Here is a 56,541-nt window from a genome sequence, read left to right as displayed (position 1 = left end):
GCAGGGGAGACTTCACGCACGCGTGCCTGCCACGTCTTGCCCGGCACGGCGGACAGCGAGACGGTTGCCGTCTGGCCGACGCGCAACGCGCTAAGCGCGACTTCGGGCACATCGGTAATCACGTCGACGTCGCCCGTCCACGCCAGTTGATACACCGCTTGACCGGCGCTCACGTTTTGTCCGGTATCGGCCTGCTCGGCGGTGATGACACCATCGCGATCGGCCTTGAGATTGCCGTAACTCAACTGATCGCCCGCCAATGCCGCTTGCTGACTCGCCTGATTGCGCTGTGCCAGCGCACTCGCGTAAGCGTTCTCGGATTGCTCGAGCTGCGCCGGCGCGATCAGGTTTTCCTTTGCCTGCGCGCGGTCACGCGTGACGGTTTGCGTCGCGTAGTCGAGTTGATGCTGTGCGGCGTCGAGTTGTGCGCGGGCGCTCGCGGCGTTCTTCGAGAGATCCGCCGGATCGAGGCGTGCAACGATCTGACCGGCCTTGACGGCATCGCCGAGTCGCACCGACCGGTCGACGATTTTGCCCGCGACGCGGAACGACAGCGGCGTGGAATAGCGTGCCTCGATCTGCGCGGGCAGCGACGCAATGGGTGTCTGCGCCGTGAGCTTGGCGGCGACGGCCACGACCGGGCGCGGCGGGGCTTCCGGCGGGGCTTTGCGCGAGCACGCAGCCAGGGAGGCAGCGGCGATGACGGTAGTCGCGATGGCCAGCGCGAGCCGGCGGCGGCGTAGTGCAGTGTCGGGCAGAAGGGGCATCATGCGCTCGTGGCTCTCAAAGTGAGGCATCCGGGAGACAGGACAATGAGTTCGCGACACGTTCGCCGGGCAAGCGGAGACAAACGAGCCATCACTGAGCAATGGCACGGGGCTGTACGACCGGCAAAACGGCGCGATCCGGAAAAAATCTACGGGCGATGATATATGGATTGCCGACACCCTGCAACGGGGCATGGCGGGGTTTTTCGATGCCCCTGTGACTATCGATAGGGGCGCGTCATTAGATTGTTTTTGGCGATCGGAGAAAGGCCAACCGTCGAATTATTTTGGAGTACGATCCCAATGGAACGTACACTCGTGGCCTCTCGGCATTGCAGGCAATCGGCAATGTGACGAAGGTGAGGCACCGGGGGTTCGGGGAGTGTTGTTGTCCGGGACAAATCGTTATCTCCGAGGAACGTTGTCGCGCGCATTGAGTCGCACTTGGGCCAGTTGCAACGACTGGCGACATCGCAGCGAAGACCCCCGGCATTGCATGACGCAAGCGGCATCGTAAGCTGGCGCCGCCGGCGCGCATTTCGTGCAGACGGTATGGTATTGGCGCGAGAGCTTGACCGAAGTCAAGTGATGGGCATGCCAAAGGGGGCTCACGCAGCAGCAAGTCGCAGGTTCGCGGCTATGCTGGATGTATCCGAAGTTTAACGATTGACGTTAACCGGAGACGGATAAGCCATGACAACACGGATAGCATTGGTTACAGGAGGTATGGGCGGTTTGGGCGAGGCAATCAGCGTGCGCCTTGCGGATGCCGGGTACCGCGTCGCGGTCACCTGTTCGCCCAGGAATCACGACTGCGAGGGCTGGGTCGAGCGCATGCGTGCCACCGGCCGCGATTTTGCCGCATATCGCGTCGACGTTGCCGACTTCGCGTCTTGCGAGGCTTGTGCAAAAGCCATCGAATCCGACACTGGGCCGGTGGATATTCTCATCAACAATGCGGGAATCACGCGCGACGCCACGATGCGCAAAATGACTTCCGAGGATTGGCAAGCGGTATTGCGCACCGATCTGGACAGCGTGTTCAACATGACCCGGCCGATCTTTGGCGGCATGGTCGCGCGCGGCTGGGGTCGCATCATCAACATTTCATCGGTCAATGGCAGCCGTGGCGCCTTCGGTCAGGCGAACTATGCCGCTGCGAAAGCGGGCATACACGGCTTCACCAAGGCGTTGGCGCTGGAAGTTGCCAAGTCGGGCGTCACCGTCAACACGATTTCGCCGGGATACCTCGCAACGAAGATGGTCACTGTGGTGCCCCAGGACGTGCTCGAATCGCGCATTCTTCCGCAGATTCCGATCGGTCGGTTAGGGCGCCCGGAAGAAGTGGCCGCATTTATCGCTTTTCTTGTGTCGGACGACGCCGGTTTCATCACCGGCAGCAATCTTGCCATCAACGGTGGCATGCATATGGAGTGACGCGCAGCTGCAGCTAACCTCTTACTTAGGAGAGTCACGATGTTAAAGGAAACGAATCCGGCACTGACGTTGGTCAAACTCGGTACCGCGAGCGCGCTGGGCGCATATGGGATTTTTCTGGAAGCGGCGCAACGTATGCATCAGTTGCAGGCGGAGCGCGACACCGAATTGCTCAAGGCGCATTCGGAAGCGGCCAAGTCGCTTGGTGGCGCGAAAGACTTCAATGCGCTACTCACCGCGCATCTGCAATTGCTTAACGGTCAGATCGCGCAACAGAACGAGTTCTGGCGCGAGTGGCTCGCCGTGTGTGCGAACAATCAACTGCTGTGGGCCGAGCATTGCCGCAAGACCGGCGAAGAACTCCAGCACGGCATGGCTGGCGCAATGACGTTGCCCGACCTGATCGGTGCGGGTACGTCCGCAGGTGAAGCCGCGAAGGCGGCCGAAGCGCCGATGCAGAAGTGGTTCCAGGCGTTCAACGACGCCACGCAAGGGACGATGGATGCCTGGCGTCGCATGTCCACGGAAGCCGCGCAGGCGACCGAGGCGGCGGCGTCACAGCAGTCACCGCTCAACGGTCGTGCGCCGGCCAAGCGCGGCGGCGCCCACGCTCATCGCTCGAGCACGTAAGTACCGGGCGCATCGCCTAGCGCTTGCGCGGGTGGCCAGGGGGCGGCAACGGATTTGCCGCTGCCCTGTGCCAGAAGCCAGGCGTGCCATGCAGGCCACCACGAGCTTTGCATGGCGGGCGTCGCCGCAAACCAATCCTCCGGGGCTCGATAGGCTGCACCTGCGGCCCGCGTCGCCACCCGATGATGACTGTGCGGATGTCCCGGCTCGCAAACCACGCCGACGTTATGCCCGCCCGAGACGAGGGCGAAGGTGAGGTCGCCGTGGTTCAGCAGATGCATCTTGTAGACGGAGCGCCATGGCGAGATGTGGTCGCGCTCGGTCGCCACGACGAACATCGGCGCACGAATATCCGATAGCGCCACCGGCTGCCCGCGGATCTTCAGCGTTCCCGTTGCCAGTGCATTGTTCAAATACAACTCGCGCAGACACTGGCTATGCAGCCTTGCGGGAATACGCGTGGTATCGGCGTTCCACACCGTAAAGTCGGTCGTCTGCGCGGGCTTTCCAAGCAGATAGTCGCTCATGAGCCGCGACCAGATCAGGTCGCGCGAATTGAGCAACTGGAACGTGCCTGCGAGTTGCTCGCCGCCGATATATCCCTGCCGCCACATCATCGCTTCGAGATACGCGACCTGACTCGCGTCGATGAATAGTCCCAGTTCGCCCGGTTCGCTGAAGTCGGTCTGCGCGGCGAGCAATGTGATGCTGGCCAGCGGGTTGTGTCCTTCTCCCTTTCCCTTGTCCCGCGCCAACGTTGCTGCCGCGATGGCGAGCAGCGTGCCGCCAAGGCAATAGCCGCAGGCGTGTACCGGTGCGTTATCCGTCAGGCGGCGCACCTCTCGCAACGCCGCGAGTAGCCCGTCATCGAGATAGTCCTCCAGCCCCCGGTTACGGGCTTCCGGTCCAGGGTTATGCCACGAGACCATGAAGACGCTATGACCCTGCGCCACCAGATAGCGCACAAGGGAGTGCTGGGCTTGCAGATCGAGGATGTAGTACTTCAATAGCCATGACGGCACGATCAGCACGGGTTCGCGCGATGTTTGCGGCTGCGCCGGCGCGTATTGCAGCAATTCGAAATACTCGTTGCGATAGACAACTTTGCCGGGTGTCGCGGCGATCTCGTGGCCGACGCGGAACGCCTGGCATGCCTGCGGTCCCGCCCCCGGTGCGTGGCCTGCCGCTATGTCTTGCAGATCGGACCACCAACGCTGCGCTCCTTTGACGAGGTTCTGGCCGTGTGTCTCACGCACGGCAGAGAGCACTTCAGGATTCAGGTACCAGAGGTTGCTCGGCGAGAAGACGTCGAGCCACTGTCTTGCCATGAAGCGCACTACATCCCGGTGATGCGGATCGACGCCGGGAATCTCTCCGGTCATCTCGTCGACGAAATGCTGGGTGCGCAGGAAACGCTCCCGCCACCACGAGAACGGCAGGTTGTCCCACAGCGGATCGCGAAAACGCCGGTCCGTGTCGGGTGGCCCGCCGGCGCTCGCCGCTTGACTCGCAGCCGGTTTGTCGATGGCGGCAAAGGCCTTGAAGACGTTGAGTCGATGGCCGGGGGCGGTCGCAGCGTGCATGGCCCAATCGGCCCACGCGAGGGCCACGGCGGCGGGTGACACGTTGCCCGTGAAGCGAGCGGTCGCGGCCATCGCCGCCCGGTCCAGATGATCGGTGAACGATGTCAGAGGGGGCGCAGATACCGCTTCCGGCGGGGCCGGGGGTTCTAGCTTTGCGGGACTTGCCGCGGCGACGGACGTCGGGCCGTGCGGTTTGGCACGACGTGTCGGCGGGCGGGTTGTCTTTGGCGCACCCCGTGCGCGCGAAGCGGTCGGCGATTGGGCGGACTTCGACGGGGACGTCTTGGCACTGGGAGCAGGCATGGCGGACTCCGTTCGGGCTTGCCGCCGGCATGAGAGCGCGTGCCATGTGCGGCCGTAGCAGGAAGAGAAAGCGCGGCAAGGGGCGGCAGTCCGCGCCTTGCCGTGACATCAATGCGATTTCGGGCGTTCCGGAGAATATAACGCACGCCACCCAAGAGTATCGTGATCTGCGACAAGTTGCGTGCGTGCGTGCGGGCGTCGTCCTCGCCAGCGAAGACGGGTTACCGCGAGGGCGTGGGGATTCCCTTAGCAGGCGGGAGCGTGGGGACGGTGGGCGGCGGGGAGGGCTTGCGGGCGAGCCAACTGATCCGGCGGAACGGCTGTTCATGGCCGGACAGCGTCAGCGCGATGTGGGTAATCCAGCGCTGCGTTGGCACCTGCTCGCCATGCAGCCACATCACGAGTACGAACAGACTTGCCGCCATGGGCAGGGTCTTGAGTTCGGGCGCTTCCTCGCGGCGTGTGAACCATGCAAAGGCCGCGCAGACGGCGAAGCCGACGGCACAGCCCGCCGCCGACTCGGAAATCGAGTGCGCCGAGAGCGCCACCCGCGACACGCCGACAGCCACGCTGCCCGCCATTGCGGCAGCCATGCCAAGCACCCGCCACGGCCACGCGAAGCGGCGCAAAAGCAGCCAGGCGATAACCGGGTAGACCGTCGCGGCGAGCATCGTATGGCCGCTGACCCCGGTGAAATCGAGTTCGCGTACGCCGAGTCCCCAGCCGAGGAACATGACCTTGGAGACCGCGACGACGAGCGCTCCCGCCCCAAACAGCGCCACCCATGTGAAGGCTATGCGCCAGGCACGGGCTGAGAGCAACCAGAGGGTCAGGGCGGCAGCGGCGGGCACCGTCACAGCGGCACTGCCGAAATTGGTAATGGTGATCCAGGAGCTAAGCATGACTTCCGAAAGACGGCCCGACGGCAGAGGGCCTCGGGCGAAAGCGCTATCTTACGCGCGCCACCGCAATTGGGAGAAAGCGTGACCCCGGACGGCGCGGACCGATAGGGTCAGACACATTTTCCGGCGAATCGTTCGGCGCGGTCCGGCGGTTCGGATGAGACCCGTCACGCGGGGCATTGCGACCTGAGGTCAGCCCCCGTTGGATTCGACGGGTGATCCCGGCGGCGGGGGCATAGTAGGATGGCCGCGGATGTGGCCCCCGACATATCGGCTAAGGAGATTTCATGGTTTTTCACCCGGCGCACGAGACGCCGCCCCGCACGCGCAACGACGGTATCGATCTGTTGCGCGGCTTGTCCATTCTTTTCGTGGTCGTGCATCACCTCGCGCTCAGGTTCCGTTTGCCGCTCGGCCCGAGTCTGTTGGGCGATGTACTGCCCAAACGCGTAATCGACGGCCTGAGCTTCAACGGCTATGAGGCCGTGTTCGTGTTCTTTGTGATCTCCGGCTTCGTCATTACGCGCCGTTCGCTGGAACGCTACGGCTCGCTCGACGCATTGCGCTGGCGTCACTTCTACGCCTTGCGTGCCGCGCGCATCTTTCCGCTCCTGCTGTTGCTGCTGGCCGTGCTTGCCGTCATGCACTGGATGGCTGTACCGGGCTTCGTCATCAACAAGCCCGGGCAATCGCTCGCCGGTGCGCTGGGCGCCGCGCTGACCATGACGCTGAACTGGTACGAGGGCCGCACGAACTGGCTGCCCGGTGCGTGGGACGTCCTCTGGTCGCTGTCCATCGAAGAGTGCTTCTATCTGGCCTTTCCGCTGCTCTGTCTGGTGCTGCGAGGCCCCTGGCGCGTGCTTGCGCTTGTCGCGTTGGCCATGTCGCTACCGTGGACGCGTGCCGCACTTCAGGGCAACGAAATCTGGCAAGAGAAGGCGTACCTGCCCGGCATGGCGGCCATTGCATGGGGTGTGCTCACGGCATTGGCTATGCAACGGGTGACGCTTCCGCGCGGCGCGGCAAAGTTTGCCGGCGCCGCAGGCGTGGCGGGTTTGATCGCCGTGGTCTTTTTCGGCGACGTGCTGGGAGGGCTGCTGCACGATTTCATCATGTTGCTGCTTTGCGTGAGCGCCGCGCTCTGGCTCGCTGCCGCACATGGGTCGACACGTGCCGTGCCGCGCGGGTTAGGGTGGCTCACGCAAATGGGCCGATGGAGCTACGAGATCTATCTGAGCCACATGTTTGTCGTGCTGGCCGTGACACCGGCCTATCTCGCGATGGCCGGCGGCGACATGCGCTGGACATTCCTCGTCTACCTGCCGGTGCTGGTGGTATGCACGATTCTCGGCGGGGTGCTGCATCGCTATGTCAGCGGCCCGGCAGCGCGCCGTCTGTCGCGCCATCAGGCGCTACCGACGGCGGCTAGTGTCGTGTGATTTTGCGATGGCCCGGATCGCTGCATCATGAAGTTCCGAATTTGGGATGGTGCCTTTCGGGTTTCCCTGCGGGCCCTGAACTCAGCGCTGGAGCGCACTGACGTGCTGATTTGGGGCGACTGTGACCTTAACGATTTTGGATGAATCCTCCTCGAATTGCGCAATGTCAGGCAATCGTTTCCCCGACTGCGTATCGAACGTGTGCATCGCCGCAGCCGGGAACTCCAGGGGCAGGGCAGTGCCGTCCTTGACGACGCGCTCCCGTGGCAGGACTACCGCGACATTCGATTCGCCGACCCAGCAATACGCGACATGGCTACCGCCGAGCTCCTCAACGAGCTCGATGCGGCCGGCCAACGTATGACTGCGCCCATCCGCCACGCGGATATCCTCGGGGCGAATCCCCAACGTGAATCGCTCACCGACCGCCAGTGCAAGTCCCGGAAAGGCAATCCTGCATGAGGGCGCCGCGTCGAGCACGACTTCTCCCGGGGCGCTCACGTGAGCCTCCAGCAGGTTCATCGGCGGTGAGCCTAGGAACGTTGCAACGAACGTCGACGCTGGCTGCCGGTAGACTTCGGTCGGCGTGCCGATCTGCTCCAGCCTGCCACCGTTCATCACTACCAGCTTGTCGGCCAGCGTCATCGCCTCGACCTGATCGTGCGTGACGAAGACGCTCGTCGCTTTGAGCCGCTTATGCAGGCGCCGGATCTCGATTCGCATCTGGATGCGAAGCTTCGCGTCTAGGTTGGACAGCGGTTCGTCGAATAAAAAGACCGCTGGTTCACGCACGATCGCACGCCCCATCGCTACCCGCTGACGCTGTCCGCCCGAGAGTTGGGCGGGCCGCCGGTCCAGCAGCGTATCCAGTCCCAGCGTTGCGGCTACCGCCTGCGCGCGGCGCACCCGCTCGGCTTTCCCCACGCCGGCGATCTTCAGAGGATAGGCGATGTTGTCCTGCACGGTCATGTGGGGATACAGGGCGTAGTTCTGGAACACCATCGCACAGCCGCGATCGGCCGGCTCGACGTCGTTGACCCGGCGCGCGTCGATCGACAGGTCGCCCTCGGAGATGTCCTCCAGGCCCGCGATCATGCGGATCAACGTCGATTTGCCACAACCGGACGGTCCGACCAGCACGACGAACTCGCCATCGGCAATGTCCAGATCGATGCCGTGGAGCACCTGTTTGTGGTCGTAGACCTTCTTGAGACCGCGCAGTGCAAGCGTTGTCATCGAATCACCTGTTCAATTCGTGGTTGCGGCAGCCGCCGCAAAAAAATGGGAGTGCGCAAGCGGGCAATGGGCGCGTTGTCATCGAATGCCGGACTTCATGAACGACTGCACGACCTGGCGTTGCAGTACGAGATAGATGGCGAGCACCGGCAGGCTGGCCATCGTCGAGGCCGCCATCAGTGGGCCCCACAGTGTGCCTTCCGACGTCATGAACATCTGGATGCCGATCTGGATCACGCTGTTCTCGGCGGTACGCGAGAGCAACAGGGGCCAGAAGTACTCATTCCATGTGGAGATGAAGACGAGGATCGCCAGCGACGCCAATGTGCCCCGCAGGCTTGGCGTGACAATCTCCCACAGTACACGCCAACTGCCGGCGCCATCTATGCGCGCAGCCTCCAGCACTTCACGCGGGAACGCGCGCATCGCCTGGGCCAACATCATGATGGCGAACGCCGACGCAAAGTGCGGCAGGATCAGCGCGCTCAGGCTGTCGAGCAGCCCCAGCTTGGCGACAAGCAGGTAGTTGGGGATCATCACCACCTGAAACGGCACCAACCACGTCAGCGCAAACAGCCCGAACACGAACTTGTTGCCGCGGAACTGCCAGCGCACGAACCCATAAGCCGCCAGCAAGCCCGTGAAGCACTGGATGACAGTGACCGCGACGGAAACGATCAGCGTGTTCAGCAACATCTGCACGATCGGGATGGCATCGAGCGCGACGCGGTAGCTTTCCAGAGATGCGTGGGAAGGCCAAAGCGTCGTCTCGAAAATCTCGTTGGCGGGGCGCAGCGAACTGGCGAGCATCCAGTACAAGGGGAACACGCACATCACCGACAGCAGAATCATGATCGCGTGCCCCCCAGCACGATGCGCTACACGGGTGAGGGGGAGGCGGCGCACCGACGCAGCGACGGTGGTCGAGCTTCCGGATTGACGTGCGGTGAGATCAATTGTCATGGAATGAGTACCGGTCGATCAGACGAAGCAACACGAAGGCGATCGCGCCGAACATGGCGAACAGGAGCACGGCCGATGCCGACGCCCAACCCACCGACAGGCTCGAGAAGCCGAAATCCCACAGCAGGTAGTAAAGGTTGGTCGTCGCGCCCAGCGGCCCGCCCTGGGTGAGCACGTTGATATAGGCAAAACTCCACTGTGCACCGAGCAGGATCGTCATCATCGTGAGGAACAGCACGTTCGACGACAGCAGCGGCAGGCGGATGTCGCGCACGATGGCCCAGTGCGTGGCGCCGTCCATGCGTGCGGCCTCGATCAGCGACGGGTTGATGTTGGCGTTCGCCGCAGAGAAGATCAGCGTCGAGAAGCCCATCAGCTTCCAGCCGGTGATGCCAATGATGGTCCACAGCGCGTAACGCGGATCGTTGAGGAAATCGATCGGTGAGAAGCCGAGCGCCTGCAACCCCAGATTGACGATGCCGTGGCCGGGGTCGAGCAGCCAGCGCCAGACTGTGGCGGCCACGACCGGCGCAATGATCATCGGTACGAAGATCAACGCACGGTAGAGATTGCGTGCGCGCCTGGGCAGGTCTTCGGTATATATCGCAATGGCCAGCGGCAACGCCACGGCGACAGGCAGCAGACCGACGATCGACAGCCCGGTGTTGGCGGCTGCCTGCCAGAGTTGGTCGAGCCCGAGGATGTTGCGGTAGTTCTCCCAGCCGACAAGGGTTTTCTCGGACGTGGGCAGCATGTTCCAATCGAAAAAGCTCAGCCAGACCGCACGACAGAGCGGCTCGTAGACCCAGGTCAGGAACGTGACCGTCGCCGGCAGGATATAGAGCCACGGCGCAATGCGGTGAACGCGCCACGTCCGCAGGCGCGGCGGCGCGCCGGCAACTGCGTGGCTGAGGGGCAAGTCTGTCATGGAGTTCTCGAAGTCGTGCGCTGCGCCGGCCCGCTGACCTTGCGTCCCGCATCAACTTCCCAAGGGAGTGGCAGGGCAACGGTCCGGCGCATGGATTCACGTGTTTCCAGTACGGCGATCAGCGCGGGATGAGTCGCTGGGCCTTGTCTTGCGCGGCTGCGAGCGTTGCACTGACGTTGGCGCCACCTCGCACGGCTTGTTCCATCGCGTCCATCATGATCTTGGTGATCTGGCGATAGTTCGGGCCGGGCATCGGCACCCACGGCTCCAGCACGCTCAACTGCTTCAGGTTCGGGCGAATCATCGGATGTGTCTTCGACCACGCGCCGAGGTATTTCGGGTCGTCGACGATGTCCGGTCGCAGAGGGAGGTACCCGATTTCCGACGTGATGACGGCGTAGGCCCGTTTGGACGTCAGGAACTTCATCAGTTCCCACGCTGCGCGCTGACGCGCCGGATCCTGCGACAGGATGACCAGCGCGCTACCCGAGTTGTTCGGTCGCGCTGGCTTGTCGCCAAAACTCGGCATGGCCGTGCCGCGCAGGTCGAACTTGCCCTTGGCGGCGCCCAGCATGTAGTTCTGCAGCGCGCTCGTCTCCAGGTACATGCCGAGATTGCCGGCGGCCATCGATTCCATGGCGGCCATGGTATCCATCTTCTCGAAGGCCCCGGCGTCGTTCATGTCGCGCAGCATCGTGATGGCGCCGACGGAATCGGGCGACGAGAACGTCAGCGTCTTGCGGTCCGGCGAAATCACTGCGCCGCCGTTGGAGCGCAGCACGCCCTGCATCATCCAGTCCGACGCGCTGTTACCGAACAGTCCTGCGGCAAATCCGGCGTGGCCCTGGCGCTTGATTGCCAGGGCGGCAGACTTCACTTCCCCCCACGTTTGCGGCGGATGGTCGGGATCGAGCCCTGCGGCCTTGAACAGGTCTGCGTTATAGAAGAGCACTGGCGTGGACAACGTATACGCCATGCCGTAGGTCTTGCCGTCGAGCATGCCGAGCTTGACGGTGCGCGGTGCCATGCCGGCCTCATGGGCGGTGAGGGCGTCTGCGCCGGCAACCGTTTCCAATGGCTTCGCGCCGAAGTTGCGGGCGACGAAATCCAGATCGCTGAAAACCACCTGTGCCAGGTCGACCGGGCGCTGTGCCGCCGTGTCGGCTTGAATGCGGGCGGTGATCGTTGTGACGTTCACGCCAACGGCATTGACCTTGATGTCCGGATGGCCGGCCATGAACTCCTGGATCAGCTTGCGGGTAGCGTCGGCCCCGGCGCCTGTGCTGGCCAGGTTGTAATTGTAGAAGGTGATGGTGACCGGGGCGGCGGCAGCCGGCCCCGGCGCGAGCGCGAAGGTTGCTGCCGCGCTCAGGCCGGCGATCAGGGGAAATTTGCGCATGATCGGGTTCTCGGGTCAGAAGAAGATGTTGAGGTTGCCAAGCAGGTTCAGTGCCGAGCCTGTTCCGGTCTGGTAGACGATGCTGGTCGGATGGTTCACGTAGCCGAGACCGATGCCAGCATAGACACCGCGTGTGACACGCGCGCTATACGACAGCGTGATGGCCATACTGTCGCGGTGAACCAGACTGCCCTTGCTGGCGTAGTAGTTCATCGCATCGCGGCCCCAGACCGTGTCGGTGGCGACCAGCGAAATCATGTCGTACGGACGGCTATCAAAAATGCCCTTGGCGTACAGGCGCAGCTCGTAGTATTGGCTCACGGCGTTGGCGTATGGCGGCGCATACATCACCGACGCCCCGATGTACAGACCGCGGCCGGGGGAGCCCGCCGGCGACTTCTGCCACAACTGACGGTCGGCGAGCAGGTAGTACCAACTGTTGTGGCCTACGCGCGTGCCCAGGTTCTCGAAGCTGTTGTAGCTGCTGGTGTTGTAGGCGGCACCGCCACGAATCCACTCCTGTGCGACGCCTTCCGACGGATTGCGCTGATAGCCGAGTTCGCCGATATAGAGCGCACCGGAATTCACCGTAGTGAACTTGAACGACGTCGGGTTCTCGTGAATTTCCTTGGTCAGGCCGTCAGGATTGACGGCACGCTCGGCCGTTGCCTTTGCGTACCAGTTCTTGTTGATGTTGTACTTCAGCACGATGCCCGGCGTGGGTGTTGCATTGTTGGAGTAGCCTCCCTGGATCGGGATGCTGCCCGAGGCGCCGAACACGCTCGTCGACAGGCTGCCGCCGACGTTCGTGTTGATGAACTCCCAGGTACTGATCAGGTAGCCCAGCTTCACTTCGAGTCGCTTGTTGAACAGCGTCTGGTAGTAGCTCGCTTCCGACAGGCCAAACTTGTTCGGGCCCATCGGCGCCCAGTTGGTACGGGTGAACATCCCCGCCAGATAGATCTGGCCGTCCGGGATACCATGCTGCGCCAGGTCATACGTCACGCCCATGTACAGATTGTCGACGTAGGTGAACGTCTGGCCGTTGTACTGTCGTTGTCCGTGCAGGCTCTTGGCCGAGCCACTGAGCAGATTGTTGGCCGCGCTGGTGACGTTCATGCCGAACCAGCCGATGCCGTAGTCGGCGAGCTTGTCGCGCAGACCGCCGGCTTCCGGGAGGATCGTCTCCGACGGCGGCGGCAGTGACAGGTTGAAGCCGCGCGGCATCAGGTTGGCCCAGCGGGCGGCCTGTTCGGCTGGGGCCCGCGAAAGCGCTGCGTCATTGGCGATCTGCGTTCGGTTGACGGCGTCGACGACGGGGTCGCTGCCGCCCTGGGCGGTTTGCTGGTCGGCGGCATGAAGTTGGGGGGTGGCACACAGCAGCGCGGCGAGGTTGACGAGCAGCAGGGGCCTGACCGGCAAACGGCGGACGCGGAGCTGGGTGGCGCGTCCGGTGCTGGGGGCGCCGGCAGGACGTACAGGCAAGCGGGCGTTCGAATCAATGTCGGAGAACATCTGGAGCACTCGTTTTGGCAATGACGATCAATGTGTTCGGGGCGAGCGTCGCCAGCGGTGGCGCGACGATGGTGACGCTCGCGCGGCGCTAGTGACGCGTTGGATGGCTCAGTGACGAAATGGAGAATCAGGCGTGGCGGGCCAGCGTGGCGTCGTTGACCTCGTCGCGATCGATGCGGGCATGGGCAAATCGCTGATGGAAGTCGACCAGCGGTACGGTGAAGTCGTCGAGTGCGCGGAATTCGTCGGCCGGCATGTCGGGATGCTCTTCGCGGTACCAGGTGGCGTAGTCGGGGAGGTCGCTGGCGAAGGCCTTGAAGTAAGTCGAATAGGCGCGCAGGCGCAGCGTCGGGCATTCTGCCTTCAGGTCGAATTCCATCAAACGAATCCAGCCGTCGCCGATGCCGTCGATCACCGGCGTTTGGGGAGCCGTGCCGCGCACCGATTGCTTGCGGCTCTGATAGTTGCTCAAGAACTGCATGACCTGATGGCCATGCTGGTTCTCGTCCATGCGGTGGCGCGCGCCATGGAAGTGACCGTTGAGCACGCACAGGATCTGATCGTGACGGGCCACGAAGCGATCCCAGAGCTTGCCCGGGTTGTGACGCTCCGGATCGAGGCGCGACAGATCGAAACAGTCGAGCGGCGCGCGCTCGCCGTTACCGTTCAGGAACTCGTGGATGGACACGATTGTCGGCACGCCCGGAAAGGCGGCGATCACCGACTCGGCCCAGGCAATTACGTCGGCGTCGGGCGCCATTTCAAGCCCCAGGTGCAGGAAGCGGTGCGTGGCGCCCGTGAAGATCTGTGCGCTGTTGGCGCCTTCGCGGAACGACGCAACGTACCACGGCTTGTTGCGGAAGATTGGCGTGTGCGCGCCGAAATTCGCCTTCCAGTTGGTCAGGCCACCACAGTGCACGCTGCCGACATTGGCCACAGTCAGTTCGGCGAAGCTCGCACCCTCGCGCGGCGGATGGTTGGCATCGGTCCACATGTGATCGTGGTCGTGATTACCCGGAATCACGCAGAACGGCAGCACGCCGTCCAGGATTTGCCAGGCCGCCGTAATGGCCGGGATCTCTATATTGACCACTTGTTCGGGCGACGGCGGGATCAGCGCTTCGAGCAGCGGGTTGGCGACCGACTTGTCGCCGCGTGCGGCATGTTCGGCATCCACATCGAAGCTCAACTGGTGTTCCCACATATCGCCCAGGCCGGTGGCGAAAGCGATCTCACCACCGTGCTTGACGGCATTGCGGGCGATGTAATGCATCATGTCCCACAGGATTTCGCGGGCATTGAATGGGAAACCGGCTTCGCGCTGGTTGCGATAGCTGACGTAGTTCTGAGTGTCGGGCACGACGGCGATGGTGAAGCGGAGGCCGTGGGCGGTGTGCTTCGTTTGCATAGAGATTCCGTTGAACGTTTGGATGACTGCGTACCGGTGAAGTGGTGAGACGTCTCTCGCTTTTTGTCGAACGGATGTACAGTACGGTCGATTCGTGACGTCTGTGTGACTCGCTCACGCAATTTCTGCTTGTCATGCGCTTCGAGTAAGCTGATCATATTCATTTCCAAAGGGCTTAAGAATGCGCTTTCGCCTTGCTGTGTGCGCGAAATAGGCGCAACAATGCGGCCCGACAGGATTGAACGCTTGTACGGTGTGCGCATGTGGAACAAATTTCACAATCACGCAGCGCAGGAAAAATAGAACGGTTGTACTGATTTGAGGGGGTAAGTTGTCAGCAAGTACGGAAGTAAGGGGCGGGGCCTCTGACGCTGCGGCGCAGGCGGAACGCCTGCGAACGGCGGCATATGAGTTGGCATGCGCGCGCGGCTTTTCCGAGTTGAGTGCACGCAGCCTGGCTGCGGCCACCGGCGGCAGCCCGTCGGCGGTGAACTATCATTTCGGTGGTCGGGATCAGTTGCTGCTCGCTGTCTATGATGAAGTCGCGACACGCCTCGCCAGTGCGCGAGAAAGTGCGCTGGCGCAATGCTTGGCAACGGCACCTTCGTGGGCAGATCTGCCGGACGTGTTCACGTCGATGCTGCAACTACGCTTGAGCAATGATCGGGGCGTGCTGGCGCTGCTGCTTGAGCTTGAACATGAGGTAGAGGCTGGACGTGAGCCGCAGTTGCGTCCGGCGGCGCAGGCCGAGGTCGAGCTCGAATGGGCGTTCTGGTTCGCGCTTGCCAAGCGCTTCGGCGTGTCGGACAGTGCGGCGGATGTCTGGGCGGCACTCGGCTTGGGTTTGACCGGGTTGCTTCTGTGCGAACCGGACCCGGGCGCACGTTCGGCATGGATTTCCGCGCCGGCCACGCGCCTGCATCGACGCATGACCGCACAGCCGGTCACGTTGCTGCCGATGCGCGGGCCAACGGCCATGGCAGGTGTCGAAGCGATTGCACAGCGTTTGCCGCAGGCCAACGAGACCGCCCGGAAAATTCTCGATGCCGCGTTGGCGACCATTGCCAAGAAGGGTGCCGACCGCCTCGTACAGCGTGAGATTGCGTCTATTGTCGGCGTGTCGCTGGCGTCCGTGACCTACTTTTTCCGCACCAAACACGACTTGATCTTCGCGGCGTTCGCCGAATTGTGCCGACGCATGCATGCTCATGTGGAGGAGTTCGAGCGCTTGGGCGGTGGAGAGGAGTCGCTGGCCGCGCTGGCCGACCGAGATACCTTTTCGGGGTTCGCGGCAATGAGTGCGCTGCTTCGCGCGGCGGCCCGCGACGAATCGCTGGCGCCTATTGCGCGTGACATTCGTCAAATGCGAGGGGTCGGGTCGTATGTGATGCTGAGCAAGCGCGGCATCAGCGCGGACTGGCTCGACGCGTTCATTTGGGGCGTGATGATGAGCGGGAAGTACCGGCCGTTACAGTTCTTCGATCCGATCGACAGCAAGGCGAAGCTGCTTGAATTCTCTACGGAGAGGATTGGGATAGTGTTCGACGGAGCATCTTCAGCGCACGATTGCCGCTGACAGGTGGCCCCGGGGGTGGGGTGGCGTTCCGCCACTCTCCCGAACGGGGTCACTAGTCCGAATGTGCTGCCCGAATGGAACCGGGCTAAGTGCGCTCGGCGTTGAATGTCGGCGGTGTGCGTTGTGGAACCGCCTGATGTCATTGAACCCATGGGCGCATGCCTCGTCCCGGCGCGCCTGCGTCGTTGTTCGTGTCAACTACGTTAGGTACGCTCCCAAATGACGGTGTTTTGACCGCCGTTAACGCCAATTTTGGGCGTTTCCCCGCAAATTTTCGCTCGTTCGCCCCGTAGACTGCGTCGTTTCCGAATTTATTTTCCGAGCGATGTCTTTCTCTTTTCCTTCCTCCAAGCGCAGGTGCGCCGCGTTGGACGGCGGCGGACCAAGCCTGCTGGGGCGGGGCGAAGGCCATCGCTCCCGCTGGCATGCCGTGTGTGTCTGGCTGTGCATGGCCATGCCGCTCCCCGCGATGGCTGGCGTGGGCAGTACGAGTGACGCATTGCGTCTGCACCCGCGCCCGACGCCGTCGTTTGCGTTCTCGCACGTCGCCGTTCCCACGCCGACCGCGACGTCTCGTTATTCGGTCTGCGGCAAGGTGACGGCGCTTTACCCGATGCCGGCAACCCCCGGTGCTGTGCGCTGCCGCACCGTCGCGCTGATGGCGCGGCCGAATGCCTTCTCGCCGACATCTGCGCCGCGAGCGTCGAAGTCCCTCGTCATGCCAGTAACCTATTCCCGTATCTCGTCCGATTACGGCACGCGTTACCACCCGGTGACACGTGTCAAGCATTCGCACACGGGCATCGATCTTGTCGCGCCTCACGGCGCGCCGGTGCGTGTGGTTGCACAGGGCGTGGTGAAGACCATCGGTTATGAGCGCCGCGGGTTTGGCCGTTATATCGTGATCGATCACCGCTACGACAACGAGACGATCTACGCCCACTTGTCGGCCACGGCGCGCGGATTGCGTGTCGGTCAGACGGTCAGGGCGGGCGACGTGATCGGCGCGGTCGGCAAGACCGGCATGGTGACAGGGGCGCATCTGCATTTCGAACAGCGCAGGCAGGGCGTTCCGGTTGACCCGCGTCCGCTGCTTCGCCGTACGGCAAGGGCGAGCGAGGTGCATACGGTTACCGATAACGGTTGCCATAACCTGCTCGACGATCTGGTGGCGTGCCATTCGCCGGGGCGGGCGTGGGCAACCGACCGCTGGCAGTATTCGCCGCTCTGAGCGCCAACATCGACGCCCGGCTTCCGGGAATAAAACGACATACCCGCTGGTAATACGTATAACGGCGCTCCCGAAACCCGTCGTGGTGACGGGCCGGGCAGCGTACCTATCGAGCGGAGGTGTGTCATGAGTCGCAACGAGAACGACAAGCCGGACGTCACGTCTGACGATGCCCACCCGGTCCCGCAGGGGGAGTCATCGCCGGCGATGTCACGGCGCAGGGCGATGGCCTGTCTCGCGTGGGCCGGCGCAGGCATTTTGTGGACGCTCGACGGTGGGGTGCCGCGCGGCATATCGCTTGCGGCATCTGCCGGCGCGGCGGAGATGCCAGCCCGCCACGCGTTGACCTTCGTGCAGATCAGCGACAGCCACATCGGATTCAATAAGGCGCCCAATCCCGATCCGGCAGCCACGCTGCAATCCGCCATCGAGCGGATTCGGGGTGCGTCCGAACGCCCTGCGTTCATGCTCCACACGGGCGACGTCAGCCATCTCTCGCGCCCCGAGGAATTCGACATCGCGCAGCAGATCGTGAACGGCGCGGGGCTTGAGACTCGCTACGTGCCCGGCGAGCACGACGTGATCGGTGACGACGGCCGCACATTCTTCGCGCGCTTCTCGCCCGACACCAAGGGGGTTGGCTGGTACAGCTTCGATCAACAGGGCGTGCACTTCGTGGCGCTCGTCAACGTACTCAATCTGAAGGCCGGGGGGATGGGCTATCTCGGCGACACACAACTCGCCTGGCTCGCGGCCGACCTCAAGGGGCGCTCCCATAGCACCCCGCTCGTCGTGTTCACGCACATGCCGTTATGGTCGGTCTATCCCGCGTGGGGCTGGGGTACCGACGACGGCGATCGCGCGCTGGCTTTGCTTCGGCCGTTCGGATCGGTCACGGTGCTCAACGGGCATATCCATCAGGTACTGCAGAAAGTGGAGGGCAACGTTCGCATGCAAACGGCAATGTCGACCGCATTTCCACAACCCGCGCCCGGCGACGGTCCGGGCCCCGGACCGTTGAAAGTCGACCCCTCGCAACTGCGGCAGACCCTTGGCATTCGTCGCGTCGACTTCACGACACTCGACGGCGCGCCGTTGCTTGGCGACACCACGTTGGCGTCCTGACCCCCATCGTTTCCGGAGCCCTCCCATGAAATCGATTCTCCTGAACACTCGGCGGCGCGTATGGCTCAGTCGCGTCGCCATTGCGGCCGCAGGCATGCTCACACTGACCTTGCCCGCGCTGTCGAACGCCGCCGACGCGGATACCGTCCATATCGAGCACTTCACGTTCTCTCCCGCGACGCTCACCGTGCGCGCGGGTACGCGTGTAACGTGGACTAACCGCGACGACGAACCCCACACCGTGACTAGCTCGGGCAACCCGCGGGCGTTTGCGTCGGGGGCGCTGGACACCGACGGCACCTTTGCCTTCACCTTCGACAAACCGGGGACGTATCCCTACTACTGCGCGATTCATCCGCACATGACCGGCGTGATCGTCGTGAAATAGCCGTCTGCCAGGGTAGATGTGATTCAATGAGCGCAGTGACGTCGCAGCGGCGGCGTCAGGCCGATTGACTCGGGCAATGCGTTGCCCGTTCTCGGGAGACCCCGGTGAGCGACGCTGAAAAACCCGGCGCGCAAGCGTCAGGACGGTTTGAAACTCTGGCCCTGCCGCATCTCGATGCGGCGTACAACCTTGCGCGATGGCTGTCGGGCAGCGCGAGCGATGCCGACGACATCGTGCAGGAAGCCTTCCTGCGCGCGTTGCGCTTCTTCGACGGCTTTCGCGGCGAGAGCGCGCGTGCGTGGCTGCTGGCGATCGTGCGCAATACGTGGCTGACGGAATGGCGTCGTCGCTCCGATGCGGCGGATGGGACGCCGTTCGATGAAGCCACGCATGGCCTGCACGGCGATGCGTGGCTGCCGGGGTGGGACGACACGGCGCCCGGTGACCCGGAGATGCTGGCGGTGCGCCGCGACGAATGCGCGTTGGTGCGCGACGCACTGGCCGCGTTGCCGGTCGTCTTCCGTGAGGTGCTGGTGTTACGCGAGATGGAGGACATGAGCTACCGGGAAATCGAGACGATTCTGGGCGTGCCGGCGGGCACGGTCATGTCGCGTCTGGCACGCGGCAGACAGATGCTGGCGATCGCCGTGCGCGCCGCGCAGGATGCCGCACACAAGAACACTGCCGCGACGCCGAACGCGCCGTCGGCGCAAATCACTCGTCTCACACGCCAGCCGCTCGACGGCACCACCCGGGGAGGACGCGATGAATAAGCCCGACGAACCCAACGATACGACCTCCGCGAGCGACATGAAGGACAAGACCGGTGACACGACGCCGGGCGTGAGCGCGGCGCTGGCCGCAACGGCTGCCGAAGCCTCAACACTGGGCAAGCTGCTGCGCGACGGCTCATTGCGTCACTATGCCCCTCAGTCGTTGCGCGAACGTTTGCGTGACGAACTGGCGCATGCTGAACGTCACGCGAGTCCTGCCACCGGCGCGATCGCGTCGCCGTCGGCATCGCCGCTGCCCGAAATGAAACCCGACGTCAGGTCAACCAAGGCAGGCACGCCCGCCAAACCCCCGGAAGCGGCGTGGGGGCTCAGCTTGGCGCCGTGGTTGTTCGGCGGGGCGGGCGGTGCGATTCTCGGCGGCTTGGCCGTGGCGATGGCGTTGCTGGTGGCGCGCCCGCCCGCACCGCCGCAAGACGCGCAAGAGATGCAGGCGACAACCGGGCTGCAACCGCAAGAGATCGTGGCGAGTCATGTTCGTGCGCTGCTGTCCCAGCATCCTATCGACGTCATCTCGACGGATCAGCACACCGTCAAGCCGTGGTTCAACGGGCGCATCGATTACGCGCCGCCCGTCATCGATCTGTCAGCCAAGGGCTTCCCGCTCGAGGGGGGACGACTCGACTACGTGGGAGGCCGCACTGTCGCCGTTCTCATCTATCGCACGGACAAGCATCCGATCGATCTGTACGTGTTCCCGGCACGCGACAAGGGGGCGGCGGCGCCGACGATCACCGGTGCCGATGGGTACGCGATAGCGCGCTGGCGGCGCGGCGGCATGACGTACTGGGCGATCACCGACGCCGAAGCGTCGCATCTGCGCGTGTTCGTGGAGGCAGTGCAGGCGGCGACCTGATATCTTGCGGCTATCGCCCGATACCCCCAGGAGGCCGTCATGCCGCAAGTCCCATCGCCGAATGCCCCGGTGAATCCCGCCTGGCAAGCCGCGCAGTACGTGAAGTTCGAAGACGAGCGCACGCGTCCCGTGCGCGATCTCGTCGCTGCCATTCCCACCCTTGCGGATCGTGATGTCGCACGTGTGGTCGATATCGGTTGCGGGCCGGGCAATTCCACAGAAGTGCTCGCCGCGCGCTACGCGCAGGCCGATGTGCTTGGGTTGGATAGCTCGCAGGACATGGTGGATGCGGCGCGCCTGCGCCTGCCGCAGTTTCGCTTCGACGTGGCGGACATCGCCAACTGGAAGGACGGCCCGTTCGACGTGATTCTCGCCAACGCGGTGTTGCAGTGGTTGCCCGATCACGAAACGCTGTATCCGCGCCTGATCGGCTGTCTGGCGCCCGGCGGCTCACTCGCCGTGCAGACGCCCGACAATCTCGACGAGCCCGCGCATCGACTGATGCGCGAAGTCGCGACCGATTCGCGTTGGGCGGCTGCGCTCAAAGGCGTGGAGCGCACGGCGCGACATGGCGCGACGTTCTACTATCCGCTGCTGCGCGCGGTGTGCTCGCGCGTCGACATCTGGCGCACCACGTACTATCACCCGCTGGCGGGGGGCGCGCCGGCTATCGTGGAATGGTTCAAGGGCAGTGCGCTGCGGCCGTTTCTCGCGAAGCTCGACGCGGCGTCGCGAGAGGCTTTCCTGACGCGCTACACCGACGAAATCGCGAAGGCCTACCCTGCGCTGGCTGACGGCACGGTGTTGTTGCCGTTCCCGCGGCTCTTCGTGGTCGCCACGCGCTAATCGTGCCAGCGGGCCGTGTCAGAGGCGCAGGCAGGGGGCGGTGTAAAGTAGCGGGCATGAATGCCCTGTACCCACCCATTCAGCCGTTTCGCAATGCCCCTCTGTACTGGCGCTCGTCGCTCGTGCCGGGCGGCGACATGTTGACGGCCGAATACAACGACCACACCTTCGCGCCGCACTGGCACGATGCGTATGCGTTCGCGTGCATCGTAGCGGGTGCCGAGCGCTACGCCTATCGGGGTGGCGAGCATGTGGCGGAGGCCGGGTCGGTCGCCATTATTCATCCCGGCGAAGTGCATACCGGTGCGCGCGAAACCGATTTCGGGTGGCGCTACCGGGTGTTCTATCTGCCGGTCGGCTTCGTGCAGGGGGTGCAGCGTCAGTTGACCCACCCGTTGCCGGGATTGGCGTCACCGGACGACGCCTTGCCGTGGTTTGGCGAGAGCGTCATTGACGACGATCAGGCCGCGCAGCGGCTGATTACGGCGCACCGTCTGCTGCAGGCCGGTGCGGATGCGTTGGTGGCCGAGAGCGTGTTGATCGAGGCTGTGTCGATGATGTTGATCCGCCACGCGCAGGCACGCTTGCCGGAGGTGCCGGTGCATCGCGACGCCGTACGCGTCGAGACGATGAAGGCGCGACTCTCGACCGATCTCACCGAGCCGTTGTCGTTGACGACGCTGGCCGAAGCCGTCGATCTCTCGCCGTTTCACGCGGCGCGATTGTTCTCGCGCGAAACGGGCCTCGCGCCGCATGCGTGGCGCAATCAGTTGCGTCTGGTGCGAGCGTTGCCCGCCTTGCGTGCAGGGGCGTCGGCGACCGACGCCGCCGTGGCGCAGGGGTTTAACGACCTTTCGCACTTCACGCGTTACTTCCGGCGCGCGTTCGGCGTGTCGCCCGGGAAGTGGAGTGTGCGGCCGGGAGCATGACGTCAACGGTTATGGCGCTGGCCGCATCGTGCACCCACGTCAGGAAGTCTCGTAACGGACGCGACTTGTCGGCGTCGCGGGGCACCAGTGTGACGTACGTCGCCCCCGTCACCTGAATCGCTGGAAAGGGCATGACCAGACGGCCGGCGGCCAGCTCGCGATCGAGCATCGGCTTGCTGCCGATCCCCAGGCCCAGTCCGTCGATAACCGCCTGCAAACTCACGTGATAGTGGTCGAAGCGATGAAATCGTACCGGCCGCAAGGCGGGCACTCCGGCGGCGCTCAGCCAGTCCTCCCATGCGCCGACACGGGTCTGTGTTGCGATGAAAGCGTGTTTCGCAAGATCCTTCAGGCGACGCAGCGGCCTCGCATCCAGCAGCGCGGGCGCGGCGATAACACTTGACTGCTCGGTGAACAGCACGGCCTTTTCGTACGGCTGCCACTCGGGACGCGGCGGTGGGTCGCGCCGGATCGCGACGTCGAATCCGCCGCGAAACGCGGGGTCGGCACTGCTCGATGTGGTCACCACGATCTGCACGTCGGGGTGCGACGCGTGGAACGCGGGCAGCCGCGCGATCAACCAGTGCATGGCGAGCGTGGTCTGGGCATTCACGCGCACAATCCGTGTTTGCGGTGCCTTGCCAAAGCGCACGGCGGCATCGTCGATACGGTCGAAGGCCGCACTGACCTCGGCGGCGAACGCCCGGGCGTGGTCCGTCGCGACGTTGCGTTGTCCCTGCCGGACGAATAACGTCTGCCCGAGCCAATCCTCCAGCAGCGCGATCTGACGGCTCACGGCCCCATGAGTAATCGACAACTCTTGCGCGGCGGCGCTGAGACTCCCTGCGCGAGCCGCAGTCTCGAAGACACGTAAAGCGTGCAGCGGTGGTAGCTGTCGGCGCGTCATCCTGACCCTTCATCGACGAAATAACTTGGGAACTGTGACTTTTTATCACAGAAGTCTTATCAATTTGTCGATGGTGTGAGCCGTCGTCATGCTTTATCGTCGTATCTGTGGCTCACGCGGCGCAGACGTCATGTGAGGAAGAGGGCAAACGACGAGGCGGGCATGTTGGCTGGTTTATTCGCGGGACACGCGTGGGGCATGATGTTGATCGCCGTCGTCGGGACGGCGGCGGGCGTGGTGAGCGGCGTCGTCGGCACCGGATCGTCGATGATGCTTCTGCCGGTGCTGGTCTACACGTACGGCCCGAAGCAGGCGGTGCCGATCATGGCGGTTGCCGCCATCGTCGGGAACATCTCGAAGGTGTTGGCCTGGTGGCGCGAGATCGACTGGCGCGCCGTGTTCGCGTACTCGTTGCCCGGCGCACCGGCCGCTGCGCTTGGCGCCCGCACTTTGTGGAGCCTGCCTGCAACGGTCGTGGACGTTGCGCTGGGTCTGTTCTTCATCGCCATGGTGCCGGTACGCCATTATCTGCAACATAACCAGCGGCGGTTGGCTCTCTGGCAGTTGGCGGCTGCCGGCGCCGTCATCGGTTTCCTCACGGGGATCGTGCTCTCCACCGGGCCGCTCAGCGTGCCGGCCTTCGTCGCGTATGGCTTGTCCGGCGGGGCCTTCCTTGGTTCGGAGTCGGCCAGTTCAGTGCTTATCTACGTCGCCAAAGTGCTGATGTTCTCGGACCTTGGCGCATTGCCGCCGGAGGCGTGGGCCAATGGGCTGATCGTCGGGATGACGTTGATGCTTGGCACCGTCCTCGGCAAGCGCTTCGTGCTGGGCCTTACCCCAGCCGTCTTTCAGCGCTTGCTCGATACGATGCTCGTCGTCTCCGGCGGCGTGATGCTCAGCGCCGCATGGCGCTGAGGGTTATGCCCGCTCGCGCCGGGCGGCCACCAGGTTGACCCCCAACCCGATGACCATGGCGACGCCGCCAACGATGAACAGCAGCGAATAGTTGCCCGACGTCGCAGCGAACAGGAATGACAATCCGTAGGCAGCACCCGCCTGAAGCGTCGCGAAGCTGGTCGTCGCGGTGCTCCACGCTGCCTTCTGCGAAGCCGGACGATGAGCGAGCAGCTCATTCAAGCGTCCGAGCACCAGAGGCACGATTCCCGGCGTGAACGCCCCCATCACCATGCTGGAGACGATCAGCGCAGGCATGCCGAGGCCGAGTACCGGCAGCAGTACGGCACAGATCTGCGCGATATAAGCGACGCGCAACGCCCGTGCAAAACCAATGCGGTCGGCAAGATGCCCGACGAAGATCGGCCCGATGATCGCGCCCAATCCATACAGCACCCAATAGTTGGCTCCGGCATCGAGCCCCTTGCCCAGACCTCGTGCAACGTAGTCGACGAGGAAAATCATGTGCGGCACCAGCGCAACGGCATTCAGTGCGTATTCGATATAGAGCGAACGCAATGCGAGTGGGCTGGCCGGGCGGCGCCGCGCTTGCGCAGTGGCACCGGCCGCGGCGGCGGGGGCGCCGTCAGGCCACCCGCGCCATGCCACAGCGGTGAGTGCGAGCGAAAGCACGCCTAGTCCGATCCATGTTTGGGCAAGGCCTTGTCGCAGCAACAGCGGCACGAGCGTGCCTGTTGCGGCGATGCCCAGCCCGAGGCCCGCGAAGATCGCGCCACTGACGATACCGCGCCGCGACGGGGCAACGTGTGCCAGTACCGACGGCGCAGCGGTGACCATCAGCACCCCGCCCGAGAAACCCGACGCGAAACGCCAGAGGAAGAACCAGAGGAATGAGATGGGGAAGGCGCACGCGAAGAAGGCGACGACCGTCAGCAGCATCATCGTGCGCAGGATCGCGACGTTGGATGCATGACGGACGAGAACGCGAGCGCCCAGCGCACCGGCCAGATAGCCGCCGAGATTGGCGGCACCGAGGTAGGCGGCCGTGGCCGGGGCGAACCAGTGGTTGCCGATGATCGCCGGCAGCAGGGCCGTGTACGCGAAGCGGGCAAAGCCGATGCCGATGAGGCTGGCGCATGCGGCGCAGAGGGTGGCGCGCCAGGCGTTGAAGGGGGCAGACGTGCTGCCGCCGAGGACTGCATGGGACATGACGACTCCGGGGATGCCGCGCCGCGTCCGGCGCAGTCCGGTGCGGCGTGCAAAAAAGCGATGGAGTCAGTGTAGGTGGGTGCGGTGCGTCAGAGAACGAACACGCTTTGGAAGTCATTCTTCCGTGCGGCGTAACAATGGCGGCTGCGCAATGCAGGAATCCCGCGTCGCGAAGCGTCGCTCAGTCCCCGTTCGCCAGCTTGTACACGTGCGAAAAGTGCTTGCGCAGGCGGGGCACCGCGAAATCGACAAACGCTCGTACCTTGGGCACGGCCAGCCGTCCCTGCGGCGTGATGACGTGCACCGGCATGGGCGGATGTTCGAAGTTCTGCAGCACGATGCGCAGCGTGCCGTGCTCCAGTTCTTCGACGATGTGATACGTCAGCATGCGTGCCACACCGTGTCCGGCGACGGCCGACGCAATCACGGTTCGTATCGAGTTGGCGATCAGGCGCGGCGTGAATTGCACGACCTGCGGCACCGAGCCACGTCCTGTGGCCGGAAAACGCCACGAATCGATACCGAAGTACGTCATGGTAACGATCTGGTGTCTTGAGAGATCGGCGGGCGTCTCGATAGGGGCGTGGGTGGCCAGATAGTCCGGCGAAGCGGCGATGACGCGCCGGACTTCGCCCACCGGCGTGGCGATCAGCGACGAGTCGGGCAAGTGCGCGACCCGTACTGCGACATCGACACCTTCGTCGATCAGGTTCACGGGCAGGTCGCTTAATTGCAGACGGATGATGACGTCGGGGTAACGCTCGATGAACGCGTCGGCGATCTCGCGCATGAACGTCTCGCCTGCAGCGAGCGGTACCGACACGGTGAGCAGGCCGCGCGGGGCCGAACGTTCGCCGGCCGCAATCACGTCGGCCTCGTCCAGATCGAGCAGGATACGGCGGCACGCGCTAGCATACCGCTCGCCAGCGGCACTCAGCTTGAGTGCACGAGTCGTGCGGTGGAGCAGGGCGGTGCCGGTGTGGGCTTCGAGATAGGCGATGGCACGGCTGACGGCAGCGGCCGAACGGCCGAGACGCCGGGCGGCACCGGCAAGGCTGCCTTCGTCGACGGTGGCGACGAAGACCTTCATTGCGTCGATTCTGTCCATGAGCGAGGCTGGATGAGGGGCCGCGGGCGAACCCCGGTAAGGCCGATGGGCAAGATTACCCTCAAATCCGGCATTGCGGCGACACTGGCGGGCGGATTTCCTGCCGGAGCGGATGTGCAGGATCGACTGACGGCGGTGGATCGTACGAACTGCTAAGCTGATCGTTCGCCAACGCAACGCTAACGCCATCACGCCCAAACACCATGAAAACACCCATCGCTTCGTGGCTTGCCATCGCCGCCACTGTCACCGCCGTTTCGGCCATCATGCCCCTCTCTGCTCACGCGGCCGATGGGATGCCGCCTGTGCCCGGCGCCGCATTGTCGGCCGCCGGCGTAGAAGGATTGAGTGCTTCGGCCGGCACGGCGCCCGCCGTGCCGGCGTCGCAGATGGCGGCCAACAAGCAGGTCGTGCTGGCGTTCTACGACGCCGGCCTCAATCGGAAGGATTTCGACGCGGCGCGACAGTATCTCGGCGCGCAGTACATTCAGCACAACCCGAACGCGGCCGATGGTGTCGAGGGATTCGGCAAGTTTCTTGAGTTCCTGCGCAAGCATCAGCCGGACTCGCGTAGCGATGTCGTCCGGGCTTTCGCCGATGGCGATTACGTGATCCTGCACGTGCGCAAAGTGCCCCGTCCTGGGGACCTGCCCATCGCCATCGTCGACATTTTCCGTCTGGACAAGGGCAAGATCGTCGAGCACTGGGATGTGTCGCAACAGGTGCCGGCCAAGACCGTCAGCGGTAACCCGATGTTCTGATCGGGCTGCTGTCGCCGTGCCTGGCACGACGGAGAACAACGGCTTGCCGTGTTCCAGATCGGCCGCCTCGTGCCCGTTTGTGAGCCCTGATATACGAAATTTGCGTCGTTTTGGTGCAAGCGCTCGACGGCGAACGGCCTTGCTGGGCGGGCGTTTGCGGGCGCATCGACGATTTCGTCGCGCGAACGCTCAAGTTTCGTCAAAAGCACTCGTTAAGTCTCGTCAGAGGTACCGAGAGAGACAGTGGCCTGCTGCGCGTGCCGGCAGCAGGTCGAAAATTACGATCTGCAAGACGACCCGCTCAATGCGCACAAGGCCATGTTCAAGAACCTGAGTATCAGCAAACGGCTCGCCGCCGCCTTTACCATCAATGTGGTCATGCTGTCGATCGTGGCCGTGGTTGCCGTGACGAAAATGGCGACGATGGACGCGAACACGCAAATCATCGTTTCCGATCTGAACAACAAGATTCTCGAATTTCACGGACTGAAGGATCGGGCGGCGAGCATCGCGGTGGTTCTGCGCGATATCGTGATGTCGGAAGACGCGTCGCAGCTCGATGCACGTCTGGCCCGGATCGACGAGTTGAACGCTGCCAACCTCAAGAGCATCTCCGGCATGGCGACGATCTTCTACACCGAGAAGGGCAAGGCGCTATACCGCACGCTGACCGAAGCCAGCGCCGAATACGGAAAACAGGTCGACAACATCAAGCGTCTTGTGCGCAGTGGCAACTACGCACAGGCGAAGACCGAACTGCTGGGGCCGGCGGAGAAGGCGCAGTCGGCTTTCTTCTCGCCGCTAGACGGTCTCATGGGCGTTGGCAAGGCCGTGAGCGCCAAGGAGGCCGCCGATGCGAATGACGCCTACACCTCTGCGCGGCTGTGGCTGCTGGTTGCACTGGTCGCCTCTGTCATCATCTCCGTGGTGTCGGGTGTGGCCATCGTTCGCTCGGTCACGCGCCCGGTGCGTGCTGCGGCGCAAGGGGCGACAGCGCTCGCCCATGGCGATCTGACCCATCGTGTGAACGCTGAGCACGCCGACGAGATCGGACAGATGGCGAACGCGCTCGACACGGCTGTCGATCAACTGGCGCATCTGGTGCGCAACATCCAGGGCGCGTCGGGCGCCATTGACCATGCCGCGCGCGAGATTGCGCAGGGCAACACCGATTTGTCGCAGCGAACGGAGGAGCAGGCCGCATCGCTGGAAGAGACGGCCGCGTCGATGGAAGAACTCACGTCGACCGTGCGTCAGAACGTGGAACATGCGATGCAGGCGCGCCGTTTGTCGCAGGAAGCGTCGGGCGTCGCCGATGCCGGGGCGCAGAGCGTGCGTGCGGTCGTCGAGACGATGCAAGCGATGGCCAGCGCCTCGGCCCGCATGAGCGACATGATCAAGGCGATCGAGGGTATTGCATTCCAGACCAATATTCTGGCGCTCAACGCGGCCGTGGAAGCTGCGCGCGCGGGCGAGCAGGGCCGGGGGTTCGCGGTGGTGGCCGGTGAAGTGCGCACGCTCGCGCAACGCTCCGCCGGCACGGCCAAGGACATTCGCGAACTGATTGCGACGTCCATCCAGCAAGTCGAGGACGGTACCTCGCGTGTGGAGGTCGCCGGTCGCACGATGGATCAGATCGTGGTGTCGGTGCGGCGCGTGAACGAGTTGATCGCCGAGATCGCCGCAGCGAGCGACGAACAGGCGCGCGGCATCGAGCAGGTCAATCAGGCTGTCACCCAGATGGACCAGGTGACGCAGCAGAACGCCGCGCTCGTGGAAGAGGCGGCGGCTGCGGCGGAACACATGCGTCAGCAGGCCGCCGATCTGGTTGGGCAGACCGCGAAGTTCCGGGTGGATGGCGACGGCAGCCCGCCGCTCGACGCGATGCAGCAAGCACCGATGCTCGCGGCATCGGCCGGTACGCCGTCGCATGCCGGCAATGCACTGACGGCACAGCGGCGAGGGCAGCGCGCAGCGGCCTGACGTCTGGCGATTTGTCTCGCGGCCAACGCCGCCTCTCACACTTCAGGCGGCATTGGCCGCCTGGGTGCCGAACGCAGTGTCGATGGCGGCAATCGCCTCCACCAACTGTTGCGCCAACGCTGGCGGCGCGCTCGTCATCGGTGCTCGCAATACGTCCATCAGCAGACCTTCGCGGGCGAGCCACGCCTTGATCGGGCCCGGATTCGCTTCGGCGAACAGCAACTTCACCACCGGCATGAGCGCGTGGAAGAGCGAGCGGGCTACATCGAGCTGCTGCGCTTGTACCGCACGATACAACGTCGAAAAAAGCGCTGGCCGGCAATGCGATGACGCGATGATCGCACCGTGTCCGCCCATCGCCAGCGTGGACAACAACTGATGATCCTCGCCCGCAAGGACAGACAAGCGGCCGTCGGCGATGAGCGCCTGCGTGGTGTAGGCGTTGCCACCGCAATCCTTGATCGCGCGAATGTTGCCGTGACCCGCGAGCGTGAGCAATGTCTCGAGCGTGAGCGTTGCACCGGTGCGATAGGGAATGTCGTACAGCACGAGCGGCGCACGCGAACGGTCGGCCAGCGTCTGGAACCAGTCAATAAGTCCTGCCTGGGATGGCCGGATGTAATACGGCGCGGGGGTCAATACGCCCGCGAGGGGCAGCGTGTTGAAGGCGTCCATGCACGCTAACGTGTGGCCGAGATGATTACCCGCGAGCCCTGCAATCACGGGCAAATCACCGGCCTGCGTCAATACGGTGTCGAACACGGCGAGCTGTTCGGCGTGATCGAGGGCCGCCGCCTCGCCTGTCGTGCCGCAAATCACGAAGCCGGCAATGCCCGAGCGGCGGTAATGCGCGACGAGCCTGCGTAACGCGGCGTGATCGACGGGCGTATCTGCGCCGTTGCGCAGGAACGGTGTGACGAGCGGTAGCCAGATGCCGCGAAATGCTGGCGAACCGGACGAGGCCATCGATGAGATTTGGGATTGCGCGACTTGCATGAGTGTCTCCCTGGACGGTGCGAATGCAACGAACGTGTGGTGACCTGTACGGAAACCGTTCAGCAGGGCGATGCGCAGAGTCAGGCGCGTGGGGACTTCGGGGCAGGCGGGCCGGGTGATGCTAGGCGGTGCTACGCACGGGGCAGGACTGCCGGGTCCACGTGGCTGTTCCGTCGCTCAACTGACGGAACAGCACGCTCCGGTCAGTTGAGCGACTGTTTTTTGCTTTTGACGAACGCACCCCGCTGTCCCATCGGGACAACGCGCAAGCTTTGCGAGAGGCGGGCACTGAAATTCGTCATCTGGCGACTCTAAACGCTATGCGTGGGTGACGTCAAGCACGTTGACCGATAGCGCGTGAGCCATGGGGGTGTTCCCTTGGTTGCCAATTCGAATGTGTCAAGTGACAATCGGCGTCATCCCCCGGGCAGCGCAAAAAAGAATAACGGGGAAGTCTGCGGTGGGCAAAACCGATAAGCACTGGGACAAGATGGCAGCCAACGTTGTGAAGTATTCGCGCGACGGGGTGATTTACTACGAAATTCGAAGTGCTTTGCCCGACGGTACGAGTCACGGTGATGAAATATTCACATATTGAGATTCCCTTATACTGGCCCGACGCTTCACGCACGTTCGAAATCAATGGAATTCGTAACAAGAGACGTCCTGGCAAGCTGTATGGAGTTGCTGCTGGACGCAGTGTTTCTCGTCAATCAGACCGGCACTCTGGTGTATGTGAGCCCGGCCTGTGAGCATATTCTCGGCTACTCGCCGCAGGAATTGATGGGGCGCTCGATGATCGATTTCGTGGCGAAGGAAGACCGCGAGCGCACGATTGACGAGTCGAAGCTTGTGATGTCGGGGCATCCGCGCATCGGTTTCGAGAATCGCTATATTCACAAGGACGGTCATTACGTCCACATCATGTGGTCTGCCCGCTGGTCCGGCGAGCATGGGCTGCGCATCGGTGTGGCGCGCGACGTGTCGGCGAAGAAGCACGCCGAAGCGTTGCAACGCGCGACCTATTCGATTTCCGAAGCGGCCCACGACGCGGCGGATGTCCGCTCGCTGTGCAAGGCCGTTCACGACACGCTCTCCACGCTGTTTCCCATTCACGCCCTCGTCGTTGCCACGTGCGACGGCGAACTGATGACGTGGGAGAAGGCGTATCAGTACCGCGAGAATGCCGACATACCGGTGCTTGACTGGTCGCAGACTGCGGCGCTTTCTACACGGGCGACGAATGCGCAGCAAGCGCAGTGGCGATTGATCGAGGCCACGCCCGGCGTTGGGCAGACCCCGTCGCCTGCACAGTGGTATGGCGAACCTTTCTCGCCCGACGAGGCCGTGGCGCCCGGAAAACATGCGTTGGCGGTGTTGCCGATGTACACGGCGCGGCGCGCGGTGGGCACGCTCATGATCTACGGTCCGCCTCGCGCGTTGCAGGCGGAGGCGGCGCAACGGTTGCTCGCGTTCGTGTGCGATCAGACGGCGTTGGCGATCGAGCGCAAGCAACTCATCGACGATCTCTACAAAGCCGCACGTTTCGACGAACTGACCGGCCTGCCGAACCGCCGCACATTCGGTGAATTCGCCAGTGAGGCCGTGCGCCGTGCGCAACGCACCAACGGCAAGCTGGCGCTGCTCTTCGCCGACATCGACGGATTCAAGGGGGTGAACGACAGCCTCGGGCATGCAACAGGCGACCTGGTGCTCAAGGAGATTGGGCGCCGCATGAAGGCGGGGGTGACGGAGGGCGGCTTTGTGGCGCGTCATTCCGGCGACGAATTCGTCACCATTGTTCAGGACGTCGAGATCGTCGAGCGAATCGACTTTGCGGTGGCGCGTCTGCGCTCGGAGATAGAGCAGGCCGTCTCGGTAAACGACGCGAGCCTGGCCGTGCGCGTGAGTGTCGGTGTCGCGGTTTTCCCCGACGACGGCGAATCGATGAGCGAACTGATTCGCGTTGCCGATCAGCGCATGTATGCGAACAAGTCCGAGCGTAAGTCGGGCGGGGCCAGCTTTCTGGCGCGTCTGATGTAAGGCGCACCGTGAAGCACGCTCAGACGCGTGCTCACCCGAGTGTCTGCGTCGGCCAGACCATCTCAATTTCGACGGCAATCGAGCGCGCCAGTCCGTCGAGATCCGGAAACAGCGACGCGTTCGTCACGTTCATCCGGTAAAGCCATTTCATTGCGTCCGCACGCAGCGCTGCGGGCATCACGATTTTGCGCAGCAGCGGCTCTTCGCTCTCGTAGCCGTCGAGAATACGATGCAGCGGCCGGTCGATCACGCCGGGCACCACCAACGTTCCCGATTGCGCGATCAGGCGGCCGTCCATCTCTTCCGGCTCGCCGAACCAGACCACGTCGTTGTCGTTGCCGAGAAAGTACTTTTCCATGTTCCCCTTGACGCGCGGATCGATCGTATCGCGGGTCAGCCATGGCGCATGACGCGGGCGGGCGCGGTCGTCGTACAGGGCGGGGGTGTTGAGGGCGAAGATGGCCGAATCGCTCGTCGCGCGCTCCAGCGCGAAGAAAGCCGCGACAAAGGGCGATTTGGTGAAGTCCAGCAAACGCGTGGGCGCGCCATGGTGCTGCATCAACCCGAGGCAGCGCAGGTCGTCGTGCAACAGCTCGGGCCATGGCACATGGTTATGCGCCTTGCGCCGGAAGATGCGGATGGCGCGCGCCTCACGACTGCGCCACTGCTCCTTGTCCGACACATAGGCGTGCAGATACCGGGAGAGCGAGCTTTGCAGATGCCAGCGCGCATCCTGCTGCCCGCGAAAGGCCCAACCTTCGAAGCGGGAGGACAATTCCATGAAATCCTTCCAGCTTTCGACGACGGTGGTGTCCATAGTGGGCGAAATCCTCGAGTTGGCGTGCAACGCCGCCACGACATTTTGTGAGCACGCCAAGGCACCGCAAGCGATGCATGGCGTCGGCCACTATAGTACGGCGTCTGTGATAGCTCAAGCGCGTGCGTCGTGCGGGAGCATTTACCCCGCCGTTTCAACGCCTCATGCGGCTCGCGAGTGCGACAGGGGTAAGGGGACACGCAATAGGCGTGAAATCAAGCCGCTCGTGCAGGGGTCAGATCGTTCTTGAGTGCCGCGAGTGCGGCTTGGGGCGTGAGGTCGGAGGTGTCGAGCGTGATGTCGGCCAGCCGGTAAAGCGACTCGCGGGCATCGAGCATGCGGTGGATGTGTTCCAGCGCCTCGTTGCGTAGCGCTTCGGTGGCGATGCGGGCGTCGTTTTGCTGCATCACGCGCTGGAAGTGGACTTCGGGCCGGGCGCGCAGCCAGACGGTGCGAAATGCCCGGAGCACGCGCTCGTAGGTCGGCGCTTCGGAGACGATCCCGCCGCCTGTCGCGAGCACGACATGCTCGTGATCGGCAATGATCCGCTCGATGCATTGGCGCTCGATGCGGCGCATCGCCGCTTGTCCATACAGCGTGATGACTTCGCCGATGGCGATGCCGGCTTCACGCTCGACTTCCTTGTCCAGTTCGATGAAAGGCGCGCCGATGGCCTGCGCCAACTGTGGCCCGAGCGTCGACTTGCCCGCGCCGCGCAGACCGATGAGGGCGATGCGCTGTCCTGTGCGGCGTGCGTCGGTCACCCCCGGCACGACGATCTGACGGCGCAACCGCGAGAGGACTTCCGGCGGCTGTTGTCGCAGATATTCGACGAGGATCAGCAAATCGCCGTCATACGCGGTGCGCTCGGCCACGAGCGTTTCCACGCCCACGTTCAACGCTTCCGAGAGTTTGTGCAGGACAGCCAGCGAGACGTTGCCGGTGCCGGCCTCCACGCGGGCGAGATAGGGTAGCGAGACACCCGACTGCGCAGCGAGCTGCTTGCGCGTCATGCCGCGTTGCGCTCGTAGTGTGCGCACCTGTTGCGCCAACGAGGCCAGCCGCGACGACACGCCTGCTTCGGTGTCGTCGTCCAGATCAGGCGGCGCGGAGTCGGCGAGCGGTTTCCTCATGGGGCAACAGGCGGGAAGAGATGTTGCGATAAATATACTATGAGATATCAGTGGTGCAACCCGAGCATTCCCCATCTCGCCCGTCATTTTTGTTGAATATGCATTAAATTGCCTTGTTTGGCTAAATATCCCTGTTAACCCTGAACTGCATTGCACAAATCGCGCAATACGGAAAATATCTTATAAGATACTTTCCAAGATTTGGAGCGAATGCAGACAATGACCTATCCCCACTTGCGCGTGCGCGTCGACGACGCCATCGCCTTCGTTACCCTTGAGCGCGCAGACAAGCGCAACGCGCTTTGCGACGCGGCCATCGATTCGCTCGAAGCGGTGTTTCGCGATTTCGACGACAGCGTGCGCGCCGTCGTCCTGAACGGTGCCGGCGAGCACTTCTGCGCCGGACTGGACTTGTCCGAAAACAGCACCCGCGATCCCATCGACGTGCTGCGCGTCTCGCAACGCTGGCACAAGGTGTTCCACGAAATTCAGTTCGGCGGCCGTCCGGTGGTCGCCGTGTTGCACGGTGCAGTGATCGGCGGCGGGCTCGAACTGGCGCTGGCCGCGCATGTGCGTGTCATCGAGCGCAGCGCATTCTTCCAGTTGCCCGAAGGCAAGCGCGGCATCTTCGTCGGCGGCGGCGCGTCGGTGCGCGTGGCGCGCATTCTCGGTCCGGACCGCATGACGGAGATGATGCTCACCGGCCGTCGCTACGACGCCGTTGACGGTGAGCGCCTGGGCCTCGGTCACTATTTGACCGACGCGGGTGCGGGGCTCGCCCTGGCGACACAACTAGCCCGCGAGACGGCGCAGAATAGTCCCTTGTCGAATTGGGCGACGATTCACGCACTGTCGCGCATTCACGACATGTCGATGGCCGACGGCCTGTTCACCGAGTCGGTGACGAGCGCATTGATGTTGGCCTCACCCGAGGCGCGCGAGCGCATGGAACGCTTTCTGGGCCGCGCGGCACGTTAGCCGCCGGGCCCACCCCCACGGAGACGAATGTGAAATACGACAACATTGAACAGGTGGCGGTCATCGGCACCGGTGTCATTGGTGCGAGTTGGGCGGCATATTTTCTGGCGCGCGGTCTGCGCGTGAGCGCGTGGGATCCGGCGCCGGGCGCTCGCGAGCGTTTGCGCGAAGCCGTCGACGCGGACTGGCCCACGCTGACGCGCATTGGCCTGTCGGCAGGTGCCTCGCGCGACGCATTGACGTTCCACGACACGCTCGACGGCGCGCTCGCCGGCGCCGATTTCGTGCAGGAGAACGGTCCCGAGCGCGAAGACCTGAAGCAGGATCTCTTCCGCAAGATGGACGCGGCATTGCCATCGTCCGTGGTGATTGCCTCGAGTTCGTCGGGCCTTCTGATGAGCCGCGTGCAGTCGGTCTGCGCACATCCCGAGCGTGTCGTGCTCGGGCATCCGTTCAATCCCCCGCATCTGATTCCGCTGGTGGAGGTCATTGGCGGCGAGCAGTCGTCGCAGGCGGCCATCGACACGGCGATGCAGTTCTACCGCGCCGTCGGCAAGCGTCCGATTCATGTGAAGAAAGAGGTCAAGGGCCACATCGCGAACCGGTTGCAAGCCGCGCTTTGGCGCGAGGCGATCCATCTGGTCGATACCGGTGTGGCGTCCGTCACCGATATCGACGACGCGATTGCGTATGGTCCGGGTCTGCGTTGGGCTGCGCTGGGGCCGTTCCTCAATCTGCATCTGTCGGGCGGTGCCGGCGGCATTGCGCATCTGCTGGAGCATCTTGGCCCGCCCATCGAATCGTGGTGGGCAGACCTCGGCGAGCCGGTGCTGACGGATGACCTGAAAGCCCGTATCACGGCCGGCGTCGAGGCCGAACTTGCCGGACGGGACAACGCGGGGCTCGAAGCGCAGCGAGACGCCATCATCCTCGGCATTCTCGCGAGCAAGCGGTAACCGGCGTAGCCGGCGTCATTGTCATCAATGCCCCGCCACGTCGAATCGACGGTGGGGCCCCGAATTCAACGAAGGAGGAGACAGGCATGAGCAAACCGAAAGTCATCGTGACCATCGCGCCCACGGGAGGCATGGCGTTCAAGTCGCAGAACCCCCATCTGCCGACCCAGCCCGACGAGATCGCGCGCGACGTCTACGACTGCTACAACGCGGGCGCGAGCGTCGTGGCCATCCATGCGCGTCGTCCTGGCGACGACGGCGCGACGTGCGATCCGGCGATCTATCGCGATATCAACCGCCGCATTCGCGACAAGTGCGACATCGTTATCAACAACTCGACGGGCGGTGGCGTACACGGCGAGATGATCGGTCAGGCTGACAACGGCTATTGGGAAATCCTCTGGGAAGAGCGCCTGAAGGGGATGGATGCCGGCGCCGAGATGTGCACGCTGGACGCCACCACGATCATCGCGAGCTTCGGTGGCAAGGAAATCCTCATGCACACGTCACCGGAGCGCTCCAAGCATCTCGCCGTCGAGATGAAGAAGCGAGGCATCAAGCCGGAGTGGGAAGTCTTCAGTCCCACACACATCGTGCAGGACCTCGCCACGCTCACCGCAGCCGGCTTCGACGACGAGCCGTTCTTCGTGAACCTTGTGCTCGGCGTGCATCGCGGATTTCAGAACGCCATGCCGTACACACCGCGCGTTCTGCAATCGATGGTCGATCTGCTGCCCAAGGGAAGCATCTTCTGTGTGAGCGGCATCGGTCCGGCGCAGCTTCCGTCAGCAATGAACTCGCTGCTGCTGGGCGGTCACGTGCGCGTTGGTCTCGAAGACAACCTGTATTACGAGCAAGGCGTGCTGGCGACGAACCAGCAACTGACGGAGCGCGTGGTGCGCCTCGTGCGCGAGATGGGCTATGAGCCGGCGACGCCCGCCGAAGCTCGCGAAATCACGGGTTTGCCTCGCAATCGTGAAGTGCTGCCGGAGTTCGCCGTGCGTTGATCCGAGGTAGTGCGTCGCAAGCTGTCCGGCCCCAAAAAATGAAAAGACAAGGAGACATGTCACATGGCGGCAAACAGGTTCACACGCGGTTTTGCTTTCTCTGGCGCGACACGTCGTGCGCTGTCCCTATGCGTGGCGGCGTTGTGCACAGCCACGCAGGCATGGGCGCAACCGGCGGGCGTTACCGTCGGTGTCACACTCTCGACCACCGGCCCCGGCGCCTCGCTCGGCATCCCGGAGAAACAGGCCATCGGCATGCTCCCGCCCACGCTCGGGGGATTGCCGGCCCGCTACATCGTGCTCGACGACGCCACCGATCCGACCACGGCGACCAAGAACGCACGCCGGCTGGCGACGGAGGACAAGGTCGACACCATCATCGGGTCGTCGACCACGCCGGCGTGCCTGGCGGTCGCGGCGGTTGCTGCCGATACGCGCACGCCGCAACTGGGCCTGTGCCCGTTCGTGCCGAGTGCGGCGCAAATGCGTTACGTCTTCTCGCTGCCGCAGTCGGTTGCCGTCATGGCCGATGCCGTACTCGATGACATGAAGGCCCACAAGGTGAAGACGCTGGGCTTCATCGGGTTCTCCGATTCGTACGGCGAGGCATGGCTCAAGGACATTCAGGCGCGCGCGGCCACCCGGCAGATTCAGGTGGCGCCGGTCGAGCGGTATGCCCGCAACGACCAGTCCGTAACGGCACAGGCGCTCAAGATGATGTCGGCCAACGTCGACGCCGTCATCATCGCGGCCAGCGGCACGCCGGGGGCATTGCCGATGAGCACGTTGCGCGAGCGCGGCTACAAGGGACGCATCTACCAGACGCACGGTGTGGCGAACAACGACTTCCTGCGTGTGGCGGGCAAAAATGCCGAGGGGGCGATTCTGCCCGTCGGTAATATTCTCGTGGCCGAGCAACTGCGCGCGAATCATCCGGGCAAAGCGGTCGCCACCGACTTTGTGAAGCGTTACGAGGCGCAATACGGGGCCGGGTCGCGCAATCTGTTCGCAGGGTATGCGTACGACGCCTATCTGGTGCTCGACCGTGCCGTCGCCGTGGCGGCGAAGCAGGCACAACCGGGCACGCAAGCGTTCCGCGATGCCTTGGTGAGCGCCATCGAACAGACACGCGGCCTTGCGGCAACGCACGGCATGATCAATGTCAACGCACAGGACCATTCGGCTTACGGCGAAGACGGTCGCGTGCTCGTCACGGTGAAGGGCGGCAAGTGGACGATCGACTGAACGCAATGGCGACCGGCGCGCGCCGCCTGGCCAGACCGGACATCGAACGCGAGACCCGCGCCGACGGCAGCTTCGTGATTCGCTCGCGAGCCACGCTGGGCGAATTCGCACGCAGTCCGGCCGACTGGCTCGTGCAATGGGCCACGCGCACGCCCGACGCGGTGTTCGTTGCCGAGCGGTGGCGGCCGGGCGAGGGCGCTTCGGCCGCTGACCTCTGGCGGCGCGTGACGTACCGCGATGCGCTGCGCATGGCGCGAAGCATCGGTCAGGCGTTACTGGACCTCGACGTGCCCCGTGACCGGCCCGTGGTGATCCTTTCGGACAACAGCGTCAACCACGCGTTGCTAGTGCTTGGCGCGATGATGGCGGGGCGTCAGACGGCGATCGTGTCGTCCGCTTACTCGCGTGTGGCGAAGGACATGGGCAAGCTGTACGGCATTCTCTCGCGGCTCGATCCGGCGCTGGTGTACGTGGAAGACGCCGAGGACTATGCGCGTGCGCTCACCGGTGCCCCGATCCGATGCCCGATTGTCGCAACCCGCAATGCCCGGCCGGACTGGCTGCGCTTCGACGCGCTCGCCGCCGTGCCGGCATCGCCTGCACTCGATGCGGCGTTTGCGCAGGTGCGCCCGGAAGACACAGCTAAGCTGCTGCTGACATCCGGCTCGACGGGGAAACCGAAAATCGTCGTCAATACGCACCGGATGCTCGCGGCGAACCAGCAGATGATCGCGCAATGCTGGCACTTCATCGACGAGGCGGCACCCGTCGTCGTGGATTGGTTGCCGTGGAGTCATACGTTCGGGGCGAATCACAACTTCCACATGGCGTTGCGCAATGGCGGCGCGTTCTATGTGGACGATGGCCGTCCCGTGCCCGAGTTGATCGGCCGTTCGATCGAGAATCTGCGTGATGTCTCGCCCACGTTGCACTTCAACGTGCCCAAGGGATTCGAAGCGCTCGCACCGTTTCTGGAAGACGACGACGCGTTTGCCGCGCGCTTCTTCGGCCGGTTGCAGGTGTTGTTCTACGCGGCGGCGAGCCTGCCGCCGGCGGTGTGGCAGCGCTTCGAGCGGTTGGCGTCCCGGCACTGCGACACGCTGCCATTCTTTACCTCCGCGTGGGGCGCGACGGAGACGTCGCCGCTCATCACCAGTGTGCATTTCCCGATTCCGGGTGCGGGCAACATCGGTGTGCCGACACCGGGCAACGAACTCAAGTTCGTGCCCAACGGCGACAAGCTGGAGATGCGGGTGCGAGGGCCGTCGGTGTTTCACCGCTATGCGGGCGATCCGGAGGCCACCGCCAATGCGTTCGACGAAGAAGGTTTCTACCGCACTGGCGATGCGGGGCGCTTGTCCGATCCGGACGACCCAAGTGCGGGCGTGATCTTCGATGGCCGGGTGTCGGAAGACTTCAAGCTCACGAGCGGGACGTGGGTGTCGGTCGGTGCGCTGCGCCTGCGTGCCGTCACCGCACTTGCACCATATGCGTCGGATGTCGTGATCGCGGGGCACGACCGGGACGAGATCGGGCTGTTGATCTTTCCAGGCCCTGCCATGCGCGCCAAGGCGGGGCAAATCGACGACGCACATGCGGGCAAAGCGATGGCAATGCACGAGGAGGTGCGTGCGCTGGTGGGCGAGGCGCTCGCGCAACTTGCACAGGACGCAGGCAGCTCGCAACGGGCGGGACGCGCGGCCATTCTGGCCTCGCCGCCGTCGCTCGAGCTGGGCGAGATCACTGACAAGGGTTACGTCAATCAGCGTGCCGTGCTCACCTTGCGCGCCGAAGACGTCGCACGGCTTTACTCGGATTGCCCGTCGGTGATCCGCTTGCCGTTGCCGTAAGCGGGGTCGCCGATATCGAGAGGTTAAGAGAAGCCAACGCGCCAGCGCGCCAGTGGCCCTGAAAGCCGCTGGCGCGCGAAGCCGTTCGGAAGATGAGGGTCAGGCGAGCGCGTCGCCGTGGCTCTCCGGCAGGAAGAAGTAGACGATGATCGCGGCGAGCAGGAAGAAACCGGCGGTCGCCCCCAGCGCAGCACTGACATTCTCACCACGCGACAGCAGGCCGACGGCTGCCGGTGCCAGCGCGCTCGTGGCGCGTCCCGTGTTGTAGATGAAGCCCTGCGCGGTGGCACGCACCTGCGTGGGGAACATCTCGGCGAACGTGGGCGCAAAGCCACTATAGAAACCCGTACCGAAGAACGCCACGACTGGGCCGAAAACCAGCAACAGCATCGGTTCGCGAATCGCCACGTAAAGCGGCACCGTCACCGCCGACACGATGAAGAAGAGCAGGAACGATTTGCGGCAGCCGATGCGGTCGGCGATGTAACCGAAGCAAACGAAGCCTGCGGCAGCGCCGATCTGCATGATGACGATCCACGTCGTGGAGCGCAGCAGATCGAACCCTGGGCCGCCCTGATCGACGGGCGTTGCGAGATACGCCGGAATCCACGTGAACAGTCCCCAATAGCCGCACATCGCCGCCGCCGTGAAGGCAAGCCCGATCGTCGTGCTGCGGGCATAGGGGCCGAAGAGCATGCCCAGGGTCTGACCCAGCGTGAGACGCACGCGTTGCTCGCGCCAGATCGCCGGTTCTTCGACGTGGCGGCGTACCCAGAACGCGAGCACCGTCGGCAGAAGCCCGAACGCGAACACCCAGCGCCAACCGAAGTACGGCAGGATGACGGCTGCCACGATGGCCGCGACCGCATAACCGACGGCAAAAGCGCTCTGCACCCAGGCCATGACTTTCGCGCGATGCTCGGCCGGCCACGTCTCGGTGATGAGTGCGGCGCCTGCGGACCATTCGCCACCAATGCCCAACCCGAGCAGGAAGCGGAAGACGAGAAGCTGCGTCACCGAATCGGCCAGGCCGCAAAGCGCTGTGCCGATGGAGTAGCAGAGGATCGAAAGGATCATCGACCGGGTGCGGCCGATACGGTCGGCGAGGAAGCCGAAGAACAGTCCCCCGAAGGCGGTGGCCAGCAGCGTGAGCGAGGCGATCATGCCCGCCACGCCCTTGTCGAAATGCAGATCGACACTGATGTAGCGAATCACCATTGCGAACAGCATCAGATCCATGATGTCGAGCATCCAGCCGATGTAAGCCGAACCAAATGCTCGCCATTGCGCAGGGCTCGCGCCGCGATACCACGGCCGACGTGCCGTGCCCGCCGCCTTCAGGGCGGTCGTGCCAGTGTCCATTCTTGTCTCCTTCATGGAACTCGTCCTAATGTCATACCTAATGTATCGACTATCGATACACATGGGAATGATTTCGTTTGAATAGTAACAGCACATTCCGGCGTGATATGTCGTGGTAAACCATAAATGGTGCTTTATGTATCGATCATCGATACTTGATGCCGAGATTGTCTCGATGGTCGGGGCAGTCGACTGGTCATAGGAGATCGAGAAGTGAAGCCGTTCCAATTGCGTTTGTACGAGGATGTCATCGCGCCGAACCATGCGCCTGTCTATTTGCCTGCCGCACGCCGGACGATTTATGTCGTGCGCGGCGACGTGGCCATCGAGTTCGAGACGGGGGCACAGCATCACCCGGCGCAGAGTGCCTGGCTGGGCGAGGACGATGTGGCGTTGATCGCGGGCAGCGAAGGGGCAACGCTGTGGCGTTGGGAGTTGATGCCGGGCGATGCGCCGACGGCGGGGGAGATTACGTCGGCACCGGGGGCGTCGTCGACGCTCAAGATCGCGGCGCCCATTTCGCTGGACCCGCGCCAACGCTGGCTCATGCGTTGCGACAAGGTACAATTCCCCCCCGGCGGCGTGGCGCATACGCACGTGCATCAAGGGCCCGGCGTGCGATGCACGCTCGAGGGCGAGATCACGATCGAAACGCTCGGTGCGTCGCACACTCACGGGCCGGGACAGGCCTGGCTCGAACTCGGCTACGCACCGGTGCTTGCACCGACGACCGAGGCGCGCGACACGACATTCATCCGCTGTTTCATCCTGCCGCGGGCGTGTCGCAATCGCAGCTCGATTCGTTACGTGCATCCCGAGGATGCGAACAAGAACAAGCCGCAGCGCTATCACGTGTTCGGCGAGCGCTTCATCACGCTCGACGCGCAATAGTCAGGGCGCGGCGACAGCGACAAAGGACGCTCAGTGAAACGATCGAAGGACACCCCGAACGACGTCATCCGCAGCACGCACATCGCGGCTGGCGAGCCAGGCGCGCAACGCGGCGATGAACTCAACACGTCGTCGACTTCGGTCATTTCGTTGCGCATTCTCGAATTGCTGGCCGAGCGCAATGCCGAGTGCGGCGTGACGCATCTGGCAGAGGCGCTCGGTGTGCCCAAGGCGCGTGTGCACCGGCATCTGACGGCGCTGCGTCAGGAAGGCTACGTTGTGCAGAACCCGCGCACCAGCCGATATCGCATCGGCTGGCGACTCTTCCTGCTTGGACAGAAGCTGGTCAAACAGTTCGACGTGGTGAGTCTCGCGCGCCCCGTGATGGAGGAACTGCGCGACGCCGTCGGCCAGACCATCGTCATCAGCTCGTTTACCGAGACCGATGTGGTCGTGCTCGACGTCATGCGCGGGCGCAGTCCGCTGGAAATCCTGCTGCATCCGGGCACGCAGTTCAAGCTGCACAGCGTCGCGCAGGGCAAGATCGCGCTGGCGTTTGGTGCCCCCGAGCGTCGTGAGGCGGTACTCGCCGGTCCACTCGATGCCTGCACCCCTCACACCATTACCGATGCCATGCGTCTGTCGCACGAACTCGCGCTGGTGCGCGAGCGGGGATGGGCCGATGCGCCCGAAGAAGTGTTCCTCGGTGTGAACGCGCTCGCGGCACCCATCGTGCAGGACGACGGTTCGCTGTTCGGCACGCTCGCCATCGTCGGCTCGATTCACTACTTGCCGGCACATCCGAACCCGCAAACGGTCGCGGCACTCACCGACGCCGCCCGGCGCATTTCCCGCCTGCTCGGCAGCGGCCGCGCCGCCTGACGCCACGTCGACAAGCGGGCAGACTCACATCCAGATCAGGAGTCTGTCAGGAGTACGCGACGCCTTTGGCAGAGGGTTTGCCAGGCAGGCATCCGAGACCTTCGAGGGTGGCGTGCACGGCGACGTCGAGCGGGGTATGCGGCTCTGAACCGAGTGCGTCGACGAGTCGTGCATTGTCCATGCGCATCGGCTGTTGCCACAGGTAGCGCATCTCGCGCAGTTCGCGCAGCGTCGTGACAAAAGGCGACGCCGCCCACATGAGCCACCACGGGAAGCGGCGCGTCTTGACGTCGATGCCGTGGCGCGCCATCACCCGCGTGATCGCGGCAGCCATCTCCGTACCGTCGGCATCCCAATGACCTGCCATATGGAAGTTGGAGAAGGCGTCGAGCGTGTGACGGCGTTCGATGAGCATGACCATCGTCTGGGCGACGTCGGGCAGATACGACCATTCGTGCCCCACGCCGTGAGCATTCGGTACCTGGACCGCGCGAGTCGTGCGGCCCGCCTTCACGAGTCCTTGGGCGAACCAGCTATTGCGCGTTCGCGGACCGAAGAAGTCGCCCGCCCGCACGATGATCGTCTGTACACCATTGCGGCTTGCGTCGCGCAGACGGTCTTCCATCGTCGCGCGGATTCGCCCTTTGCGTGTGAGCGGCCGTTGCGGCGCGTCTTCCCGCAAGACAGGAAAGCTCTCGGGGCCGTAGTTGTAGACCGTGCCGGGCAGCACGACGGTGGCGCCATGCCGTGTGGCGGCGGCGATCGTGTTGTCGAGCATGGGCAGCACTTGCGTGTCCCAATTGCGATAGCCGGGCGGATTGACGGCATGCACGATCACATCGCAGTCGCGCGCTGCGGCAAGCACATCGTCCGCGTGCATCGCATCGCCGGCGACCCACTCGATTCCGGCGTGAGGGGTGCCGGTACGCGGCGCGCCGCCGCGCCGCAGGGCGCGCACGCGCCATCCTGCCGCGAGCAGTTGCAGCGCAACTTCGCCGCCGATGCCGCCCGTCGCGCCGAGGACTAGCGCGCGAGACACCTTGCCGGGGGATTCGTGGGTCATGGTGTTGCTCCTTGATCGTTGTTGGTGATGCCATTCTCCGCGCGAGGTAATTCAAATAAAATTGCCTGAAATCATCTATCGGCTATACATTTTTGTATGACGGCAAATCTGAGCTGGGATCTATACCGGACGTTTCTCTCCGTGCTGACCGAGGGCTCGCTGTCGGGCGCCGCACGGGCACTGGGCATTACGCAGCCCACGGTAGGCCGCCATATCGCGGCACTGGAGGCGGCGCTGGGGCAGGCGCTCTTCACGCGTTCGCAAACGGGTTTGCTGCCAACGGACGCCGCAGAGTCGCTGCGTGCCCACGCACTGGCGATGCAGCACACGGCGCTGGCCTTCGAGCGAGCGGCGGCAAGTGATGGCGACGGGGTGAACGGTGTCGTACGCATTTCGGCGAGCGAGGTTGTCGGCGTGGAAGTGTTGCCGCCGATCCTCAGTGCGTTACGGCGCGCCCATCCGCAACTGACGCTTGAATTGGTTCCCACGAACCGCATCCAGGATCTGCTGCATCGCGAGGTCGATATTGCCGTGCGGATGGCGGCCCCGCAGCAGGATGCATTGATTGCGCGCCGCGTGGGGAACATCGACATCGGCCTGCACGCACGCGACGACTACCTGACGCGCTACGGCACCCCGTCGTCGATGACCGAGCTTGCCCGGCACGCGCTGATCGGTTTCGACCAGATGACACCGTTTCTTCGCGAAGCCACACGCAATGTTCCCCTGTGGTCGCGCGACGCCTTCGCGTTTCGTGCCGATAGTGATCTGGCGCAACTGGCGATGATCCGGGCAGGCTACGGCATCGGCGGGTGTCAGGTACCACTGGCAAGGCGCGATGCCAGGCTCGTGCGCGTATTGCCGAATGCCTTCCGGTTCAAGCTGCCGACATGGGTCACGATGCACGAAGACCTGCGTCAAAGTGCACGTTGCAAGGCGGTGTTCGACGCGCTAGTGGCCGGATTGTCCGCCTACATGGCCGGATAAGCCTGTACGCAAACAAATGGCGGGTGGCTTCGATGAAAATTATTGATATACAATATATCAATAATTTTAACGATCACGAGACACTCACCGCGCCATGTTCGACCCTTCATTGTTCGGACGCATGCCGCCGGATGTCATTGCGTCCGCGTTGGCTTCTGCCTCGTCCCTCACGCCATCCTCGCTGGTTCCCGGCCGTCATTCGCTGGGTTTGAGCGAGCACCGCGACGCGGTGCTTTATGTGCCGTCCGACTTGCCGGCGGACAAGCCCGTCCCGCTGTTCGTGATGTTCCACGGCGCGGGGGGATTTCCGCAAAAGGTGCTGCCGTTCATCGAGCCTCATGCGGAGCAGCACAAGTTTCTCGTGCTCGCGCCGCATTCGATCTTTCCGACGTGGGACATCGTGATCGGCGGCAACGGCCCCGATCTGGAGCGCCTGCAACTCGCGTTGAGCCACGTGGCGGCCCGGTATCGCATCGACACCGGCCGTGTGGCGTTCGCGGGCTTTTCGGATGGCGCGAGCTACGCGTTATCGATCGGTGTGACGAACGGTGACATCGCAAGCCATGTCATCGCGTTCTCGGGCGGCTTCATGTCCGTCTTCGTGCAGGAGGGGCAACCCCGGATATTCATCGCGCACGGGCTGAGCGACGAGCAATTGCCCGTCGCGACAAGCGGCCGGCAGAACGCCAACAAGCTCAAGGCAGCGGGCTACGACGTGCAATACGTCGAGTTCGACGGACTGCACATTATCGAGCCGGGCGTCGTGGCGCAGGCCGTCGACTTCTTCCTCATCTGAGAGGCGCGCAGCCATAGGGCAATGTGCGCACGGACCAAACGCGACACGGGGAGTGCCGTTCATGGATTTCGAGATTCCGGAGTCACTGATTCATCCGCTGATGCAACTGATCGGCGCCGATTCGCCGCTGGGCAAGCAGTTGACGGCCTACGGCGTGTGTCGCGGCAACATGATGGTGTCGAGCCAATGGTTCGATGCCAAGTCGCTCAATACGCTCTATGTCCTGAGCAAGACACAGAACGAACGTGCGTTGATGTTTCAGATGCTCGCGCTCGACAATGTCTACAACGCACCGCAGGCGCGCGTGATTCCGGATCTGGACAAGCTGGTGCCGGGGCTTGTGGCATATCTTTCGCGCGACGTCATCGACGGCTGGGTGTACCAGCGTCATCGCGACGGCGCATTGCTGCCGTGGCTGGTGCGCCGTCTGCGCTACGTGGAACCCGACCAGGGCTCGCCCTACGTCGTCATGGACATGTTGGCGAACACCATGCAGTCGGCCAATTCGAATCTGACGGAGCATCGTCTGCGTCGTTCGGGCATGACCACGTCGTTGGTCTTCACGCGCGAAGACATCGCCAATCGCACCATTCCGGAGTTGCTCGCGGAGTTCGGCTTCTACAAAGAGTGTGCCGAGTTCAAACACGAGTACGAGCAGCATGCGCAGCGGTTTCTACGGGTGCAGCGCGCGTTCGGGGCACAGTTCGTGCTTCGCCGTGCGGCGTTCTCGGTCGATCCGAAGGGGGCGACGGAGTTGATTCGGGTGGTGGAGGGCACGACGGCGAAGTGTGTGAACGACGAAGCTCGTCTGGAGCGCAATTTCGAGATGTCGTGCGACGCCGAATTCTGGCGCAAGGCACAGATCGATCACGCCTTCGAGACAATTCCGCTGCATTGCTATGTGCACGTATTCCATCTGGACTGGCATCGCAATCTCTGGGTGCACGTGCAGAACATGACCGAGTACGAGTACCAGCCCGGCTTGCGCGACAAGCTGGTGTTGCCTGCGCATCATCACGACCTGATCGACATCCTGACGTCGAACATGGACGTGATGATGCCGGACTTCGTCCCCGGTAAATCGGGCGGTGCGACGATTCTCTGTCAGGGGGCGCCCGGACTGGGCAAAACACTCACGGCGGAGATTTACTCGGAGGTCGTCGGCAAGCCGCTGTACCGCGTGCATTCGGGGCAATTGGGGACGACGGCGGCGTCTGTGGGTGCCTCACTCATGAGTATTCTGCGTCGCGCGATGTGCTGGAATGCGATTCTGTTGCTCGATGAAGCCGACGTGTACATCCGCCGGCGCGACAACGATCTCGAGCACAACGCCATCGTCGCCGAGTTCCTGCGCTCTCTGGAGTATTTCCACGGATTGTTGTTCATGACGACCAACCGGATCGGCGATGTGGACGACGCCATCCTGTCGCGCTGCATCGCGACGATTCATTACGAGTTACCGTGCCGGGAGGATGCGCGGCGGCTCTGGCGAATGCAGGCCGAGCAGGTGGGTGCTTATCTGGACGACGCGTTGATCGAAGCGCTCGCCAGTTGCTATCCACAGGCGAGCGGACGCGACATCAAGGAACTGATGAAGCTCGCGAGCCGCTACTGCAAAGTCAAGGACACGCCCTATACGGAGGACGTATTCAAGTTGTGCGGACGCTTCCGGGGTTACGGCGATTGACGTGAGCGGACACGGCGCAGTCCACCGCGCGGCGACATCCAGAGCACGGCGGCGGCCAGTGCGATGCCGGCAAGAATGTCGACAAGGTAATGACCGCCGAACGGTAGCGCGGCGATTGTCATCGCGACCACATGAAGTCACCGGCTTCCACTTCTCCCCAGTTCTGATTTAGACGATAGACGGCCTTTCCTTCGAGCACATACAGGCCCGCCGGCGCCTTGGGGGCGCGACGAGCGGGCACTGGCGTGTGTCATGGCACGACCACCGGCAGCGGCCAGCGAAACCGGGCGAGGACGTTGGCGTCGCGGTCCGTGACGATGGCCTCGACGTTCAGTTCGGCCGTGCCGCCTGCTACGACGTCGGCCTGCCAGAAGGCATCCGGTGCCTCGCGGGCGACAGGCGCCTGCGGGGCGCCCGACTGCGGCGCATAGCGCGTAGCGTGCTCATCGACATGCATTTCCAGACCGCCCAGTGTCGACTCGTCATCCACGGAGAGCTGGAGCAGCACGGCGTGTTCGCCACGCATGGCAAGTGACGTCCAGCGCAGCCGGAGGCGGTCACCGGCACGGACATCGATAGGCCACGGTGCCGCGCAGATGCCATGAAGCGCAACGTTGTCGGGCGCGAGTCCGTAGCAACCGTCGCCTTCGATATCCACGGGGTTGTGCGCCGCGTCGGGGTACCGGTCGAGCAGCATTACCGCATCGATGACAAGCAAAACATCGGCGAAGGCGCGGGTTTCACTACCGGCGCTGGAGGTGCGTGCATCGGACATGGGAATTCCTTGCCGTGAGCTGTCATTGCGTTGCCGCGATCCGGCACCCTGCGTTGCGGTATACCTGCGGGAAACGGATCGCGGCCCGGCCTGGGTCAGTTGTTGCGGATGGTGATGAACGGATCCCACTGGTAGCAGCCGCACAGATTGCCGCTGCGGTCGAGGATCATGAACTGGAAGTGATAGGTCACGCGCCCGGTCTTGAGCGTTTCGCAGGACCAGAAGTAGTTCGAGCACTTTTGCTTCTTCGGCTTGGTCGGGTCCGGCGGGTTCGGCACGGGCAAGGTGACTTCGGCCTCACGCGGCGAGGGCGGTGAGATCAGATCATTGCCTTGATTGCCGACGAACTTGTAGAAGATGCACGATTGCTCGAAGCCCAGTGAGAGCGAGCTTTCGCGCCACCGGATGACGTCCCCGACAGTGGCTGCAATATCCAGCTCGCCGCCCGCTTGTCCGCTCACCACGTTGTTTTGCGTCACGATCATGAAGACGTGCTTGAAATCGATGAGCGGTGGATTCGCCATGCTGGAGTTCTTGCCGTACCGGTCGACAATCGTTTTGGTGTCGATGCTCACCAGTACATCGGTAATTTCTGACATGTGTTTCTCCACGAAAGACTGCGTTGAATGCCGTCGATCTCGTGCGACGACGGCCTCGAAGGCAGCGGCTTGTCAGCCGCGCGCGAAACGCCGGAGCGCGTTCCACCGATGGAGCGTAGAAAGGGGATCGCCGATGTTCAACCACCCGAGGGAGGTGCCAGATAAGTGACATCTGCGCGCAAACCGGCACCGCGACTGATGTTGGCGCTGCGGCCGTACGTTCACCAATCGGGGAATTGGAGCACAACAACCAAAAACAACCCGTGCGTGCATCGCGGGCATAGGCTGCGTCACCGTTATCGAGGTGCCGGCCGCGCGCGCGAGGCGAAGTCGCTGCCATTGCGCATGTGGGCCTCAGGGAACCGATGCGCTTGCGCGGCATCTCCTTCGCATGGCATGATGGAACATCAAATGTTACGTGAAAATGGAGTCAAGCCATGCAGCAAGACACGATAGCGATGTTCGACCAGCACGCGGCGACGTACGATCAGACGTGGCAAGCGCTGGCGCCATTGCGCGAGGCGCTGCAACTAGTGCTCGACAGCGTCTTTGCGCCATTGCCGGAAGCGGCCAATGTGCTGTGCGTCGGGGCGGGCACCGGGGCGGAGATTCTGTCGCTCGCCGAGCGCCATCCCGGTTGGCGCTTTACCGCAGTGGAGCCGTCCGGGCCGATGCTCGACGTCTTTCGCGGCAAGGCCGAGGCGGAGGGCATCGCGTCGCGGTGCGTCTTTCATCAGGGGTATCTGGATTCGCTGCCGGCGGCTGTGCCATTCGACGCAGCGACGGCGATTCTCGTCTCCCAGTTCGTGACCGATCCTGGAGCACGACGGGGGTTCTTCCGCGCCATAGCGCAGCGGTTGCGTCCGGGCGGCTATCTTGCGAGCGCCGATCTGGCTTGCGAGATGACATCGGAAGCCGGAAGCCGGTTGCTCGACGTCTGGTTCGAGATGGTGTCGGTGAGCCCCGAGGCACGCGAGCGTGCGAAGGCGATCTACGGCTCTCAGGTGGCGGTGGTACCGCCCGAGGCGGTGAGCGACATCATCCGGGAGGGCGGTTTCGACGGGCCGGTACGGTTTTTCCAGAGCGGCCTCATTCACGCCTGGTTTGCGCGTCAGGTGCTCGATAGCTGAGGCGACGATGAGGAGCGATAGCCGGCTTTCGCGCATGTTGCACGTGCTGCTGCACATGGCGCGGCACGATGCGCCGTTCACCTCCGAGCAACTGGCGCAGATGCTGCGCACGAATCCCGTAGTGGTCAGACGCACCATGGCGGGCCTGCGCGAGGCGGGCTATGTGCGCTCCGACAAAGGGCACGGCGGTGGCTGGTCCATCGCCTGCGATTTGCACGACGTAACCCTGCTCGATATCCATCGCGCGGTTGGCGGACCGCACATCTTCGCCATCGGGGTAGAGAGCGACAATCCGGAGTGCGCCGTCGAGCGCGCGGTGAATGCGGCACTCGATGGTGCGTTGCGCGAGGCGGAGTCCATCCTCATCGCGCGGTTTGGCGCGATCTCGCTGGCCGACCTTGCGCAGAACTTCGATGTGCTCTGCCGGCAGCACGAATCGTCGCGCCACTGATCATTGCGCGGCCGAGAGCTGCGCCTTGATCGCGGCCTCGGTCTTGTCGTAATCGCCTTCACCGAAATGCGTGTAGACAATCTTCCCTGACTTATCGACCAGATAGAACGCGGGCCAGTACAGGTTGTCGTAGGCTTTCCACGTGGCGTAGCGGTTGTCCAGCGCGACCGGGTAGGTGATGCCGAAGCGCCGGATGGCGTCGCTGACATTGCCCGTATCGCGCTCGAACGCATACTCCGGCGTGTGCACGCCGACCACCACCAGTCCCTGATCCTTGTACTTCTTGTACCACTGCTGAACATATGGCAGCGTGTGGATACAGTTGATGCACGAGTACGTCCAGAAATCGACCAGCACGACCTTGCCGCGCAGTTGTTGGAGCGTGAGCGGCTGGCTGTTCAGCCAGTTGTCCACGCCCGTGAATTCCGGCGCCGCCCCTGCGGTCATCGGACGCGCCTGCGACGGGGCACAAGTGGCAAGGCCGGTGAGGGTAAGGGCGACGAGGGCACTTCTGAGCAGCGTCAGCATGGCGGTTTCTCCTGAGAGCGGTGCAACGGTTTTGGATGAGTCAGTGACCGTATTTCACTGCCGGGGCGTATCTGCCATGTGTTCGCCGATGCCCATTTCGGCAATATCGTGTATCCGGACCGCCGCCAGATACACAGTGATACAAACGACGGCGGCGATTGGTCTATAAAGCACTCAGCGATCGCGCCGCCGGCGCGGGCACACAGGAGAGTCGCGAAATGTCGTCCGAATGGTTGCAAGGGTCCTGCCACTGCGGGGCCGTCCGATTCGAAGTCCAGACGCCGGTCGAGCCGGCCGCCCGCTGCAATTGCAGTCTCTGCCGGCGCAAGGGGGCTTTGATGACACCCGCCTTTCCCGAGGCCAACCTGCATATCCTGTCGGGGGCGGAAGACCTGACGTGCTACCAGTTCAATACCCGCGTTGCCCGTCATTACTTTTGCAGGCATTGCGGTATCTACCCGTTCCACGCGTCGCGCACTGCACCTGGCATGTGGCGGGCGAACATCGGCTGTCTGGAAGGCGTCGATCCCTACGCGCTGGACGCGTCGGTGGCCGACGGCCGGACGCTCTCCGTGGTGGCGCACGCATGAGACGCCTGCTCAGTCTGATCGCCTTTCTGGCAGGCGGCTTCAGCACCGAAGTCATCCGTCCGCTGCAATGCGATCTCGCGCCGGCCAGCCGCCGGGTGATGCCGGCAACGGCGCGTTTGCGGCGTCGCACCGGCCCGGCTTTGCCCGGCGGCGGCAAGGGCCGCCGTACTCAACCGTCATCGCTATAATCGCGCGCATGGAAAAGATCGATCATGTATTGATCGTCGACGACGATCGCGGTATTCGGGAGCTGCTGGCCGAATATCTCGAAAAGAACGGCATGCGCGTGAGCGTTGCCGCGAACGGGCGTGAGATGCGGGCGGTGCTGGCCGACGGCCCGCCGGACCTGATCGTGCTCGACCTGATGCTGCCCGGCGAAGACGGCCTCGTGCTGTGCCGCGAACTGCGCGCGGGCAAGTTCAAGGCGGTGCCGGTGCTGATGCTCACCGCACGCAGCGAAGAGACCGACCGTATCGTCGGGCTGGAGATGGGCGCAGACGATTACCTTGCCAAGCCGTTTGCTGTGCGTGAATTGCTGGCCCGGATCAAGTCCGTGCTACGCCGCACCCGCATGCTTCCGCCGGGGATGCAGATTACCGAGACGGCCGAGATCCTGGGCTTTGGCGAATGGCAGCTCGATACGACGGCCCGACATCTGCTCGATACCGAAGGCACACAAGTGGCGCTCAGCGGCGCGGAATATCGGTTGCTGCGTGTGCTGCTCGATCACCCGCAACGGGTGCTCACGCGAGACCAGTTGCTCAACCTCACGCAGGGGCGGCAGGCCGACGCTTTCGATCGCTCCATCGATCTGCTCATCAGTCGCTTGCGTCAGCGTTTGCGCGACGGTGCGCGTGAGCCCCGCTATATCAAGACGTTGCGCAACGAAGGCTATGTGTTTTGCGCGGCGGTCACTGTGGTTGCCGCCCCCGAATGACACCGTCTCCGACGCCGTCCCCGGCGCTTCGCCGGCCACGCTTGCACTGGCCGCGCTCGCTCTTCGCGCGGCTCGCCCTCATCCTGTTTGTTGGTCTGGCGCTTGTACAGGCGCTTTCGTTCTGGCTCACGATGACCGAGCGAAACCGCGTGACGTCGAACATGATGAGCGTCTACATCGAGAGCGAGGTCGCCAGCTCGGTCGCGTTGCTCGACCATCTGCCCCCTGCCGAGCGGGCACAATGGCTGCCGCGTCTGGCGCGGCGCAGCTATCGTTTCGAACTGGGGGACGGGGAGCGCGGCGGCACACCCGACGCAGGACTCGCCGTACAGGTCGCCCGTGTGATTCGGGACGCCATCGGCGTGTCGTATCCGTTGACAGTGAACAGCGTGCCCAACGATCCTGACCGGCTTCAGGTGCACCTGCGCCTTACCGACGGCTCGCCACTCACCATCGACGTGTTTCCGACACCGACACTCCCGCTTTCCGGCTGGCTGCCGGCCGTGCTGATATTGCAGTTGGTGATGATCGCCGGTTGCTGCTGGCTGGCCGTGCGTGTGGCGACGCGTCCGCTGAACGCGCTGGCGAATGCGGCCGACGCACTTGGCCCGGATCTGCGCGCCGAGCGTCTGAATGAAGACGGCCCGTCCGAAGTTGCGCGCGCGGCGCGGGCGTTCAACGCCATGCAGGACCGCATCGGCAGTTACATGACCGAGCGCATGCAGATTCTTGCCGCGATTTCGCACGACCTGCAAACGCCGATCACGCGGATGCGCTTGCGGGTCGATACGATGGACGACGAGACATCGGCGGTGCGCCTGCAGCAGGATCTGCGCGAGATGGAGTCCCTCGTCAAGGAAGGGGTGACGTATGCACGCACGCTGCACGGCGCGTCTGAAGCGCCTTGCAAGGTCGATCTCGATGCGTTGCTCGACAGCCTGGTGTGCGACTACGCCGACGCGGGCTCGCCCGTCACGCTCGAGGGGCTGGTCGGTCATCCAATCGTGACGCGTCCCCAGGCATTGCGGCGCATTGTCGGCAATCTCCTCGACAACGCGCTCAAGTACGGCAATGAAGCGCAGTTGGCCGTGACACGAAGCGTGAACGGTATCGACGTGGTGGTGTGCGATCGAGGACCGGGCATTCCGGACGACATGCTCGATGCGGTCTTCGCGCCGTTCGTGCGTCTGGAAACGTCGCGCAATCGCCATACCGGTGGCACCGGCCTGGGGCTCGCCATCGCTCGTCAGCTTGCGCAGGCCATGGACGCCACACTGACGCTGCGCAATCGTGAGGGCGGTGGCCTGGAGGCGCGTCTTTCGCTCAGGGCATGAGACGCGGCGCTATGCGCGCCACGATAAGTCTCGAGCGGTCATGAAAATGGCGGGTTCCGGCACCTGCAGGTGCCGGGCGATCAGAGCAGATCGGTGATTTGCGGATGAGACTTGACCGGGTCGAACGCGACGATGCGATAGTCGGCCAGCGCATGAACGTGGAAGGGGTCTTGTGCGAGGATCGCATCGAGTTCGTCGCGCGAGACCTTGCCCGACACGATGATGACGCCGCCATTGCGCGGCTGTTTCGGCCCCGATGCAATGAACAGACCGCGTTCGTACTGCGTGGCGAGAAACTGGCGGTGGGCTTCGAGCTGCGCGTCAATGGCGCTGGTAGGTTGCAGGTAAGTCAGTTCGACGATGTACATCAGCGAGACCCTATCGAAAACGCGGCCTTCGCCGCAGGGGTGCAGTGTAGCAATTCGTCCTACGGCATGTGCATCAGGCCGCCACCCGCACGCCGCGCCATGGCGACTTCTGAGGTCGCTCTGACGGGGCGTGAGCGGCGACGGCGCGGCTATCGTTCCAGACCGGCCCGGTGCTTCTGATACTGGATTGCGGAGACAATCGCCACACGGCGGATCGGCTCGGGCGGCAGCCAGGTCGGCCGCTCGAAGCCCAGCGCATCGGATAGCTCGGGCGATTGTTGGCCGCAGGCCATCTCGCCGAGCAGCTTGCCGAACATGCTGCCCTTGAGCACGCCCGCCCCATTGCATCCGATCGAGGCGAACAGCCCTTTGCGCACTTCGCCGAAATATAGCGCGCCATTGCGGGTGAGGGCCGTGACGCCCCCCCAGACGTACTCGAACTTGTGCGAGGCCATCTGGGGATAGCGACGGCGATACGCGTCTGTGAGCATGGCGCCGACCTCGGCCATCGGACGTTCCTTCTCGTACGAATAGGCGCTGCGCACAACGAAGCGGCCGCCGAGCGTCTTGCGCAGCGTCGTGCCTAGCCGGTTCGCCGGAATCACGCCCCATTCGGGGGCTGAACCCAGCTTGGCGAGTTCGTCGGCGGGCAGTGCCGGCGTCATGGCGGCATACGTGTAGATCGTGAAGACACGATCGCGCGCGAGCCCCAGCTTGCGCGCGAAGCCGTTGTTCGCGACGATCACCTGCGCGGCGCTCAGTTGCGTCGTCGCGGTCGTCACTGTGAAGGGGCCGTTACCGTCAAGCGACACGACGGGTTCGTTCTCCCACAGCCGGACGTTGTCGGGCAGGCTGTCGGCCAGGCCGCGAACGAACGCTGCGGGTTGCACGAAAACATTACTGTCGGAGTGATAACCGTAGCGGTAATAGCCGGTGCCGATCTCGCTTTGCAGCGCGTCGCGCGACAGTTCGCGGTACGTCACCCCCCACTCGCGGTATTGCACGAGCGTGTCGCGCAAGCGTTGCTCGCCGTCTGGTGTTGCGGCCGCGTGGTACTTGCCGGCAGGGTTCCAGCCACAGTCGATGCCGTGCGTCGTGACGAGTTCATGCAGCCATTTGAGGCCGGTGTCGTAGAGCTGGATCTGCTTGCGTGCAACTTCCAGCGGACTGCCATGTCCACCCATCCCGGTGTTGTGCGGCAGGTTGATGAGAAAGCCCGAGTTGCGCCCGGCCGAACTGTCGCCGATGGTGGTGGCATCGATCACCAGCACCGTGGCGTTGGGGCGAAGTTCGGCCACGCGCCGCGCGGCGGCCAGGCCAGTGAAGCCTGCGCCGATGACGATGACGTCGAAACTGCGGGCCACCGGCGCTCGGGTGTGAGGCATGCGCGCCGGCAGCAGCGCGTTCCAGCCAGATCCCGCCTGATAGGCGGGAAAGGTGTCCCGCGCGAGGCGGGAGGGAGTGACTTGATTGGAGGGCATGACGATAGAAATGCGGGGGCTTGCCGGAAGTTACGCGGCCTGGCTTTCCAGACTGCGCATGACCTCGGTCTGTACGGTGTTCCAGATTTGCGACTTGAGTTCGTTGTAGCGCGGCGAGAGCTGCACCTGAGCGTCGCGCGGCATGGGCAGATCGTTCGGCAGATCGCAGGCCACCCGGCCCGGGCGTGCACTCATGATCACCATGCGCGTGGAGAGCATCAGCGCTTCGTCGATGGAGTGCGTGATGAAGACGATCGTCTTGCCGCTCTTCTGATAGATCTGGAGCAGCTCTTCCTGCAACACCTGACGCGTCATCGCGTCGAGCGCGGCGAACGGTTCGTCGAGCAGAATCACGTCCGGATCGTTGGCGAGCACACGGGCGATCGACACGCGTTGGCGCATGCCCCCCGAGAGCGCCTTCGGAAAGCGATCCTCGAAGCCCCTGAGGCCAACCATCTCGATGTAGCGCCGTGCGGTGGCGTAGCGCGTGGCCTTGTCGATGCCCTTCATCTTCAGGCCG

At 63.7% G+C, this 56,541-nt stretch carries 54 protein-coding genes and 2 pseudogenes (1 of these 56 only partly in view); 31 read left to right on the top strand and 25 right to left on the bottom strand.

The genetic code is table 11. The annotated features are described in order from the left end of the window. On the bottom strand, positions 1-767 hold the 5' portion of the coding sequence (locus tag PCO31110_RS06660) for an efflux RND transporter periplasmic adaptor subunit (protein ID WP_051126227.1). Its footprint begins 433 nt before the window's first position; 767 of the gene's 1,200 nt are visible here — the first part of the coding sequence; its start codon is at positions 765-767; its stop codon lies beyond the left edge, outside the window. A gap of 693 nt (positions 768-1,460) precedes the next feature. Between PCO31110_RS06660 and phbB the strand changes: the two genes are divergently transcribed. Together phbB and PCO31110_RS06650 are read left to right on the top strand one after the other, a co-directional pair. Then, positions 1,461-2,204 carry an acetoacetyl-CoA reductase gene (gene phbB, locus PCO31110_RS06655; protein ID WP_010807971.1) on the top strand — a complete coding sequence of 248 codons (744 nt, stop codon included), beginning with the start codon at positions 1,461-1,463 and terminating at the stop codon, positions 2,202-2,204. A 39-nt stretch (positions 2,205-2,243) separates the two neighbouring features. After that, complete coding sequence (locus tag PCO31110_RS06650; RefSeq protein ID WP_010807970.1) at positions 2,244-2,834, top strand: phasin family protein; 591 nt, start codon at positions 2,244-2,246, stop codon at positions 2,832-2,834. On the opposite strand, the gene PCO31110_RS06645 is transcribed toward PCO31110_RS06650, so the two are convergent. Together PCO31110_RS06645 and PCO31110_RS06640 are read right to left on the bottom strand one after the other, a co-directional pair. After that, complete coding sequence (locus PCO31110_RS06645) at positions 2,816-4,720, bottom strand: PHA/PHB synthase family protein (protein WP_081636238.1); 1,905 nt, start codon at positions 4,718-4,720, stop codon at positions 2,816-2,818. The genes PCO31110_RS06650 and PCO31110_RS06645 overlap by 19 nt on opposite strands. Before the next feature lie 221 nt (positions 4,721-4,941). Beyond that, on the bottom strand, positions 4,942-5,622 hold the full coding sequence (locus tag PCO31110_RS06640) for a phosphatase PAP2 family protein (protein ID WP_150689968.1): 681 nt from the start codon (positions 5,620-5,622) through the stop codon (positions 4,942-4,944). Positions 5,623-5,909: 287 nt separating this feature from the next. Here PCO31110_RS06640 and PCO31110_RS06635 point away from each other — a divergent pair, with 287 nt between their 5' ends. Beyond that, the gene (locus tag PCO31110_RS06635) at positions 5,910-7,061 is read left to right on the top strand and encodes an acyltransferase family protein (RefSeq protein WP_150689967.1); all 1,152 of its coding nucleotides are present in this window, start codon (positions 5,910-5,912) and stop codon (positions 7,059-7,061) included. A gap of 174 nt (positions 7,062-7,235) precedes the next feature. On the opposite strand, the pseudogene PCO31110_RS06630 reads toward PCO31110_RS06635, so the two are convergent. The 6 genes and pseudogenes from PCO31110_RS06630 to PCO31110_RS06605 form a co-directional block, all read right to left on the bottom strand. Beyond that, positions 7,236-8,297 (bottom strand): annotated as a pseudogene (locus PCO31110_RS06630) (ABC transporter ATP-binding protein); the annotation flags it as partial. A 78-nt stretch (positions 8,298-8,375) separates the two neighbouring features. After that, the gene (locus PCO31110_RS06625) at positions 8,376-9,260 is read right to left on the bottom strand and encodes a carbohydrate ABC transporter permease (RefSeq protein ID WP_150689965.1); all 885 of its coding nucleotides are present in this window, start codon (positions 9,258-9,260) and stop codon (positions 8,376-8,378) included. Further along, positions 9,250-10,188, bottom strand: coding sequence for a carbohydrate ABC transporter permease (locus PCO31110_RS06620; RefSeq protein WP_150689964.1), 939 nt, complete (start codon positions 10,186-10,188; stop codon positions 9,250-9,252). The genes PCO31110_RS06625 and PCO31110_RS06620 overlap by 11 nt, the downstream gene beginning before the upstream one ends. A 118-nt stretch (positions 10,189-10,306) precedes the next feature. Beyond that, a complete protein-coding gene (locus PCO31110_RS06615; RefSeq protein WP_150689963.1) occupies positions 10,307-11,587 on the bottom strand; it encodes an ABC transporter substrate-binding protein in 1,281 nt (426 codons plus the stop codon). A 15-nt stretch (positions 11,588-11,602) separates the two neighbouring features. Further along, positions 11,603-13,102 (bottom strand): carbohydrate porin, encoded by a 1,500-nt coding sequence (locus PCO31110_RS06610; RefSeq protein WP_150689962.1) that lies wholly within the window; start codon positions 13,100-13,102, stop codon positions 11,603-11,605. Positions 13,103-13,229: 127 nt separating this feature from the next. Then, the gene (locus PCO31110_RS06605; protein WP_150689961.1) at positions 13,230-14,510 is read right to left on the bottom strand and encodes a metallophosphoesterase family protein; all 1,281 of its coding nucleotides are present in this window, start codon (positions 14,508-14,510) and stop codon (positions 13,230-13,232) included. Between the two features lie 331 nt (positions 14,511-14,841). Here PCO31110_RS06605 and PCO31110_RS06600 point away from each other — a divergent pair, with 331 nt between their 5' ends. From PCO31110_RS06600 to PCO31110_RS06565, 8 genes are all read left to right on the top strand, one after another. After that, positions 14,842-16,086, top strand: a complete 1,245-nt coding sequence (locus PCO31110_RS06600) for a TetR/AcrR family transcriptional regulator (RefSeq protein WP_150689960.1) — start codon at positions 14,842-14,844, stop codon at positions 16,084-16,086. A 448-nt stretch (positions 16,087-16,534) separates the two neighbouring features. Next, positions 16,535-17,317, top strand: a complete 783-nt coding sequence (locus tag PCO31110_RS06595; protein ID WP_174979386.1) for a M23 family metallopeptidase — start codon at positions 16,535-16,537, stop codon at positions 17,315-17,317. A gap of 207 nt (positions 17,318-17,524) precedes the next feature. Further along, on the top strand, positions 17,525-18,442 hold the full coding sequence (locus PCO31110_RS06590; protein WP_036662492.1) for a metallophosphoesterase family protein: 918 nt from the start codon (positions 17,525-17,527) through the stop codon (positions 18,440-18,442). Between the two features lie 25 nt (positions 18,443-18,467). Next, positions 18,468-18,830, top strand: coding sequence for a cupredoxin domain-containing protein (locus PCO31110_RS06585; protein WP_010807964.1), 363 nt, complete (start codon positions 18,468-18,470; stop codon positions 18,828-18,830). Between the two features lie 104 nt (positions 18,831-18,934). Next, a complete protein-coding gene (locus tag PCO31110_RS06580) occupies positions 18,935-19,603 on the top strand; it encodes an RNA polymerase sigma factor (RefSeq protein WP_010807963.1) in 669 nt (222 codons plus the stop codon). Beyond that, on the top strand, positions 19,596-20,477 hold the full coding sequence (locus PCO31110_RS25620) for an anti-sigma factor family protein (protein WP_174979383.1): 882 nt from the start codon (positions 19,596-19,598) through the stop codon (positions 20,475-20,477). Before PCO31110_RS06580 ends, PCO31110_RS25620 begins: the two co-directional genes overlap by 8 nt. 39 nt (positions 20,478-20,516) lie before the next feature. Next, positions 20,517-21,323, top strand: a complete 807-nt coding sequence (tam, locus tag PCO31110_RS06570) for a trans-aconitate 2-methyltransferase (RefSeq protein ID WP_150689958.1) — start codon at positions 20,517-20,519, stop codon at positions 21,321-21,323. 56 nt (positions 21,324-21,379) lie between these two features. Then, complete coding sequence (locus PCO31110_RS06565; protein WP_010807960.1) at positions 21,380-22,252, top strand: AraC family transcriptional regulator; 873 nt, start codon at positions 21,380-21,382, stop codon at positions 22,250-22,252. Here the strand turns inward: PCO31110_RS06565 and PCO31110_RS06560 are convergent. Further along, entirely contained in the window at positions 22,185-23,159 is a 975-nt protein-coding gene (locus tag PCO31110_RS06560) for a LysR substrate-binding domain-containing protein (RefSeq protein ID WP_150689957.1), read from the bottom strand. The two genes, PCO31110_RS06565 and PCO31110_RS06560, sit on opposite strands and share 68 nt — an antisense overlap. Positions 23,160-23,321: 162 nt before the next feature. Here PCO31110_RS06560 and PCO31110_RS06555 point away from each other — a divergent pair, with 162 nt between their 5' ends. Then, entirely contained in the window at positions 23,322-24,074 is a 753-nt protein-coding gene (locus PCO31110_RS06555; RefSeq protein ID WP_010807958.1) for a sulfite exporter TauE/SafE family protein, read from the top strand. Positions 24,075-24,077: 3 nt separating this feature from the next. On the opposite strand, the gene PCO31110_RS06550 is transcribed toward PCO31110_RS06555, so the two are convergent. Together PCO31110_RS06550 and PCO31110_RS06545 are read right to left on the bottom strand one after the other, a co-directional pair. Further along, a complete protein-coding gene (locus PCO31110_RS06550; protein ID WP_150689956.1) occupies positions 24,078-25,283 on the bottom strand; it encodes a YbfB/YjiJ family MFS transporter in 1,206 nt (401 codons plus the stop codon). A gap of 181 nt (positions 25,284-25,464) precedes the next feature. Continuing rightward, positions 25,465-26,391 carry a LysR family transcriptional regulator gene (locus PCO31110_RS06545; RefSeq protein WP_150689955.1) on the bottom strand — a complete coding sequence of 309 codons (927 nt, stop codon included), beginning with the start codon at positions 26,389-26,391 and terminating at the stop codon, positions 25,465-25,467. Between the two features lie 203 nt (positions 26,392-26,594). Between PCO31110_RS06545 and PCO31110_RS06540 the strand changes: the two genes are divergently transcribed. Both PCO31110_RS06540 and PCO31110_RS06535 read left to right on the top strand, forming a co-directional pair. Further along, on the top strand, positions 26,595-27,152 hold the full coding sequence (locus PCO31110_RS06540) for a nuclear transport factor 2 family protein (protein WP_010807955.1): 558 nt from the start codon (positions 26,595-26,597) through the stop codon (positions 27,150-27,152). A 243-nt stretch (positions 27,153-27,395) separates the two neighbouring features. Next, positions 27,396-29,135 (top strand): methyl-accepting chemotaxis protein, encoded by a 1,740-nt coding sequence (locus PCO31110_RS06535; RefSeq protein ID WP_010807954.1) that lies wholly within the window; start codon positions 27,396-27,398, stop codon positions 29,133-29,135. 42 nt (positions 29,136-29,177) lie between these two features. Here PCO31110_RS06535 and dapA read toward each other — a convergent pair whose 3' ends face one another. Beyond that, the gene (gene dapA, locus PCO31110_RS06530; protein ID WP_150689954.1) at positions 29,178-30,131 is read right to left on the bottom strand and encodes a 4-hydroxy-tetrahydrodipicolinate synthase; all 954 of its coding nucleotides are present in this window, start codon (positions 30,129-30,131) and stop codon (positions 29,178-29,180) included. A 678-nt stretch (positions 30,132-30,809) separates the two neighbouring features. Here dapA and PCO31110_RS06525 point away from each other — a divergent pair. Then, positions 30,810-32,174: a sensor domain-containing diguanylate cyclase gene (locus PCO31110_RS06525; protein ID WP_174979380.1), complete on the top strand. Its 1,365-nt coding sequence runs from the start codon at positions 30,810-30,812 to the stop codon at positions 32,172-32,174. A gap of 31 nt (positions 32,175-32,205) precedes the next feature. Here the strand turns inward: PCO31110_RS06525 and PCO31110_RS06520 are convergent, their stop codons facing one another. After that, positions 32,206-32,991 (bottom strand): FRG domain-containing protein, encoded by a 786-nt coding sequence (locus PCO31110_RS06520; protein WP_010807951.1) that lies wholly within the window; start codon positions 32,989-32,991, stop codon positions 32,206-32,208. Between the two features lie 215 nt (positions 32,992-33,206). Continuing rightward, positions 33,207-34,124 carry a helix-turn-helix transcriptional regulator gene (locus PCO31110_RS06515; protein WP_010807950.1) on the bottom strand — a complete coding sequence of 306 codons (918 nt, stop codon included), beginning with the start codon at positions 34,122-34,124 and terminating at the stop codon, positions 33,207-33,209. Positions 34,125-34,343: 219 nt separating this feature from the next. Here PCO31110_RS06515 and PCO31110_RS06510 point away from each other — a divergent pair, with 219 nt between their 5' ends. The 5 genes from PCO31110_RS06510 (at position 34,344) to PCO31110_RS06490 (ending at position 40,160) form a co-directional block, all read left to right on the top strand. Further along, on the top strand, positions 34,344-35,102 hold the full coding sequence (locus PCO31110_RS06510) for a crotonase/enoyl-CoA hydratase family protein (protein WP_036662470.1): 759 nt from the start codon (positions 34,344-34,346) through the stop codon (positions 35,100-35,102). 29 nt (positions 35,103-35,131) lie between these two features. After that, positions 35,132-36,058, top strand: a complete 927-nt coding sequence (locus PCO31110_RS06505; protein WP_150689952.1) for a 3-hydroxyacyl-CoA dehydrogenase NAD-binding domain-containing protein — start codon at positions 35,132-35,134, stop codon at positions 36,056-36,058. 86 nt (positions 36,059-36,144) lie between these two features. Next, positions 36,145-37,065, top strand: coding sequence for a beta-keto acid cleavage family enzyme (locus PCO31110_RS06500; protein WP_150689951.1), 921 nt, complete (start codon positions 36,145-36,147; stop codon positions 37,063-37,065). Positions 37,066-37,128: 63 nt separating this feature from the next. After that, on the top strand, positions 37,129-38,310 hold the full coding sequence (locus tag PCO31110_RS06495; protein ID WP_150689950.1) for an ABC transporter substrate-binding protein: 1,182 nt from the start codon (positions 37,129-37,131) through the stop codon (positions 38,308-38,310). Continuing rightward, positions 38,295-40,160, top strand: coding sequence for a feruloyl-CoA synthase (locus PCO31110_RS06490; protein WP_217427267.1), 1,866 nt, complete (start codon positions 38,295-38,297; stop codon positions 40,158-40,160). The genes PCO31110_RS06495 and PCO31110_RS06490 overlap by 16 nt, the downstream gene beginning before the upstream one ends. Before the next feature lie 99 nt (positions 40,161-40,259). Here the strand turns inward: PCO31110_RS06490 and PCO31110_RS06485 are convergent, their stop codons facing one another. Continuing rightward, complete coding sequence (locus PCO31110_RS06485; protein ID WP_010807944.1) at positions 40,260-41,522, bottom strand: MFS transporter; 1,263 nt, start codon at positions 41,520-41,522, stop codon at positions 40,260-40,262. A gap of 213 nt (positions 41,523-41,735) precedes the next feature. On the opposite strand from PCO31110_RS06485, the gene PCO31110_RS06480 reads away from it, so the two are divergent. Together PCO31110_RS06480 and PCO31110_RS06475 are read left to right on the top strand one after the other, a co-directional pair. Then, positions 41,736-42,413 (top strand): cupin domain-containing protein, encoded by a 678-nt coding sequence (locus tag PCO31110_RS06480; protein WP_150585411.1) that lies wholly within the window; start codon positions 41,736-41,738, stop codon positions 42,411-42,413. 33 nt (positions 42,414-42,446) lie between these two features. Then, positions 42,447-43,295: an IclR family transcriptional regulator gene (locus PCO31110_RS06475; RefSeq protein WP_010807942.1), complete on the top strand. Its 849-nt coding sequence runs from the start codon at positions 42,447-42,449 to the stop codon at positions 43,293-43,295. A gap of 46 nt (positions 43,296-43,341) precedes the next feature. Here PCO31110_RS06475 and PCO31110_RS06470 read toward each other — a convergent pair whose 3' ends face one another. Beyond that, complete coding sequence (locus PCO31110_RS06470; protein ID WP_150689949.1) at positions 43,342-44,358, bottom strand: NAD-dependent epimerase/dehydratase family protein; 1,017 nt, start codon at positions 44,356-44,358, stop codon at positions 43,342-43,344. Positions 44,359-44,454: 96 nt separating this feature from the next. Between PCO31110_RS06470 and PCO31110_RS06465 the strand changes: the two genes are divergently transcribed. From PCO31110_RS06465 to PCO31110_RS06455, 3 genes are all read left to right on the top strand, one after another. Then, positions 44,455-45,345: a LysR family transcriptional regulator gene (locus PCO31110_RS06465; protein ID WP_150689948.1), complete on the top strand. Its 891-nt coding sequence runs from the start codon at positions 44,455-44,457 to the stop codon at positions 45,343-45,345. Positions 45,346-45,439: 94 nt separating this feature from the next. Then, complete coding sequence (locus PCO31110_RS06460; RefSeq protein WP_150689947.1) at positions 45,440-46,141, top strand: alpha/beta hydrolase; 702 nt, start codon at positions 45,440-45,442, stop codon at positions 46,139-46,141. Between the two features lie 61 nt (positions 46,142-46,202). After that, positions 46,203-47,828 (top strand): AAA family ATPase, encoded by a 1,626-nt coding sequence (locus tag PCO31110_RS06455; RefSeq protein ID WP_150689946.1) that lies wholly within the window; start codon positions 46,203-46,205, stop codon positions 47,826-47,828. On the opposite strand, the gene PCO31110_RS25615 is transcribed toward PCO31110_RS06455, so the two are convergent. From PCO31110_RS25615 to PCO31110_RS06440, 4 genes and pseudogenes are all read right to left on the bottom strand, one after another. After that, entirely contained in the window at positions 47,816-47,959 is a 144-nt protein-coding gene (locus PCO31110_RS25615; protein WP_174979366.1) for a hypothetical protein, read from the bottom strand. The two genes, PCO31110_RS06455 and PCO31110_RS25615, sit on opposite strands and share 13 nt — an antisense overlap. Next, positions 47,950-48,036 (bottom strand): annotated as a pseudogene (locus PCO31110_RS06450) ((S)-ureidoglycine aminohydrolase); the annotation flags it as partial. The gene PCO31110_RS25615 and the pseudogene PCO31110_RS06450, both read right to left, overlap by 10 nt. A gap of 42 nt (positions 48,037-48,078) precedes the next feature. Then, positions 48,079-48,603, bottom strand: coding sequence for an AidA/PixA family protein (locus PCO31110_RS06445; protein ID WP_150689945.1), 525 nt, complete (start codon positions 48,601-48,603; stop codon positions 48,079-48,081). 95 nt (positions 48,604-48,698) lie between these two features. Then, positions 48,699-49,202 (bottom strand): inclusion body family protein, encoded by a 504-nt coding sequence (locus tag PCO31110_RS06440; protein ID WP_010807935.1) that lies wholly within the window; start codon positions 49,200-49,202, stop codon positions 48,699-48,701. Between the two features lie 437 nt (positions 49,203-49,639). Here PCO31110_RS06440 and PCO31110_RS06435 point away from each other — a divergent pair, with 437 nt between their 5' ends. Both PCO31110_RS06435 and PCO31110_RS06430 read left to right on the top strand, forming a co-directional pair. Then, positions 49,640-50,332, top strand: coding sequence for a class I SAM-dependent methyltransferase (locus tag PCO31110_RS06435; protein ID WP_150689944.1), 693 nt, complete (start codon positions 49,640-49,642; stop codon positions 50,330-50,332). A 7-nt stretch (positions 50,333-50,339) separates the two neighbouring features. After that, entirely contained in the window at positions 50,340-50,783 is a 444-nt protein-coding gene (locus PCO31110_RS06430) for an Rrf2 family transcriptional regulator (RefSeq protein ID WP_150689943.1), read from the top strand. On the opposite strand, the gene PCO31110_RS06425 is transcribed toward PCO31110_RS06430, so the two are convergent. Beyond that, positions 50,784-51,311 carry a thioredoxin family protein gene (locus tag PCO31110_RS06425; protein ID WP_150689942.1) on the bottom strand — a complete coding sequence of 176 codons (528 nt, stop codon included), beginning with the start codon at positions 51,309-51,311 and terminating at the stop codon, positions 50,784-50,786. A gap of 218 nt (positions 51,312-51,529) precedes the next feature. On the opposite strand from PCO31110_RS06425, the gene PCO31110_RS06420 reads away from it, so the two are divergent. From PCO31110_RS06420 to PCO31110_RS06405, 4 genes are read left to right on the top strand one after another with little or no spacing between them, the layout of a single operon-like run. Beyond that, on the top strand, positions 51,530-51,901 hold the full coding sequence (locus tag PCO31110_RS06420) for a GFA family protein (RefSeq protein WP_010807931.1): 372 nt from the start codon (positions 51,530-51,532) through the stop codon (positions 51,899-51,901). Next, positions 51,898-52,089: a hypothetical protein gene (locus PCO31110_RS06415; RefSeq protein WP_150689941.1), complete on the top strand. Its 192-nt coding sequence runs from the start codon at positions 51,898-51,900 to the stop codon at positions 52,087-52,089. The genes PCO31110_RS06420 and PCO31110_RS06415 overlap by 4 nt, the downstream gene beginning before the upstream one ends. A gap of 8 nt (positions 52,090-52,097) precedes the next feature. After that, a complete protein-coding gene (locus tag PCO31110_RS06410) occupies positions 52,098-52,838 on the top strand; it encodes a response regulator (RefSeq protein WP_010807929.1) in 741 nt (246 codons plus the stop codon). Further along, complete coding sequence (locus PCO31110_RS06405) at positions 52,835-54,172, top strand: sensor histidine kinase (RefSeq protein WP_150689940.1); 1,338 nt, start codon at positions 52,835-52,837, stop codon at positions 54,170-54,172. Before PCO31110_RS06410 ends, PCO31110_RS06405 begins: the two co-directional genes overlap by 4 nt. A gap of 80 nt (positions 54,173-54,252) precedes the next feature. Here PCO31110_RS06405 and PCO31110_RS06400 read toward each other — a convergent pair whose 3' ends face one another. From PCO31110_RS06400 to PCO31110_RS06390, 3 genes are all read right to left on the bottom strand, one after another. Next, positions 54,253-54,540: a YciI family protein gene (locus tag PCO31110_RS06400; protein WP_010807927.1), complete on the bottom strand. Its 288-nt coding sequence runs from the start codon at positions 54,538-54,540 to the stop codon at positions 54,253-54,255. A 149-nt stretch (positions 54,541-54,689) separates the two neighbouring features. Next, the gene (locus PCO31110_RS06395; protein ID WP_150689939.1) at positions 54,690-56,021 is read right to left on the bottom strand and encodes an NAD(P)/FAD-dependent oxidoreductase; all 1,332 of its coding nucleotides are present in this window, start codon (positions 56,019-56,021) and stop codon (positions 54,690-54,692) included. A gap of 30 nt (positions 56,022-56,051) precedes the next feature. Next, positions 56,052-56,541: ABC transporter ATP-binding protein (locus PCO31110_RS06390; protein WP_150689938.1), on the bottom strand; the 490-nt coding region annotated here is incomplete at its 5' end.

The organism is Pandoraea communis (assembly GCF_902459745.1).
GTDB lineage: Bacteria > Pseudomonadota > Gammaproteobacteria > Burkholderiales > Burkholderiaceae > Pandoraea > Pandoraea communis.
This window is presented reverse-complemented; position numbering and strand designations above follow the sequence as displayed.

Coding starts and splice junctions, on each gene's coding strand:
- PCO31110_RS06595 (WP_174979386.1), top strand. CDS start 16,535: ATGGCCATGCCGCTCCCCGCGATGGCTGGCGTGGGCAGTACGAGTGAC.
- PCO31110_RS06440 (WP_010807935.1), bottom strand. CDS start 49,202: ATGTCAGAAATTACCGATGTACTGGTGAGCATCGACACCAAAACGATT.
- PCO31110_RS06605 (WP_150689961.1), bottom strand. CDS start 14,510: ATGCAAACGAAGCACACCGCCCACGGCCTCCGCTTCACCATCGCCGTC.
- tam (WP_150689958.1), top strand. CDS start 20,517: ATGCCGCAAGTCCCATCGCCGAATGCCCCGGTGAATCCCGCCTGGCAA.
- PCO31110_RS06455 (WP_150689946.1), top strand. CDS start 46,203: ATGGATTTCGAGATTCCGGAGTCACTGATTCATCCGCTGATGCAACTG.
- phbB (WP_010807971.1), top strand. CDS start 1,461: ATGACAACACGGATAGCATTGGTTACAGGAGGTATGGGCGGTTTGGGC.
- PCO31110_RS06515 (WP_010807950.1), bottom strand. CDS start 34,124: ATGAGGAAACCGCTCGCCGACTCCGCGCCGCCTGATCTGGACGACGAC.
- PCO31110_RS06395 (WP_150689939.1), bottom strand. CDS start 56,021: ATGCCCTCCAATCAAGTCACTCCCTCCCGCCTCGCGCGGGACACCTTT.
- PCO31110_RS06425 (WP_150689942.1), bottom strand. CDS start 51,311: ATGCTGACGCTGCTCAGAAGTGCCCTCGTCGCCCTTACCCTCACCGGC.
- PCO31110_RS06610 (WP_150689962.1), bottom strand. CDS start 13,102: ATGTTCTCCGACATTGATTCGAACGCCCGCTTGCCTGTACGTCCTGCC.
- PCO31110_RS25620 (WP_174979383.1), top strand. CDS start 19,596: ATGAATAAGCCCGACGAACCCAACGATACGACCTCCGCGAGCGACATG.
- PCO31110_RS06405 (WP_150689940.1), top strand. CDS start 52,835: ATGACACCGTCTCCGACGCCGTCCCCGGCGCTTCGCCGGCCACGCTTG.
- PCO31110_RS06555 (WP_010807958.1), top strand. CDS start 23,322: ATGTTGGCTGGTTTATTCGCGGGACACGCGTGGGGCATGATGTTGATC.
- PCO31110_RS06650 (WP_010807970.1), top strand. CDS start 2,244: ATGTTAAAGGAAACGAATCCGGCACTGACGTTGGTCAAACTCGGTACC.
- PCO31110_RS06560 (WP_150689957.1), bottom strand. CDS start 23,159: ATGACGCGCCGACAGCTACCACCGCTGCACGCTTTACGTGTCTTCGAG.
- PCO31110_RS06620 (WP_150689964.1), bottom strand. CDS start 10,188: ATGACAGACTTGCCCCTCAGCCACGCAGTTGCCGGCGCGCCGCCGCGC.
- PCO31110_RS06565 (WP_010807960.1), top strand. CDS start 21,380: ATGAATGCCCTGTACCCACCCATTCAGCCGTTTCGCAATGCCCCTCTG.
- PCO31110_RS06590 (WP_036662492.1), top strand. CDS start 17,525: ATGTCACGGCGCAGGGCGATGGCCTGTCTCGCGTGGGCCGGCGCAGGC.
- PCO31110_RS06550 (WP_150689956.1), bottom strand. CDS start 25,283: ATGTCCCATGCAGTCCTCGGCGGCAGCACGTCTGCCCCCTTCAACGCC.
- PCO31110_RS06430 (WP_150689943.1), top strand. CDS start 50,340: ATGAGGAGCGATAGCCGGCTTTCGCGCATGTTGCACGTGCTGCTGCAC.
- PCO31110_RS06420 (WP_010807931.1), top strand. CDS start 51,530: ATGTCGTCCGAATGGTTGCAAGGGTCCTGCCACTGCGGGGCCGTCCGA.
- dapA (WP_150689954.1), bottom strand. CDS start 30,131: ATGCAAGTCGCGCAATCCCAAATCTCATCGATGGCCTCGTCCGGTTCG.
- PCO31110_RS06585 (WP_010807964.1), top strand. CDS start 18,468: ATGAAATCGATTCTCCTGAACACTCGGCGGCGCGTATGGCTCAGTCGC.
- PCO31110_RS06615 (WP_150689963.1), bottom strand. CDS start 11,587: ATGCGCAAATTTCCCCTGATCGCCGGCCTGAGCGCGGCAGCAACCTTC.
- PCO31110_RS06445 (WP_150689945.1), bottom strand. CDS start 48,603: ATGTCCGATGCACGCACCTCCAGCGCCGGTAGTGAAACCCGCGCCTTC.
- PCO31110_RS06545 (WP_150689955.1), bottom strand. CDS start 26,391: ATGGACAGAATCGACGCAATGAAGGTCTTCGTCGCCACCGTCGACGAA.
- PCO31110_RS06415 (WP_150689941.1), top strand. CDS start 51,898: ATGAGACGCCTGCTCAGTCTGATCGCCTTTCTGGCAGGCGGCTTCAGC.
- PCO31110_RS06645 (WP_081636238.1), bottom strand. CDS start 4,720: ATGCCTGCTCCCAGTGCCAAGACGTCCCCGTCGAAGTCCGCCCAATCG.
- PCO31110_RS06640 (WP_150689968.1), bottom strand. CDS start 5,622: ATGCTTAGCTCCTGGATCACCATTACCAATTTCGGCAGTGCCGCTGTG.
- PCO31110_RS06500 (WP_150689951.1), top strand. CDS start 36,145: ATGAGCAAACCGAAAGTCATCGTGACCATCGCGCCCACGGGAGGCATG.
- PCO31110_RS06410 (WP_010807929.1), top strand. CDS start 52,098: ATGGAAAAGATCGATCATGTATTGATCGTCGACGACGATCGCGGTATT.
- PCO31110_RS06510 (WP_036662470.1), top strand. CDS start 34,344: ATGACCTATCCCCACTTGCGCGTGCGCGTCGACGACGCCATCGCCTTC.
- PCO31110_RS06465 (WP_150689948.1), top strand. CDS start 44,455: ATGACGGCAAATCTGAGCTGGGATCTATACCGGACGTTTCTCTCCGTG.
- PCO31110_RS06540 (WP_010807955.1), top strand. CDS start 26,595: ATGAAAACACCCATCGCTTCGTGGCTTGCCATCGCCGCCACTGTCACC.
- PCO31110_RS06520 (WP_010807951.1), bottom strand. CDS start 32,991: ATGGACACCACCGTCGTCGAAAGCTGGAAGGATTTCATGGAATTGTCC.
- PCO31110_RS06525 (WP_174979380.1), top strand. CDS start 30,810: ATGGAGTTGCTGCTGGACGCAGTGTTTCTCGTCAATCAGACCGGCACT.
- PCO31110_RS06635 (WP_150689967.1), top strand. CDS start 5,910: ATGGTTTTTCACCCGGCGCACGAGACGCCGCCCCGCACGCGCAACGAC.
- PCO31110_RS06460 (WP_150689947.1), top strand. CDS start 45,440: ATGTTCGACCCTTCATTGTTCGGACGCATGCCGCCGGATGTCATTGCG.
- PCO31110_RS06435 (WP_150689944.1), top strand. CDS start 49,640: ATGCAGCAAGACACGATAGCGATGTTCGACCAGCACGCGGCGACGTAC.
- PCO31110_RS06495 (WP_150689950.1), top strand. CDS start 37,129: ATGGCGGCAAACAGGTTCACACGCGGTTTTGCTTTCTCTGGCGCGACA.
- PCO31110_RS06625 (WP_150689965.1), bottom strand. CDS start 9,260: ATGACAATTGATCTCACCGCACGTCAATCCGGAAGCTCGACCACCGTC.
- PCO31110_RS06470 (WP_150689949.1), bottom strand. CDS start 44,358: ATGACCCACGAATCCCCCGGCAAGGTGTCTCGCGCGCTAGTCCTCGGC.
- PCO31110_RS06485 (WP_010807944.1), bottom strand. CDS start 41,522: ATGGACACTGGCACGACCGCCCTGAAGGCGGCGGGCACGGCACGTCGG.
- PCO31110_RS06400 (WP_010807927.1), bottom strand. CDS start 54,540: ATGTACATCGTCGAACTGACTTACCTGCAACCTACCAGCGCCATTGAC.